At 40.3% G+C, this 57671-nt stretch carries 56 protein-coding genes (2 of these 56 running past the window's edge); 28 read left to right on the top strand and 28 right to left on the bottom strand.

Going from position 1 to position 57671, the window contains the following annotated elements:
- From gloA2 to ACWPKD_RS11810, 6 genes are all read right to left on the bottom strand, one after another.
- Window positions 1-272, bottom strand: the 5' portion of a protein-coding gene (gene gloA2, locus ACWPKD_RS11785) for an SMU1112c/YaeR family gloxylase I-like metalloprotein (protein ID WP_455412872.1). 118 nt of this gene lie to the left of the window's left edge; 272 of the gene's 390 nt are visible here — the first part of the coding sequence; its start codon is at window positions 270-272; its stop codon lies beyond the left edge, outside the window.
- Window positions 272-532 carry a hypothetical protein gene (locus ACWPKD_RS11790; protein WP_455412873.1) on the bottom strand — a complete coding sequence of 87 codons (261 nt, stop codon included), beginning with the start codon at window positions 530-532 and terminating at the stop codon, window positions 272-274. The genes gloA2 and ACWPKD_RS11790 overlap by 1 nt, the downstream gene beginning before the upstream one ends.
- 2 nt (window positions 533-534) lie before the next feature.
- On the bottom strand, window positions 535-1134 hold the full coding sequence (locus tag ACWPKD_RS11795; RefSeq protein ID WP_455412874.1) for an HPP family protein: 600 nt from the start codon (window positions 1132-1134) through the stop codon (window positions 535-537).
- 2 nt (window positions 1135-1136) lie between these two features.
- Window positions 1137-2417 carry a chloride channel protein gene (locus tag ACWPKD_RS11800; protein ID WP_455412875.1) on the bottom strand — a complete coding sequence of 427 codons (1281 nt, stop codon included), beginning with the start codon at window positions 2415-2417 and terminating at the stop codon, window positions 1137-1139.
- Window positions 2418-2518: 101 nt separating this feature from the next.
- The gene (locus ACWPKD_RS11805; RefSeq protein WP_455412876.1) at window positions 2519-2869 is read right to left on the bottom strand and encodes an MmcQ/YjbR family DNA-binding protein; all 351 of its coding nucleotides are present in this window, start codon (window positions 2867-2869) and stop codon (window positions 2519-2521) included.
- Between the two features lie 3 nt (window positions 2870-2872).
- Window positions 2873-3322, bottom strand: a complete 450-nt coding sequence (locus ACWPKD_RS11810) for a YciI family protein (RefSeq protein WP_455412877.1) — start codon at window positions 3320-3322, stop codon at window positions 2873-2875.
- A 177-nt stretch (window positions 3323-3499) separates the two neighbouring features.
- Here ACWPKD_RS11810 and ACWPKD_RS11815 point away from each other — a divergent pair, with 177 nt between their 5' ends.
- From ACWPKD_RS11815 to ACWPKD_RS11845, 7 genes are all read left to right on the top strand, one after another.
- Window positions 3500-5653, top strand: coding sequence for a TonB-dependent receptor (locus ACWPKD_RS11815; RefSeq protein ID WP_455412878.1), 2154 nt, complete (start codon window positions 3500-3502; stop codon window positions 5651-5653).
- Between the two features lie 174 nt (window positions 5654-5827).
- Window positions 5828-6457 (top strand): tetratricopeptide repeat protein, encoded by a 630-nt coding sequence (locus tag ACWPKD_RS11820; RefSeq protein WP_455412879.1) that lies wholly within the window; start codon window positions 5828-5830, stop codon window positions 6455-6457.
- Window positions 6458-6513: 56 nt separating this feature from the next.
- A complete protein-coding gene (locus tag ACWPKD_RS11825) occupies window positions 6514-6681 on the top strand; it encodes a hypothetical protein (RefSeq protein WP_455412880.1) in 168 nt (55 codons plus the stop codon).
- 10 nt (window positions 6682-6691) lie between these two features.
- The gene (locus ACWPKD_RS11830; protein ID WP_455412881.1) at window positions 6692-8032 is read left to right on the top strand and encodes a histidine kinase; all 1341 of its coding nucleotides are present in this window, start codon (window positions 6692-6694) and stop codon (window positions 8030-8032) included.
- A 2-nt stretch (window positions 8033-8034) separates the two neighbouring features.
- A complete protein-coding gene (locus ACWPKD_RS11835) occupies window positions 8035-8340 on the top strand; it encodes a 2TM domain-containing protein (RefSeq protein WP_455412882.1) in 306 nt (101 codons plus the stop codon).
- Window positions 8331-8663 carry a 2TM domain-containing protein gene (locus ACWPKD_RS11840; protein ID WP_455412883.1) on the top strand — a complete coding sequence of 111 codons (333 nt, stop codon included), beginning with the start codon at window positions 8331-8333 and terminating at the stop codon, window positions 8661-8663. The genes ACWPKD_RS11835 and ACWPKD_RS11840 overlap by 10 nt, the downstream gene beginning before the upstream one ends.
- Before the next feature lie 67 nt (window positions 8664-8730).
- A complete protein-coding gene (locus ACWPKD_RS11845) occupies window positions 8731-9483 on the top strand; it encodes a LytR/AlgR family response regulator transcription factor (protein WP_455412884.1) in 753 nt (250 codons plus the stop codon).
- 18 nt (window positions 9484-9501) lie between these two features.
- Here the strand turns inward: ACWPKD_RS11845 and ACWPKD_RS11850 are convergent, their stop codons facing one another.
- From ACWPKD_RS11850 to ACWPKD_RS11865, 4 genes are all read right to left on the bottom strand, one after another.
- Window positions 9502-10128 (bottom strand): murein L,D-transpeptidase catalytic domain-containing protein, encoded by a 627-nt coding sequence (locus ACWPKD_RS11850; protein WP_455412885.1) that lies wholly within the window; start codon window positions 10126-10128, stop codon window positions 9502-9504.
- A 68-nt stretch (window positions 10129-10196) separates the two neighbouring features.
- Window positions 10197-11207 (bottom strand): COX15/CtaA family protein, encoded by a 1011-nt coding sequence (locus ACWPKD_RS11855; RefSeq protein ID WP_455412886.1) that lies wholly within the window; start codon window positions 11205-11207, stop codon window positions 10197-10199.
- 88 nt (window positions 11208-11295) lie between these two features.
- Entirely contained in the window at window positions 11296-12714 is a 1419-nt protein-coding gene (locus ACWPKD_RS11860) for a CCA tRNA nucleotidyltransferase (protein ID WP_455412887.1), read from the bottom strand.
- 77 nt (window positions 12715-12791) lie between these two features.
- Complete coding sequence (locus tag ACWPKD_RS11865; protein ID WP_455412888.1) at window positions 12792-13358, bottom strand: L-threonylcarbamoyladenylate synthase; 567 nt, start codon at window positions 13356-13358, stop codon at window positions 12792-12794.
- A gap of 139 nt (window positions 13359-13497) precedes the next feature.
- Here ACWPKD_RS11865 and pseB point away from each other — a divergent pair, with 139 nt between their 5' ends.
- The 9 genes from pseB to ACWPKD_RS11910 are packed head-to-tail and all read left to right on the top strand — an operon-like array spanning window position 13498 to window position 24120.
- Window positions 13498-14511 carry a UDP-N-acetylglucosamine 4,6-dehydratase (inverting) gene (pseB, locus tag ACWPKD_RS11870; protein WP_455412889.1) on the top strand — a complete coding sequence of 338 codons (1014 nt, stop codon included), beginning with the start codon at window positions 13498-13500 and terminating at the stop codon, window positions 14509-14511.
- A gap of 6 nt (window positions 14512-14517) precedes the next feature.
- Window positions 14518-15708 carry a UDP-4-amino-4,6-dideoxy-N-acetyl-beta-L-altrosamine transaminase gene (gene pseC / locus ACWPKD_RS11875; RefSeq protein WP_455412890.1) on the top strand — a complete coding sequence of 397 codons (1191 nt, stop codon included), beginning with the start codon at window positions 14518-14520 and terminating at the stop codon, window positions 15706-15708.
- Window positions 15709-15710: 2 nt separating this feature from the next.
- On the top strand, window positions 15711-16559 hold the full coding sequence (locus ACWPKD_RS11880; RefSeq protein WP_455412891.1) for an aldo/keto reductase: 849 nt from the start codon (window positions 15711-15713) through the stop codon (window positions 16557-16559).
- On the top strand, window positions 16556-18643 hold the full coding sequence (locus ACWPKD_RS11885; RefSeq protein ID WP_455412892.1) for a glutamate-1-semialdehyde 2,1-aminomutase: 2088 nt from the start codon (window positions 16556-16558) through the stop codon (window positions 18641-18643). The genes ACWPKD_RS11880 and ACWPKD_RS11885 overlap by 4 nt, the downstream gene beginning before the upstream one ends.
- A gap of 10 nt (window positions 18644-18653) precedes the next feature.
- The gene (locus ACWPKD_RS11890; protein ID WP_455412893.1) at window positions 18654-19670 is read left to right on the top strand and encodes a GNAT family N-acetyltransferase; all 1017 of its coding nucleotides are present in this window, start codon (window positions 18654-18656) and stop codon (window positions 19668-19670) included.
- Window positions 19667-20710: a pseudaminic acid synthase gene (gene pseI, locus ACWPKD_RS11895; protein WP_455412894.1), complete on the top strand. Its 1044-nt coding sequence runs from the start codon at window positions 19667-19669 to the stop codon at window positions 20708-20710. The genes ACWPKD_RS11890 and pseI overlap by 4 nt, the downstream gene beginning before the upstream one ends.
- Window positions 20711-20739: 29 nt before the next feature.
- Window positions 20740-21744, top strand: a complete 1005-nt coding sequence (locus ACWPKD_RS11900) for a phytanoyl-CoA dioxygenase family protein (protein WP_455412895.1) — start codon at window positions 20740-20742, stop codon at window positions 21742-21744.
- A gap of 28 nt (window positions 21745-21772) precedes the next feature.
- A complete protein-coding gene (locus ACWPKD_RS11905; RefSeq protein ID WP_455412896.1) occupies window positions 21773-23245 on the top strand; it encodes a capsular polysaccharide export protein, LipB/KpsS family in 1473 nt (490 codons plus the stop codon).
- An 11-nt stretch (window positions 23246-23256) separates the two neighbouring features.
- Window positions 23257-24120, top strand: coding sequence for a hypothetical protein (locus ACWPKD_RS11910; protein ID WP_455412897.1), 864 nt, complete (start codon window positions 23257-23259; stop codon window positions 24118-24120).
- A 14-nt stretch (window positions 24121-24134) separates the two neighbouring features.
- Here the strand turns inward: ACWPKD_RS11910 and ACWPKD_RS11915 are convergent, their stop codons facing one another.
- Window positions 24135-24986, bottom strand: a complete 852-nt coding sequence (locus ACWPKD_RS11915) for a glycosyltransferase (protein WP_455412898.1) — start codon at window positions 24984-24986, stop codon at window positions 24135-24137.
- Window positions 24987-25059: 73 nt separating this feature from the next.
- Between ACWPKD_RS11915 and ACWPKD_RS11920 the strand changes: the two genes are divergently transcribed.
- Window positions 25060-25824, top strand: a complete 765-nt coding sequence (locus ACWPKD_RS11920; RefSeq protein ID WP_455412899.1) for a lipopolysaccharide kinase InaA family protein — start codon at window positions 25060-25062, stop codon at window positions 25822-25824.
- A 9-nt stretch (window positions 25825-25833) separates the two neighbouring features.
- Here the strand turns inward: ACWPKD_RS11920 and ACWPKD_RS11925 are convergent, their stop codons facing one another.
- Window positions 25834-27678, bottom strand: a complete 1845-nt coding sequence (locus ACWPKD_RS11925) for a DUF3413 domain-containing protein (protein ID WP_455412900.1) — start codon at window positions 27676-27678, stop codon at window positions 25834-25836.
- 92 nt (window positions 27679-27770) lie between these two features.
- Between ACWPKD_RS11925 and ACWPKD_RS11930 the strand changes: the two genes are divergently transcribed.
- A complete protein-coding gene (locus tag ACWPKD_RS11930; RefSeq protein WP_455412901.1) occupies window positions 27771-28553 on the top strand; it encodes a lipopolysaccharide kinase InaA family protein in 783 nt (260 codons plus the stop codon).
- Here ACWPKD_RS11930 and ACWPKD_RS11935 read toward each other — a convergent pair.
- Entirely contained in the window at window positions 28514-29278 is a 765-nt protein-coding gene (locus ACWPKD_RS11935) for a glycosyltransferase family 2 protein (RefSeq protein WP_455412902.1), read from the bottom strand. The two genes, ACWPKD_RS11930 and ACWPKD_RS11935, sit on opposite strands and share 40 nt — an antisense overlap.
- Before the next feature lie 165 nt (window positions 29279-29443).
- Between ACWPKD_RS11935 and ACWPKD_RS11940 the strand changes: the two genes are divergently transcribed.
- Window positions 29444-30256, top strand: coding sequence for a glycosyltransferase family 2 protein (locus tag ACWPKD_RS11940; protein WP_455412903.1), 813 nt, complete (start codon window positions 29444-29446; stop codon window positions 30254-30256).
- 14 nt (window positions 30257-30270) lie between these two features.
- On the opposite strand, the gene ACWPKD_RS11945 is transcribed toward ACWPKD_RS11940, so the two are convergent.
- Both ACWPKD_RS11945 and ACWPKD_RS11950 read right to left on the bottom strand, forming a co-directional pair.
- A complete protein-coding gene (locus ACWPKD_RS11945; protein ID WP_455412904.1) occupies window positions 30271-31326 on the bottom strand; it encodes a glycosyltransferase family 9 protein in 1056 nt (351 codons plus the stop codon).
- Between the two features lie 18 nt (window positions 31327-31344).
- Window positions 31345-32160, bottom strand: a complete 816-nt coding sequence (locus ACWPKD_RS11950; protein ID WP_455412905.1) for a 2,3,4,5-tetrahydropyridine-2,6-dicarboxylate N-succinyltransferase — start codon at window positions 32158-32160, stop codon at window positions 31345-31347.
- 293 nt (window positions 32161-32453) lie between these two features.
- On the opposite strand from ACWPKD_RS11950, the gene ACWPKD_RS11955 reads away from it, so the two are divergent.
- From ACWPKD_RS11955 to ACWPKD_RS11965, 3 genes are all read left to right on the top strand, one after another.
- Entirely contained in the window at window positions 32454-33191 is a 738-nt protein-coding gene (locus ACWPKD_RS11955) for a class I SAM-dependent methyltransferase (protein ID WP_455412906.1), read from the top strand.
- Between the two features lie 127 nt (window positions 33192-33318).
- Window positions 33319-33735: a Holliday junction resolvase RuvX gene (ruvX, locus tag ACWPKD_RS11960; protein WP_455412907.1), complete on the top strand. Its 417-nt coding sequence runs from the start codon at window positions 33319-33321 to the stop codon at window positions 33733-33735.
- Between the two features lie 107 nt (window positions 33736-33842).
- Window positions 33843-35351: a malate:quinone oxidoreductase gene (locus ACWPKD_RS11965; RefSeq protein WP_455412908.1), complete on the top strand. Its 1509-nt coding sequence runs from the start codon at window positions 33843-33845 to the stop codon at window positions 35349-35351.
- A 45-nt stretch (window positions 35352-35396) separates the two neighbouring features.
- Here ACWPKD_RS11965 and ACWPKD_RS11970 read toward each other — a convergent pair whose 3' ends face one another.
- Window positions 35397-37610: an FUSC family membrane protein gene (locus ACWPKD_RS11970; RefSeq protein WP_455412909.1), complete on the bottom strand. Its 2214-nt coding sequence runs from the start codon at window positions 37608-37610 to the stop codon at window positions 35397-35399.
- Between the two features lie 154 nt (window positions 37611-37764).
- Between ACWPKD_RS11970 and def the strand changes: the two genes are divergently transcribed.
- From def to ACWPKD_RS12000, 6 genes are all read left to right on the top strand, one after another.
- Complete coding sequence (gene def / locus ACWPKD_RS11975; RefSeq protein ID WP_455412910.1) at window positions 37765-38352, top strand: peptide deformylase; 588 nt, start codon at window positions 37765-37767, stop codon at window positions 38350-38352.
- A gap of 54 nt (window positions 38353-38406) precedes the next feature.
- Window positions 38407-38829, top strand: coding sequence for a DUF5606 family protein (locus ACWPKD_RS11980; RefSeq protein WP_455412911.1), 423 nt, complete (start codon window positions 38407-38409; stop codon window positions 38827-38829).
- Window positions 38830-38938: 109 nt separating this feature from the next.
- A complete protein-coding gene (gene mazG / locus ACWPKD_RS11985) occupies window positions 38939-39712 on the top strand; it encodes a nucleoside triphosphate pyrophosphohydrolase (RefSeq protein ID WP_455412912.1) in 774 nt (257 codons plus the stop codon).
- Between the two features lie 52 nt (window positions 39713-39764).
- The gene (locus tag ACWPKD_RS11990) at window positions 39765-40082 is read left to right on the top strand and encodes an antibiotic biosynthesis monooxygenase family protein (RefSeq protein ID WP_455412913.1); all 318 of its coding nucleotides are present in this window, start codon (window positions 39765-39767) and stop codon (window positions 40080-40082) included.
- 12 nt (window positions 40083-40094) lie between these two features.
- Window positions 40095-41231, top strand: a complete 1137-nt coding sequence (locus ACWPKD_RS11995; RefSeq protein WP_455412914.1) for a hypothetical protein — start codon at window positions 40095-40097, stop codon at window positions 41229-41231.
- 2 nt (window positions 41232-41233) lie between these two features.
- Window positions 41234-41737 (top strand): hypothetical protein, encoded by a 504-nt coding sequence (locus ACWPKD_RS12000; protein ID WP_455412915.1) that lies wholly within the window; start codon window positions 41234-41236, stop codon window positions 41735-41737.
- Window positions 41738-41742: 5 nt separating this feature from the next.
- On the opposite strand, the gene ACWPKD_RS12005 is transcribed toward ACWPKD_RS12000, so the two are convergent.
- The 12 genes from ACWPKD_RS12005 to ACWPKD_RS12060 form a co-directional block, all read right to left on the bottom strand.
- A complete protein-coding gene (locus ACWPKD_RS12005; protein WP_455412916.1) occupies window positions 41743-42249 on the bottom strand; it encodes an OsmC family protein in 507 nt (168 codons plus the stop codon).
- A gap of 85 nt (window positions 42250-42334) precedes the next feature.
- Entirely contained in the window at window positions 42335-44221 is a 1887-nt protein-coding gene (locus tag ACWPKD_RS12010; RefSeq protein ID WP_455412917.1) for a DUF349 domain-containing protein, read from the bottom strand.
- A 191-nt stretch (window positions 44222-44412) separates the two neighbouring features.
- Window positions 44413-45159, bottom strand: a complete 747-nt coding sequence (locus tag ACWPKD_RS12015; RefSeq protein WP_455412918.1) for a shikimate dehydrogenase family protein — start codon at window positions 45157-45159, stop codon at window positions 44413-44415.
- A gap of 73 nt (window positions 45160-45232) precedes the next feature.
- Complete coding sequence (locus ACWPKD_RS12020; RefSeq protein ID WP_455412919.1) at window positions 45233-46636, bottom strand: tetratricopeptide repeat protein; 1404 nt, start codon at window positions 46634-46636, stop codon at window positions 45233-45235.
- Between the two features lie 153 nt (window positions 46637-46789).
- Entirely contained in the window at window positions 46790-47983 is a 1194-nt protein-coding gene (locus ACWPKD_RS12025) for an aspartate aminotransferase family protein (RefSeq protein WP_455412920.1), read from the bottom strand.
- A gap of 87 nt (window positions 47984-48070) precedes the next feature.
- Window positions 48071-49651, bottom strand: coding sequence for an OstA-like protein (locus ACWPKD_RS12030; RefSeq protein WP_455412921.1), 1581 nt, complete (start codon window positions 49649-49651; stop codon window positions 48071-48073).
- A gap of 268 nt (window positions 49652-49919) precedes the next feature.
- Entirely contained in the window at window positions 49920-51191 is a 1272-nt protein-coding gene (locus ACWPKD_RS12035; protein WP_455412922.1) for an adenylosuccinate synthase, read from the bottom strand.
- Between the two features lie 54 nt (window positions 51192-51245).
- Entirely contained in the window at window positions 51246-51686 is a 441-nt protein-coding gene (locus tag ACWPKD_RS12040) for a Fur family transcriptional regulator (RefSeq protein WP_026981084.1), read from the bottom strand.
- An 85-nt stretch (window positions 51687-51771) separates the two neighbouring features.
- The gene (locus ACWPKD_RS12045) at window positions 51772-53994 is read right to left on the bottom strand and encodes a RelA/SpoT family protein (RefSeq protein ID WP_455412923.1); all 2223 of its coding nucleotides are present in this window, start codon (window positions 53992-53994) and stop codon (window positions 51772-51774) included.
- Between the two features lie 180 nt (window positions 53995-54174).
- Window positions 54175-55719 carry a serine hydrolase gene (locus ACWPKD_RS12050; protein WP_455412924.1) on the bottom strand — a complete coding sequence of 515 codons (1545 nt, stop codon included), beginning with the start codon at window positions 55717-55719 and terminating at the stop codon, window positions 54175-54177.
- 19 nt (window positions 55720-55738) lie between these two features.
- Window positions 55739-56527 carry a TrmH family RNA methyltransferase gene (locus ACWPKD_RS12055; protein ID WP_455412925.1) on the bottom strand — a complete coding sequence of 263 codons (789 nt, stop codon included), beginning with the start codon at window positions 56525-56527 and terminating at the stop codon, window positions 55739-55741.
- A gap of 149 nt (window positions 56528-56676) precedes the next feature.
- On the bottom strand, window positions 56677-57671 hold the 3' portion of the coding sequence (locus ACWPKD_RS12060) for a DUF58 domain-containing protein (RefSeq protein WP_455412926.1). It continues 337 nt past the right edge of the window; the window shows 995 of its 1332 coding nt (coding positions 338-1332); its start codon lies off the right edge, out of view — the gene reads right to left on this strand; the stop codon is at window positions 56677-56679.

The raw sequence follows: 57671 nt of genomic DNA on the forward strand, positions 1-57671 counted from the left end.
GCCCTTGTCTTTTCAATGTCATTAACTTCAAAGGCAAGATGCCTGAGCCCTGCTGCTTCCGGTCTGGAAACTCTTTTGGGCGGATCGGGAAACGAAAAAAGCTCTACGGCATATAGTCCGTTTACCGCTAAATCAAGTTTGTAGGATTGACGCTCTGTGCGATACACTTCCTGCAGGATTTCCAAACCTAAAAGCTGCGTATAGAAATACTTCGATTTTTCATAATCGGAACAGATAATGGCGATATGATGGATTTTGTTGAGATGCAGCATTAGTCCAGATAAGTCATGGTTGGCAGATTTACGTTTGGATCCTGAGCCAGTGCTTCGGAATGCAACTTATGGATCAAGGCCTTGGTCGCTTGAATGTTGTCAATGCTGAAAAGAAAAAACACCTCGTTTATATCATCGGCATTTTGCCAAATATTTTCCAGATACATACCTTGGGACGCGTGATATTCGCTGTCTTTTTCCAAGATTTCTTTGATGGTTTCCAATGGAACGTTTTTCAGCGTGGCTAACATATGCGGCATAATTATTCGGGTTTGATTCGGTTAATCAGTCTTTTTTTGAATTTTGTGAACTTCTTATTGGTCGGATACTGACGGTTCGAAGTCATGTTGTTGAAAATCAAAGCTACGATTAAAAGAATTACGGCGCCACTCAAAACGGGAGAAAGTACATACCAATACCCTAATTTTAAAATGGCCGGAGAACCTGTAACGGCAATCAAAGCGGTTGCGCCACCAGGCGGATGCAAGGTCTTGGTAATCTGCATCATCACAATCGCGGAAGCCACGGCAACAGCAGAAGCCAGCCAAAGGATGTCCGGAAATAATTTTGCAGCGGTCACTCCAACAATAGCCGAAATTACATGGCCGCCAATAAGATTGCGGGGTTGCGCTAACGGGCTTTGAATCACACCGTAAACCAAAACACAGGAAGCCCCGAAGGAACCGATTAAAAAGACAAAATCCTGCTTTGGAAAAGCATCATACTGTAAATAAGCAATAGTTCCGATGCCCACAAATGCCCCGACAAAAGCCCAGAAATGTTCTTTAAAATCGACAAGGGTTTCCTTGTAAAGAATATAGCGTGTTTTGCGGTACCCTCGTTTTATCTTCTGCGTCGGCATATTTACTTAATAGGTTGTGGCTGATAACTGTAAACGGTATAGGGATAAATAAGTTTTGCAGTGGTTTTAGACACCAGGCTTACTGCCAGAATCGGGAAGAACAAGGTATAATCGTTGATCAGTCCGCAGATTAAGAATAAGGCCGTGAAGGGTGCATGAATACTGGCGCTTAGCATAGCTGCCATTCCGATGATCATAAAATTGACCGGAATCACACCGGCATCAAAAAAAGTATTCAGAATACTTGCTAAGAACAATCCTAAAAACGCACCGATAAACATACTTGGTGCAAATACACCGCCATCACCGCCAGAAGCCAGTGTTATTGATGTAATGATAGGTTTAAGTAATAAAATCCCAATAATAGTTATCGCAAATGAAGTCGTCAGCACCACGGAATCGGCACCGGATAATATGTTTTTTACTGCATGGTATCCTTCTCCGTACAATTGCGGAAGTAGCAATAAAGATGTACCGATAATAGCAGAACCAATCAGGATTCTGGCTGAAGTTTTCTCGATTTGGGTAAACCTTTTTTTAATGAAAATAACCGATTTGGTCAGGTAAACCGAATTAGCGCCTGCTAAAACTCCCAGCAACAGAAAATAAGGAAAAGCATAAAAATGCCAGGTCGATACCGTTACTTCAAACAGCGGTTTTTCGTCTAATATAAGGATGAAACCATAGGCGATTGCTACCGCTAAAATGGTGGTAAACGCAAAGGCTTTGGTTACTTTTTTGGAAACCACTTCGAAAGAAAAAAGAATCCCGGCAATCGGACTGCTGAACAGGGCGGTTATACCCGCAGCAATCCCGGCACAGATGAGTTCGGTTTTGTAACGTCGGAACATGTTCTCCTTCTGTTGGGCCACAGAACCGATAGCCGCCGAAGCCACCACCGTCGATACTTCAATTCCTGTGGAACCGCCAAAAACGACTGTAAGTAATCCGTTGAAAAAATGGGAAGGGACTTTATAGACAGGAAGTTTTTTGTTGGCAGAATTTGTAGTTTCGAAAATCTCTTTGATGCCTTTGTTTTCTTTCTTTTTGAAAAGATACCGACGAAGGAAGTAAATCACCGAAAGCCCGAAAACAGGGAAAACCAGGAAAAATATCCAGTTAAGGTTCGCTTTGTGAAACAGGATTTCTTCGTAATGTTCCGTCAGGCGTTTTAAGGAAACCGCCATGAAGGCACACAGAAAACCAATCAACAGAGAAACGATGCTTAGTTTTTGCAGGACAATCCATTTGTGGTTTTTACGAAGTTGTGCGGTTTTCGACATCTGGGGAATCAGTAGCTAAATTTTCAGTTACAAAAATAACCTATGAGAAGGCAAAAAGTAGGTGTAAAATGTTAAAATTCGGCTTGCTGATCCAATTCAAATCATTCAGCGTCAAATTGCTTTCGGATTTTGGCCGGCAATTTCGCTTTAACCAAATTGTACGATTGGGTAACATAATGCTGCCATTCCTTAGCAGATAAAGTATTGATGTCTTCCACCAAAACCCATTTGTAACGAGCCACATACGGAGCGGGTATGAAGCCTTTTCGGGTGGAAAGTTCGTCAAACTCTTCGTCCAAAACTTTGAATGAGGCTGAGGTTGGCGACTGGTTCAATCCCGCCACACAAAACATTTTCTCTCCAATGCAGAAGCACAAATCATTGCCCCATTTCACGTCTTCGGTTACATGTGGTAATGTTTTGCAGAGTTGTTGCAGTTCTTCAATATTCATGGATCAGATTTTGTTCTTGGAAATTTTATCATGTATTTCGGAAACTTTCATCAAAGCCGCACTGCAATACCATGGGGTAAGTTCTACGTCAAAGATTTTCGCCTGAACAGCAGGATCGGTTTCCACTAATTTTTGCGCTTCTTCAATTGTCGAGCAGTTAAAAACGAAAATTCCGCGGTAGTTTTTGTCGTTTTTCATGAATGGACCTGCAACCACCAGTTTACCTTCTTTAGCCAATCGGTTGATGTTAGCCATGTGGCCTTCAAAATACTTGGTGCGTTCTTCTTTGGTAGCTGTAGTATTGCTTCCGGTTTTCAACAGACAGAAAACATAGGTTTTCATACCGTTAGCATCTCCGCCCAATTCTTTGGCCAGTTTTTCATCGTAGGTTGCTTGTTTTTCCTGTGCGAATGCGGAAAGGCTTATTAGTAATAAGAATAGTATTTTCTTCATAATGATTCGGATTAAAGAAACTCAAATGTACAAAAATAGTAGTTAGTAGTAGCCCACTAATTATTATTCACTAATTGCTAAAATCAACAATTCATCCTCAAAAAAAGACGGTTCGGTATTCTTTTTTATAATGGGTGGAAATTCTGATAGAAATTTGTCCTATCAAAATCAACCAAAATGAATAAGTTAGTTACAGTTTTAGTCCTTTTATTTAGTATCGGCCTGATGGCGCAAACCACGATTGCGGGAAAAGTTACCGATCAGAAAGGAAAACCGATTGAAGGCGCAAATGTTTTTGTTGAAGGCGCTTACGACGGAACCACAACAGATGCCAAAGGTGATTTCTCTTTCACCACAACTGAAAAAGGCGAACAGAATTTAGTAATCACGTTCCTCAGTTTTGAAACAACAAGAATTCCGATCGTCTTGGAAAACTATCAGCCGAAAACCTTCAAACTGAGAGAAAGCGTGAATACTTTGGACGCGGTGGTCATTTCAGCGGGAACGTTCAAAGCGGGAGACAATTCGAAAGTATCGGCACTGAAACCGCTTGATATTGTTACCACAGCCGGAGCTGCCGGTGATATTGTAGGGGCTTTGCAAACCTTGCCCGGAGCCCAGATTGTAGGCGAGAGCGGACGCTTGTTTGTACGCGGAGGGGAATCAGATGAAACCCAAACTTATGTAGACGGAATCCGTGTGGCACAACCGTATGGCGCAACGGCGAACAATTTGCCGACCCGTGGCCGTTTTTCCCCTTTTTTATTTAGTGGCATGACGTTTTCTACCGGAGGCTATTCGGCGGAATTCGGTGATGCGCTTTCCAGTGTTTTGTTGCTGAATACCATTAACGAGCCCCAACAGGAGCAGACCGATATCGCTTTTATGACGGTTGGTTTAGGATTGGGAAATACGCAAAAATGGAAGAAAACATCGTTGAGTTTCAATTTGTCCTACATCAATTTAGAACCGTACCAAAGAGTAATCAAGCAGAATGTGGATTGGAATAAACCATATCAGTCGATGTCCGGGGAAACGGTTTTTAGAAGGCATTTTGAGAACGGTTTGTTCAAATTGTATGCGGCTTTCGATCATGCTACGTTTGATTTGAATCAGAAAGATGTGAATGCGCCGGAGCCTATCCGTGTTGATAATCAGAATAATAACTTCTACCTGAATTCTTCTTATAAAGGGAATTTCGGTTTGGGTTGGAGTATTCAGGCAGGAATCAGTTTCGGGTACAGCCAGAACAAAATGGGCTTGGATCAGGATGAACTGAACAACCGCGAAAATGCTTCGCACATGAAACTGAAGCTGACCAAAAAGTTCTCGGAACGCGTTCATTTGACTTTCGGGGGTGATTATTTCATCACGGATTTTAATGAAAGTTATAACGATTATGCAGTCGATAATTACAACAGCGGTTACCGTAACAATATTGGAGCAGTATATGCAGAATCGGATATTTTCTTTTCCAAAAAGTTCGCCGCCAAATTTGGGGTAAGAGCCATGAATAGTGAATTGCTTGGGAAAAACACCGTCGATCCGAGAATTTCCCTGGCATATAAAACCAGTAAAAACGGACAACTTTCTTTGGCCTACGGTGATTTTCATCAGAACCCAAAACAAGATTACCTGAAATACAGTTCGGATTTTAACTTTGAAAAAACATCACATTACATTTTGAACTATCTGTATGGTTCAAACGGAAAAACCCTTCGTGCTGAAATTTTCTACAAAGACTACAATAATCTGGTGAAATATGATACCGATATGCCAATGTTCAATAGCAGTTTTAACAACAACGGCTATGGTTTTGCCAAAGGACTTGATGTGTTTTGGAGAGACAGCAAATCGATTAAGTATTTGGATTACTGGGTTTCGTATTCCTATATCGACAGTGAAAGAAATTATAAAAATTATTCAGCTGAAGTAACACCAGGTTTTGTGGCAAATCATACTTTATCGGTTGTTGGAAAATATTGGATCGACGATTTGAAATCGCAAATAGGAGTGACGAACAGTTTTGCGACCGGCCGTCCATACAACAATCCGAATGAAACGCAATTCATGAACGGAAAAACCAAGGCCTACAACAGTCTGAGTTTGAGTTGGGCGTATTTGTTGTCGCCGCAAAAGATTTTGTATTTTTCTGTATCGAATGTCTTGGGAAGGGATAATGTTTTCGGTTATCAGTATGCGAATTCCCCGGATCTTAACGGACAGTTTCAGCGTCAGGCCATTACACAACCGGCAGACCGTTTCTTTTTCATCGGGTTCTTCTGGACGATAAGTCAGGACAAGACTAAGAATCAGTTGGAGAATTTGTAGTTAGTAGAATTCCACTAATTACTTAGGAACAACAATTCATCCTCAAAATCCGACAGTTCGGTAAACATAAATTTATAAGGAGTAAAAACCGGAATATCTTTGAACTATCAAATTAAAAGAAGTTTTAATCATCAGTTAAAAATCAAAAGTAATCAACCAAAAAAACAAAACATTATGACAAGAGTTATCACAACATTAGTATTATTCATTTGCGGATTAGCCTTCGCTCAGGCCCCATCACAGTACGAACAGGGAATGGGAAAAGCATTAGGTTTATGGAAAGAAGGTAAAGCTGCTGAAGCTACTGCGATTTTCGAAAGAATTGCCTCGGTGGAAAAAAACAACTGGCTGCCTAATTATTATGTAGCTCTGGTAAACACGATTGAGACATTCAAATCTAAAGACAAAACCAAAAACCCTGCTTATCTGGATAAAGCGCAAATCGCATTAGACGATGCAACGGCCGTAAGCCCAAACAACCCTGAATTGATGGTGGTACAAGCGTTAATTTACACGGCATGGATCGTACAGGACCCAATGGCCAACGGAATGAAATACTCTTCAAAAACGATGGAGCAATACTATAAAGCTCAGGCACTTGCTCCGGAAAACCCGCGCGTGGTGTTTTCAAAAGCGGAATTTGAAATCGGTGGTGCAAAATACTGGGGAACTGATACCAAGCCAATGTGTGCGGAAATCGAACGTTCTATCGGACTTTTTGCTAAATTTAAACCGGAAACGCCGTTTCATCCAAATTGGGGACTGGATCGTGCAAAAGAAGTTTTAACGACTTGCGGGAAGTAAGAAGGTAGAGACAAGAGACAATAATCAAGAAGAAATTTAAAAAAAATCAAAAAACAATGGAATCACAAAATCAGAATACCAACAAAATCGCAGGAACTATTTTTGTAGGCTGCATGTTTGTAGGGATTGGAATCGGGATGTACATGCACAATACAGCCGTAGGAACCTTAGTGGGAATGGGAGTTGGATTTATCGCTTCCGCCATCGCCAAAGCTAAATTATAATCGTCTGGAAATGAATAAATATCTTAAAGAGTTTTTAAAATCGATTGTCTTAGGACTGATAGTTTTTGTGGTGCTCACCTTCATCAGTTGGCTCACCGGACAGAAAATCACTTTAGACAATAATTTACTGATGAATTTTCAGTATACCTTACTGTATTCGGTTTGTCTGTACATGGTAAACGCTTTGATATTTATTTCTTTAGATAAAATTTTTGCCGATAACAGGTTTACTTTTAAAAGGATACTGATAGGGTTTTTAAGTTCTTTTGTAGCATCGGTTTTAACTATTTTCCTGTTGCGGATTTTTGAGGAAGTCGTTATTGTAGGGGCTTCTTTTGAAACCTTTATGATAAATGAACGGGCTGCAAATTATGTAGTGGCCACCATCATGACGTTTATTGTTACGCTGATTTTTCATGCGGTATTTTTCTACCGTTCCTATCAGGAAAACAGAGTAAAAGAACAGAAAATAATTGCAGGAACGGCTTCGGCTAAATTCGAAAGTTTAAAAAACCAGATCGACCCGCATTTTCTTTTTAACAGCCTGAACGTATTGAGTTCCCTGATTGAAGAGAATCCGGACAACGCACAAAAATTCACTTCGTCCTTATCCAAGATTTACCGTTACGTTCTGGAACAACGCGATAAGGAACTCGTAAGTATCGAAGAAGAATTAGCCTTTGCCAAAACGTATATGAACCTGTTGAAGATGCGTTTCGAGAACAGTGTTTTTTACGAATTGCCCGAAAAAGTGAACAATCCTGAAGCCAAAGTAGTACCACTTTCTTTACAACTACTGCTTGAGAACACGGTAAAGCACAATGTGGTTAGTGAGAAAAAACCCTTGCGAATAAGGATATTTGAACGCAATAACTGTCTGATTGTTCAAAATGATCTGCAAAAGAAAGAAGTGCTGAAAGACCGACAAGGCGTTGGTCTGCAGAATATTATCAGCCGTTATGCTATTTTAACGGATCGAAAAGTTACGATTACACAAAGCGAAAAAGAATTTACGGTGGAATTACCACTGTTGACAAAACAAATAGGAATCATGGAAACAACATACAGCAATTATAAAGAAGAATCATCATATTACAGAGCCAGAAAACGCGTCGAAGCCATCCGTGGTTTTTACGGAAGTTTATTATCGTACTTCGTGGTAATTCCGGTACTGATTTTTATTAACCTGCAATTTTCCTCCAAATTCCAATGGTTTTGGTTTCCGATGATCGGTTGGGGAATGGGGCTTGTATTTCACGGATTCGGAGTTTTCGGATTCGGAGCTTCCTGGGAGGAACGCAAGATTAAGGAAATTATGGATCAGGATGTGAAAAAACAAAATTGGAAATAGTCATGGAATCAAACTATAACGAAAGGGAAAAGTACGAAAGTGCTAAAAACCGGGTAAAGGAAATCAAAGAATTTTATACCCATTTGATGGTGTATCTGATTGTGAACATGTTCCTGTTGGCCATTAATTTACTGACTTCACCGAAACACATCTGGTTTTTCTGGCCCATGCTAGGATGGGGTGTGGGCGTAGTGGTACATGCCTTGAAGACCTTCAGTGCGTTGCCGTTTTTAGGTAAAGAATGGGAAGAGCGCAAGATAAAAGAGTTTATGGAAGAAGAAGAACGTCGTAAAAACCAATGGAAATAATGGAAAGCAATAACAACAATTTCGACGAACGCTATCAGGCGGCTGAAAAGCGTGTAAAAAGAATTAAAGGGTTCTATTCACACCTGTTGGCGTATCTGATTGTCAATATTATGATTGTTTTTTTAAACATCAACGATTTAAAACCGGGCGAGAGCTATTTTCGGTTTGAGAACTTCTTTACGGCATTCTTTTGGGGTATTGGGTTGTTAGCGCATGGCGTGAGCGTTTTTGGTCATCACCTGATTTTCGGAAAAAGTTGGGAAGAAAAGAAGATCAAAGAATTCATGAAGAAAGAGCAACAGCAACATGATAAGTGGGAGTAAGTTCAGTCGCAGTTTACAGTTTTTAAACGAAACGAATAACCAAATTCACAAATAACCGAATAAACCAATGAACATTATCATTATCGAAGACGAAAAACCGGCGGCACGTTTGTTGCAGCGTAAAGTGGAAAAATTAGGGCTGAATGTAAGCACGATGCTGCATTCGGTGGAGGAGTCGCTGGACTGGTTTCAGAACAATCCACACCCGGATCTGATTTTCCTGGACATTCAGCTGTCCGATGGGTTGTCGTTTGAGATTTTCGAGAAGATTGAGATAAAAAGCGCTGTAATTTTTACGACCGCTTACGATGAATATGCGCTGCGGGCCTTCAAACTGAACAGTATCGATTATCTCTTAAAACCGATTGATGAAGACGATCTGGAAGTGGCGGTAAACAAGTTCAAAGCGCGTAACCAGCCGCAAAACCTGTCGCTCGATTTCGAAATGATCAAAAAGATGCTGGTCAATCCAATAGATAAAAATTACAAAAAGCGTTTTACGGTAAAAATCGGGCAGCAACTCAAACTGATCAATGTGGACGAAGTGGAATGTTTCTACAGTGAAAACAAAGGCACGTACCTACATACGCTTGATAATCGTAATTACTTGTTGGACGGTACTTTAGAACAATTGGAGACCGAGCTCGATCCTGATGCTTTTTACCGGGTGAGCCGTAAATTTATCGTGCCGATGAAAGCCATTAAGGAAATCCAGCTGCACAGCAATTCCCGCCTGAAAGTAATCCTGCCAAGTTATACCGATGATGAGGTAATTGTGGCCCGTGAGCGTGTAAATGATTTTAAGGAATGGATTGGGTAAACCTATGCCGAACCCTTTTTAATAATAAATATACAACAGTATTTTTTTATCGGAAGTATCGATGATCTTCTCAATCCGGCTGTAAAATTGTTCGTTGACCATAGGACATCCAAGGCTGTTGCAAATCGGTTGGTCCTGCTCCGGATAAGGCACTTGGTAATATTTGTGAAGTACAATGTTTCGTAACAGGGCATTGTCGTTTGTTTTGTCAAGACCATAAAGTCTGTATGCTTTTCCGAATTTCCCTTCGTAACTTTTTCCTATGGAATATTTTCCAAGTGAAGTGCAGTACGAGTTATTGGTATTGCTGAATTTCAGTTTGCCTTCCACACCGGTTTCCGAACCTGATCCGTGTGCTACTAAGCCTTTGTCAACAACTTTGTTTTGACTGAAATCGTAAATGAAAAACCGGTTCTTTCCCGAGGGAATCTTCATGTCGATGAAAAAAGCGGTTTTGGTATTGAAATCTTTATTGTTGGCTATAAAAGTTCTTGCAGTATCTACGTAGTTCTGAATATTGTTTCTTTCAGCTTTTCCAAAAGAATTTTCTGTTTTGGATATAGGCTTGTCTTTCTGTTTGTCAAATATATTTGTTCCAAACACAGCTGTAATAAGGAATACCGATACAAAAACTATTTTTTTCATGTTGGGAACTATTGGGTTGGTTCAGATTAATTTTTCAAGCAGCTTTTACTGACTACTGACACGACTGTTTACCTATTACTCTTTCTTGCTTCCAGGATCATATAAAACTGGATTCCGAATAATAACGAAGCAATCACCAAATGTATTGTCTGGCTGCCGAAAGGGAAATGAAAATAGTACATTGCAATTCCGGACAGCACTTCCACAAAAATCAAAGCCATTACCCAATTGATTTTGCTAAAGCCAAGGTTTAGTTTTTTATTTTTCAGGTATAAAAACAGATTTACAAAAAACACCACAAAGGAAAACGTTCGGTGGAAATAAAAACTCAGTTCCGGTTTGCTTAACCAAAGTGTTTCATTTGCGATGCCGGATTTTACCTGTTCGTCCACAAACTGACGCACCTGAGTTCCCAAAACCACCTGAATCAGGGTAAGCAACAAGGAAATCCAAAGGATATTTCTAAACATCGGATTGAAAACTTTCGCCGCTGCTGCCGGTTTCGCCAATTGAATGATATATAAAATTACAGCAACTATAACCAGGGCCATTACCATATGGATGGTAATTTTAATCGGATTCAAAACGCTGTATACAACCGTTGCGCCCAGCCAGCCCTGAAAGCCCATCAGGAACACCACCAGCCAGGAAAGTAAGGTGATTTTTTTATCTTTTTTCCATAGCCAAAAAGAAGCAACAGCCATCACAAAACAGGCTAATCCCGCCAGAGCACCTACAAGGCGATTCATATATTCCACCCAGGTATGTGTCGGATTGAAAATGGCGTAATCGTGTTTGGTATATTTCTCCCAATGTGAAGCGTCGAACTCGTTTCCGGTCGTGAAATTGTCTTTGGCCACTAATAACATTTGGTCTTTAATGATAACCTGACCTTTTTTGAAGTCGTGGTTCTCGCTCCAGGTAAGTTCTTTAACATCAGTGGGCGGAATGTAATACCCAAAACATTTCGGCCAGTCCGGACAACCCATACCTGAACCCGTCATGCGTACCAAAGCGCCGGCAACGATTACTAAATAGACTAAAATTAAAGCGGTCTTGGCAATTTTATTGAAGTTCATTGTTTTAAGTTTCAGAGTTGCAAAGTGCAAATATCTTTAGTTTTGTTTTAATCGAATATGATAAATGTTAGCTCGCCCCATTTTCGCATTATCGAACTGGTTTAAGCCCCATTTTATCGGCTTTCTTCATTACAAAATCATAAGCAGCCTGGTATTCGTTCGGGATTTCGCCTTCAAGAATTGCTTCTTTTACCGCTTCTTTCAAAACACCGATTTCACGAGAAGGTTTCAGATTGAACAGCTCCATGATTTCTTCTCCGGTGATGGGCGGCTGGAAAACACGAACTTTGTCACGTTCTTCCACTTCAACGATTTTCTCGCGGACGATTTTGAAATTGTTATGGTATTTCTGGAATTTCTTCGGATTCTTGGTGGTGATATCGGCTTCACATAAAGTCATCAGGCTTTCCACGTCTTCGCCGGCATCAAAAACCAGTCGTCGCACTGCGGAATCAGTCACGATATCCTGTGCCAGTACAATTGGACGGGAACTCATCGTAACCATTTTCTGCACGAATTTCAGTTTTTGGTTTAACGGCATGTGTAAACGAACAAAGATTTTCTTGGCCATTTTTCCGCCTAAAAATTCATGACCGTGAAATGTCCAGCCTTGTTTTTTGTTGTATTTCTTGGTTGGCGCTTTTCCGATATCGTGTAATAATGCCGACCAGCGCAACCAAACATCATCCGTATTCGGGCAGATGTTATCAACTACCTCCAGCGTATGATAGAAGTTGTTTTTATGTGTATGTCCTTCAATTTCTTCCACCTGATTCAAAGCAGTAAGTTCCGGAAGGATAATGTCTAATAAACCGGTTTTGTACAGCAATAAAAAACCAACTGATGGTGTGTTCGACATCAGGATTTTATTCAGTTCATCGACAATACGCTCCCCGGAGATAATGTTGATGCGCTCTTTGTTACGAGAAATGGCTTCCAATGATTCCGCTTCGATCTCGAAATGCAATTGCGAAGCAAAACGGATGGCACGCATCATGCGCAACGGGTCATCAGAATAGGTGATGTCCGGATTTAAAGGCGTTCGGATGATTTTATGTTCCATGTCGCTCAATCCGTTGAAAGGATCGACTAAATCTCCGAAATTGGTTTCGTTTAGGGAAAGTGCCAACGCGTTGATGGTAAAATCACGTCGGTTCTGATCGTCTTCCAAAGTGCCGTTTTCCACCACGGGTTTGCGGCTTTCAAACTGATAGCTTTCCTTTCGGGCACCCACAAATTCAATGTCCATGTCCTGATAACGCAGCATGGCGGTACCATAGTTCTTGAACACCTGAACCTTAGGTTTGTGCGGAATCAGTTCGGATACTTTTAAGGCGAGTTCGATACCGCTGCCCACGGCAACGATGTCGATGTCTTTTTTATGGTCACGTTTTAAAATCAGATCGCGAACAAAACCACCGATAACGTAGCTGTCCACGTTAAGTTCTTTGGCAGCCTGTGTGATGATTTTGAATATAGTGTCTTGTAATGCTTCTTTGTAATTCATGCTGAAGTTTAAAGTTCAAATGTTTAATGGTTTAAACGGATAGCTGTAAACCATAAACCGTAAACTGTGACTGAAAACTATTTCCTAATAATCTTTACCTGACTGTCAGCCGTTAATTTGATGATCGTCGAAGGTTTGTCGCAAATTTTATCCTGCTGCAAATTTACCACATAGTCCACACCTTTTAAAATTTCGGGACTGATTTCTTTAAACGATTTCGGTGTGGGCTGCCCTGAAATATTCGCCGAAGTGGAAACCAGCGGTTTTTTCATACGTTCCATCAGTTTGAAACAGAAGGGTTCTTTGACTAAGCGAACGCCTAAGGTTTTGTCTTCTGCGATTATGTTTTCGGATACATTTCTTGGGTTGTCCAAAATCAGCGTGGTTGGTTTTTCGGATAAATCCAGAATCTGCCAGGCCACTTCGGGGATGTCTTTAAATACAGTGTACATCATCCGGTCGGAATTCATCAGTACGATCATGCTTTTGCTTTCTTCGCGCTGTTTTAAAGCGTAGATTTTTTTTATGGCTTCCGGATTGGTGGCGTCACAGCCGATTCCCCATACGGTATCGGTCGGATAAAGGATAATGCCTCCGTTTTTTATTGCTTCGTAAGCGTTGTGAACTTCTGTGTTGATGTCCATCTTTTCTATTTTTCAGCAAATATACTTAACTATTGCCTTGCTTGAAAATTAAGGGAATTTAAAGTTTAAACAGCACTGTTATCTATGCATAAATAGTATTTTTAAATTTATATATTTGTAGACTTAAAAATTGTAAAAAATGTTGAATAATAAATCCATATTAATTACAGGCGGAACCGGTTCATTAGGGAAAGAGTTAACTAAGACGATCCTTCAGAAATGGCCTGATGTTAAGCGACTTGTAATTTATTCCCGTGACGAACAAAAGCAGTTTCAGATGGCGCAGGAATTCCCTGAGGCCGAATATCCGGCAATACGTTATTTTATTGGTGACGTAAGGGATCTGGAGCGTTTGAAAAGAGCGTTCAACGGGATCGATTATGTTATTCATGCAGCGGCTATGAAGCATGTCCACATAGCGGAATACAATCCTGATGAATGTGTAAAAACCAATATTGGTGGTGCGGAGAACGTTATCAAGGCGTGTTTGTCTTCAGGCGTTACAAAAGTGGTGGCCCTGTCAACAGATAAAGCCTGTGCACCAATCAATTTATATGGCGCTACCAAGCTGACTTCGGATAAATTGTTCATTGCAGCCAACAATATAAAAGGGAAACAGGATATTAAGTTCTCAGTGGTTCGTTACGGTAATGTAATGGGATCGAACGGTTCGGTTATTCCGTTTTTCATGAACAGAAGAAACGACGGGGTTTTGCCTATTACAGATGTTAACATGACGCGTTTCAATATTTCGCTTCAGGGTGGGGTGGATATGGTTCTTCATGCTTTGGATACGGCATGGGGCGGTGAATTGTTCGTTCCGAAGATTCCTTCTTACCGCATTATGGATGTAGCTCAGGCCATCGCGCCAAGTTGCGAGCACCGAGTAGTTGGGATTCGTCCGGGAGAAAAAGTTCATGAAGAGATGATTACTTCTTCGGATTCGTTTACGACCTATGATTTAGGAAAATATTATGTGATTCTGCCTCAGGTTACTAATTGGGATATGGAAGCGTATAAGAAACATTTTAATGCAACAATTGTTCCGCAGGGATTCAGTTATACATCGGGGGAAAATACGGAATGGGAAACCGTTGCCAGTATGAGAGAGCAGATTAAAGAGCACCTGTATCCTGATTTTGAACCAAAATAATAGCGCATGATACCTTACGGAAAACAAAACATCACTGAAGAAGATATCATGGCGGTGTCCAAAGCGCTGAAAGGTGATTTTCTGACGCAGGGACCTACAATTTTAGAATTTGAAAAGGCATTTGCCCAATACATAGGATGCAAGTACGCCGTGGCGGTTTCTAACGGAACGGCCGCTTTGCATTTGTCTGCTTTAGCCTTGGGGGTTACTTCAGGGGATAAAATCATCACTACGCCAATCACTTTTGCAGCCTCAGCGAACTGTGTTCGTTACTGTGGAGGAGAAGTGGTCTTTTCGGACATTGATCCGGAAACCTATTTGCTTGATGTGGGAAAAGTGGAAGCACTTTTAAAAGCATCACCTAAAGGAACCTACAAAGGAATCGTTCCTGTTGATTTTGCCGGAAGGGCAGTCAATCTGGAAGCATTCAGGAAATTGGCAGATGAATACGGTTTGTGGATAATTGAAGATGCTTGTCATGCGCCGGGAGGCTCTTTCACAGACAGTAAAGGGCAGCAGCAAAACTGCGGTAACGGTAATTTCGCGGATTTGGCTATTTTCTCGTTTCATCCGGTGAAACATATCGCAACCGGTGAAGGAGGGATGATCACCACAAACGACGAACAACTTTACAGAAAACTTTTGGAATTGCGTACCCATGGGATTACAAGAGATGTTGACAGTTTTAAAAATGATATCGCATTTGCCGTAGGAGAAGAAAACAGTTCAAACGGAAGTTACCCGGGTTGGTACATGGAAATGCAGACTTTGGGATACAATTACCGCTTTACCGATTTTCAGGCAGCATTGGGAATCAGCCAGTTATCAAGAGCCGATAAAGGCATTGACCGACGCAGAGCTATTGCCGAACATTACAATACTTCATTTTCAGGGAAAGAGTATGTCAAAGGGCAGTCAGGTTTTGTAAACGGGCACGCTTATCATTTGTATGTAATCGAAGTGGACGACCGTATCGGTTTGTACAACTACCTTAGAGAGCATAAAATTTTTGCACAGATTCACTATATCCCGTGTCATTTAATGCCATATTACAGAGAATTGGGCTGGAAGGAAAACGATATGCCATTGGCTGAAAAGTACTATAAACATTGCATCAGCTTACCGATGTATCCGACTTTAACAGAGGAGGAGCAGCAATTTGTGATAGATAAAGTAAATTCATATTTCGAAAAATAATTTTGAAACTAACACTCGGAACGGTTCAGTTTGGAATTGCCTACGGGATTTCAAATGTTAGCGGCGTCCCATCGGATAGCGGCTTAGAGGACATACTCAATACAGCCGGTTCCTTGGGAGTGGAATTACTGGATACGGCTTTAGCGTACGGTAATTCAGAAGAACGTTTAGGGCAGTTTGCAGACGACAGGTTTAAGGTGGTTACCAAGTTTCCGGCGGTCCGTTCCGGTGAGGAACTGGAAAAGGCACTTTCAGAATCCCTGAAGAAATTGCAACTTGAATCCGTATACGGATATTTAGCGCATAATGCAGATGTCTTATTGCAGCAACCCGATCTTTGGAAAATACTACAGGCAAAAAAGCAGGAAGGGAAGATTGCAAAAATCGGCTATTCCTTATATTATCCGGAGCAGTTGGAGCAATTACTGAATTTGAATTGCATACCGGATCTGGTACAGCTTCCGTTTAGTATTCTTGACCGAAAATTTGAAGCACAATTGCCCTTGCTTAAAAAATTAGGCACTGAAATTCATGTCCGCTCTGTTTTTTTGCAAGGTTTGTATTTTATGAATCCGAAGCAGTTGCCGGAAAAATTACAGCCTTTAGCATCGGTATTAACGAAGTTTCAGGCAATTTGTGCCGACTATAATTTAAACGTTGGTGATGTGGCGCTGAATTATGCCGTGAACAATCCGGCTATCGATCAGGTGGTTATTGGTGTGGAAACTGCCGAACAACTAAAACAGAATGTACAAATGGTTTCGAACTGGCAATCAAATGCAGCTGTTTTTGCCGAAATCGAAGCCATAGAAATAAAAGATAAATCCTTATTAAATCCCGTAAACTGGTGAAAATAATAGGTGTAACACAAGCCCGCATCGGTTCCTCCAGATTACCGGGGAAAGTACTTCTGGAAATTGAAGGGAAATCACTGCTGGCATATCATTTGGAAAGAGCAAAGGCCTCCGTCTTAGTAACCGATTGGAGGGTAGCTACAACTGATGAAAAGGATTCCGGAAAGATTTGCGATATTGCAGAAGAAGCCGGAATACGTTCTTATCAAGGCGATTTAAACGATGTTTTAGACCGTTTTTATCAGGCCGTTAAAGAGGAAAACCCGGAGTATGTGGTTCGGGTAACTTCGGATTGTCCCCTGATTGATGCGAAGCTAATCGATGAAACTGTAAAGTTCTGTCTGGACAATCAGTTAGACTATCATTCCAACCAGTCTCAGGAAGCCTATCCCGACGGACTGGATGTTGAGGTTTTTACCTTTAAATCGCTTGAGGAAGCCTGGAAGACTGCCACAAATGTTGCAGACAGGGAACACGTAACACCATTTATCCGCAGAAACGGCAAAACCAAAATTGCGGATGAAAAAGTGGATAAAAAATACGCAGCACTCCGAATCACCGTTGATGAAGCTTCCGATTTTGAAGTCATCAGTCATCTGGTTAAGGCATTGGGCGCAAAAGAACCGTGGCAGGTATATGCCGATTATTTGCTGCAACATAAAGAAATACAAAGTATAAATCATGCTATTCTTAGAAACGAAGGGTATATGAAAAGTAAATTCAACGAAATACAGCTGAGAACCATCACTAATTTCAAAGCATCAGACGAGTATAGAAACACTATCCACAACCTGATTCCGGGCGGAGGTCATACTTATTCCAAAGGAGACGACCAGTTCCCGATTTTATCACCGGCAGCCATTGCCCGTGGAAAAGGATCCCATATTTGGGATGTTGACGGTAACGAATACCTGGATTGTTCCATGGGATTGACCAGTGTGAGTTTAGGACATGCCTATGAGCCTGTTTTGGAAGCCGTTCGAAACGAATTGGAAAACGGGGTTAACTTTCAACGCCCTTCCGCTTTGGAAAAAGATATGGCTGAAACCTTCCTGGCCTTAGTGCCCGGACATGATATGGTGAAATTTTCTAAAAACGGATCCATTGTTACCACCGCTGCTGTTAAATTAGCCCGTGCGAAAACAGGTCGTGATTTGGTTGCTTTCCCGGTAGATCATCCGTTTTACAGTTATGACGATTGGTTTATTGGAAAAACAGCCTGTAATAAAGGTGTACCGGAGTCTATTTCGAATTTATCGGTAACGTTTCAGTCTTTCAACATTGAGTCGTTAAGAGAAATGTTTGCTAAATATCCCGGGCAAATTGCCTGTGTGATTACGGAGCCTGAAAAAGGAAATTACCCTCATTTACCGGCGGATTTTAACGTGGCCGATTTTTTAAAGCAAGCCATCGATCTATGCCATGAAAATGGAGCTTTGTTTATTGCAGATGAAATGGTTACCGGTTTTAAAACCGAGTTTCCGGGATCCATAACCAAACACGGAATTACTCCGGATATGGCTACCTGGGGTAAAGGAATCGCTAACGGATTTTCTTTCTGTGCGCTGACGGGAACCAAAGACATCATGGAATTGGGAGGAATCAAAAACACCGGGGAAGAGAAAGTATTCCTGATTTCCACTACACACGGAGGAGAAACCCACGGATTGGCCGCAGCGATCGCCACCATAAAAGAATATAAAGAGAAAAATGTAATTGCACACAACCATCAGATAGGGAAAAAACTGGCTGAATTGTGTTCGCAGTTGGTCACAGATAATAATTTAAAGGATTACGTTGAGGTTGTTGCCGCGGAATGGATGCCTTTCTTTGTGTTTAAAGATAAAGAAGGTACCGTGAGCCAAGGGTACAGAACTTTGTTCATGCAGGAAATGATCAAACGAGGCGTGTTGTTCCAGGGTGCTTTCGTTCCTTGTTTTTCACATACCGATGAAGATGTTTATTACTTTGCAAAAGCGTTCAGCGAATCTTTAAAAGTTTACAGCGAAGCGTTGGAGCTGGGTTATGAAAAATTTCTGGTTGGAGAACCTGCAAAAGCGGTTTTCAGAAGGACTTTATAAGTAAAGGACCATGCGCAGCTATAAATGTCTACATACCAATGTTTTTAAAACGGGATCCTTTCATATCGAACCGATAAGGGATGAGGATAAGTATGGTATTCTGGACATCAGAAACGAGCAGTTGTACCATTTGCGCCAGTCGGAACCTTTAACCGCGGAAAAGCAAGAGCAATATTTTGCCAATGTGGTTGCCGCTTTGTTTGAAGTGGAAAAACCAAATCAGTTGTTGTTTTCTTTTTTTTATGAAAATGAATTCGTCGGTTATGGCGGTTTGGTTCATATCAATTGGATTGATAAAAATGCCGAAATCTCTTTTATCATGAAAACTGAACTTGAAAAGGAGCATTTTGCGAAATTCTGGTCAAATTATCTTAGGCTGATAGAAAAAGTAGCTTTCGAAGCGCTGCGATTCCATAAAATATTTACCTATGCTTTCGATTTACGACCGCATTTATACCCGGTTTTATTGGATTGTGGTTTTAGGGAAGATGCCCGATTGAAAGAACACTGTTTCTTTGACGGTAAGTATCTTGACGTGCTGATCCATTCGAAAATCAATACAACTATTTGGTTCAGGAAAGCTACAGAAGAGGATGTGGAACTATATTTCACCTGGGCAAACGACCCGGCTGTAAGAAGTAATTCCTATGCCACGGAAAGTATTCCGTATGAGAATCATGTAAACTGGTTCAAATCAAAAGTAAAGGACGAAAATTGTTTCATGGTTATTTTTCAGGACCATGAAAATCAAAATATTGGACAGGTCCGCATCCAGAAAACTAATGCTGTTTCAGCGATAATAGGAGTTTCTGCGGATGAAAATCATCGTGGAAAAGGCTATGCTGCCAAAATGATTGCCAAAGCTTCCGATGTATTTTTAACGGAAAATCCTGAAATTTGCATCAGCGCTTACATTAAACTGGATAATCAGGCTTCCTCAAAAGCTTTTGAGAAGGCCGGCTTTTCGCTGTTGGAAACGCTGAAATACGAAGGAGCAGACAGTTTTCATTACATTAAAAGAATATGATAATAGATAAGTATAAAATAGAGGCACAATCTCCGGTTTTCATTATAGCCGAGCTTTCCGCCAATCATAACGGAAGTCTTGAAACGGCTTTGGAAACGGTCAGAGCGGCCAAAAGAGCAGGTGCCGATTGTATCAAATTGCAAACCTATACAGCGGATACGATCACATTAGATTCCGATAAGGAGGATTTTGTCATAAAAGGAACGATCTGGGACGGTAAAAAGCTGCATTCCTTGTATCAGGAGGCCTATACTCCCTGGGAATGGCATGCCGAGATTTACAAAACGGCCAAAGAAGAAGGTTTAATCTGTTTTTCTTCCCCTTTTGATAAAACCGCGGTTGACTTTCTGGAAGGATTAGATTCTCCGGCGTATAAGATTGCCTCGTTCGAAATTACCGATATTCCGCTGATCGAATATGTGGCTTCAAAAGGAAAACCGATTATCATTTCAACCGGTATAGCCGAAAAAGAAGATATTGAATTGGCTTTGGATGCCTGTAAAAGAATGGGGAATACGGATATTGCCCTGTTAAAATGTACCTCCAGTTATCCGGCTCCCATTGAAGAAGCCAACATGGTTATGGTGAAGGATTTAACGGAACGTTATGGCGTAATCAGTGGTCTTTCCGATCATACCATGGGAAGTACGGTGCCTGTTGTGGCTACCGCTTTCGGGGCAAAAATCATTGAGAAGCATTTTATTTTAGACCGTGCTATCGGCGGACCTGATGCTTCGTTTTCCATGAATGAAGAAGAGTTTACAGCTATGGTAAAAGCAGTGCGCGAAGCCGAAAGAGCTGTAGGTGTGGTGGATTATGCCTTAACGGAGAAACAGGCAAAAGGAAAAGATTTCAGTCGTTCGCTTTATATTGCGGAAGATGTCAAAAAAGGGGAGGTTTTCACGGAGCAGAATTTGCGTTCTGTGCGTCCCGGTTTTGGATTGCACCCGAAATATTACCATCAGTTGATCGGAGGGACCGCCAATCAGGATCTGGAAAAAGGCATTCCTATGAAATTAGAATATCTTGAGAATAAATAAACAAAGTTTAAACCTGTAATTTTCAGAGTATGATTGAAAGTATTTCTTTGGTATACAAGAAGTTTAAGTATGGCAGCGTGTTCAGAAAGGAATACGATATGTTTTTACAAACGCAAAAGTTCAGCCAGAAAGGGTATAAAGCTTTCCGTAAAATGTTCGTTCTTACCAAAGGAAAGAGCAACGACATGCTATCCAAAGAAATTGCAGAAAAGAACGGAAAATACGATTCGATTCCGGAGGCAGGCATCTTGAAAAATATAGACGGGACAATACTAAACCAGTTCAGAAAAGAAGGTTTTTATGTTTTTAACGATTGCCTGGATGAAAAACAGATTCAGTCGATTTTAGACTATGCCACCGTTACGCCGGTGTCGTACATGAATACGTCTAATAATTTGCAGGAATACTCCAAAGATAAAGTCGTTTTTAATGAAAATGAGCCTATTTCTCCGAGGTATCAGTTTACCAATGAAGAAATTTTAAAATGCAGCACCTTACAGGAACTGACTTTTGATTACTCGCTGTTAAAATTTGCCCAGGAGTATTTAGGGTGTAAACCGATTTTGGATTTAGTGGCTTTTTGGTGGAGCGCCCCTTTCAACGGAGTGGGAAAAAATGGTGCGGCGCAAATGTATCATTTTGATTTAGACCGAATTAAGTTTCTGAAATTCTTTTTTTACATCACTGATGTAGATGCGGATACCGGGCCGCATTGTTATGTAAAAGGATCCCATCTCGATTTGCCTAAACAAATTAACCGGGATGGCAGGTTTGAGGACCAGGAAATAGAAAAAGTATACGGAAGTGAGAATCTTATTGAGATTACAGGGAAGAAGGGGAGTATAATCGCCGTCGACACGAGAGGTTTCCATAAAGGAAAGGAATTGTTGAAAGGCAAACGCTTATTGTTCCAGATTCAGTTCAGTAACAGTCTGTTTGGTCAGGAATCTGAAGCTACAAACTGGAATATCATTGAAGAAAAATACCTGGATCAGGCCAAAAAATATTCCCATACTTACAGCAATATAAGCTAATAAGAATTCTGTAATCAGTAAAAAGTAAATGAGTAAATTCATAGATATAAAAAACGCTACGGTTTTAGTACAAACCTCTAATCATACGTCGCCCCATTTGGAGACGGAAATGGAAATAGTCGAGCGTTTGTTGGAGCAAAACAATACCGTGTACTGGATTAAGTGTGAAGGCGATTTCCAGAACTGTTATTACAATCCGCTGCATAAAAAAATGCATTGCAAGGTTTGTCATTCCCGCGTTTCCCAAGGGATTAAAATGGTAAAGAAGCAAGGCGAAAATTCAGGAAACCTTCATGTACTTGAGTATAAGCAATTTGCTGATGTCGAGGATTTCAAGAAAAAGAAACTTTTTGACGACTTGAAGTTTGATTCCGTAAAAGAACTTAAAGCCTATCACTACAAAGATTATGATTTAGGTTTGGCAACGGTTTCTTCCCTGGTATCCTATATCCGTGATCATGAGCCGGACCTGACCCGATATGAAAATTTTGTACAGCGCGGTTTGGTAACCGGGGCTTATCTGTATGATGTTTTTACCCAGGTTGTGGAACAGGTAAAGCCGGATCTGGTAGTGTTTTTTAACGGAAGGTTTATTGAAAACAGGCCGCTTTTGCGCGTATGTCAGAAAATGAAAATTGATTATGCCACGCATGAAAAAGGCGGTAAACTGAATACTTATCTGTTCCGTTTGAACTCTATTCCGCATTCGATTGAAACCATAAGCGAGGAAATGGAGGAATTATGGCAAAACGGAGCTGAAAACAAACAGGAAATCGGGACAAATTTCTTTACCAACAAAATAAAAGGTGTTGAAGATGCCTGGTTTTCGTTTACCAAAGAACAGCAGGAAGGAAGATTGCCGGCAAGTTTTAAAGAGCTGAACGGCAAAAAAGTAATCACTATTTTTAATTCTTCGCTTGACGAATACGAAGGGCTTGAAGGATTTGGTCCGTATTTTTATCATAATGATAACGAAGGGATTAAACGAATTTGTGAGGATTTACAAAAGTTTCCCGATATAAAACTGTATTTGAGAGTGCATCCTAATCTAAGGAATATGGATAATACCCAGATACGCTTTTTAAATGATGAGATTGCCACTATTCCTTCCGTTGAGATTATTGCTGCGGAAGATAAAGTAGATACCTATGCGCTAATCAATTCCAGTGATATCATCATCGTTTTTGGTTCAACTGTTGGGGTGGAAGCTGCGTTTGCGAACAAAAAAGTGGTGTTGCTGGGTAAAGCGGCCTATGAGAATCTTAATTGCTTCGTAACGCCTAAAGACCATGACGATTTACTGAAGATTTTAACGGATAACGATTATGTTTTCCCTGAGATTAATCCTATCGAACCAATAAAATACGGACATTGGAACGAAACCTTTGGTCTTGATTACCATTACTACAAGGCGCTGGGCTTCAATAAAGGTATTTATCGGGGTAAAGCAGTTAAGGGTAATTTCTTTTTGAGAAAAATTAAAAGAATGTTTAAATTCTAATTTAAATACAAATGAAAAAAATTCACGTAGGCTTTCTTTTGTCATACGACTATGAACTGTTAAAGCTGGCAATTCCGCCTGTTTATAAGTATTCAGACAGGATTTTCATCGCCATTGACGAGAATTCCATGACCTGGTCCGGAAATAAATTTGACGTGGATCCTTCCTTTTTTACCTGGTTGAAAGCATTTGACACCGAGAACAAAATAGAGCTTTACTACGACAATTTCCATGTGCCGGAACTGACTACCACGCAAATGGACACGCGGGAAAGAAAAATGCTTTCCGATAAGATGGGTATTGGAAACTGGTTGATACAGGTTGACAGTGACGAGTATTTTATCGATTTTGAAAGCTTTGTGAAACAACTGAGAAAATACGATCATTATCTGGACAATCCGGAGAAAAATAAAATCCAAATTGCGGCCTTTTGGCTGATCATCTACAAGTATACCGAAAACGGGATATTGTATGTGGATAAGCCGATGAAATCGATTTTCGCGACAAATTATCCGAATTATAAAGCATTCCGTAGAACAAACGAACGTGTAATTTACCTGGACAGTTTAGTACTGCATGAATCCGTTTCACGTTCGGAAGAAGAACTCCGCTTTAAGTTGAAAAACTGGAGCCACAACACCCACGTGAACGAAAGCTTTCTGGATAAATGGCTGAAAGTGGATGAAACCAATTATAAGGACTATCAGGATTTCTATTACATCGAACCGGACAGATGGAAAACCCTTGAATACTTTCCGACCAAAAACATTGAAGAAGTCAAGCAATATACCAATGCATCGAAAAAGTTGAAACTGGGGAAATCGTATCTCTTCTTCAAGAATTTCGGACAATGGTTCAAATTTCTTTTCAAATAAAATACGATAGGGCTTTACTTTGTTTTGTAGAGCCCTATTGCTTTTTTAAGCTGTTTGCTCAGAAGAACCCTTCTTACATACAGATAATTTCTCAAGCTTAGGAACCACCATTTGCTGAAAGGCAATTGCGTAGCTTTGATGGTGTCGCTCACATCCTGTCTGATAATAAAATCAGCGTTGAGATCGTTCCAGTTGATATTTCCGTAACCGTCAAATTCATTGACTTTATTTTTGCCGTGAATGATGGAAAGCCACAGTCTTTTACCGGTGGTGTGAACAATACGGGGCTCTTTCTTCCACATATTATGGCTATAATGCCAAACGGTCTTCGGGTTTTCATTTCGCTCGATCAAACTGATGAACGGGTTGAAAATATGGTCTTTTTTACCTAATATAAAATTTGGTTCCACTTGCAGGGTGTAACCGTTTATAATGTCAATCGCTAAAAATTCCTGTCTGTTGAACATTTTCTGGATGGCATCAATATAATTTTTGTGGATGCAGTCATCATTGTCAATCCTTGAGGTAATCAGGTATTCTTTGTCACTTGCGTTTTTCGCAATATAATCTAAAATACTACTGCTGAATTTCGGCATCCCATCAATAAAGAACAACTTTATGTTTTTGTGGTCTTTAGTGATTTCCACAATCCTGTTGCGATACTGCTCACTTGTAGAGGAATCAAAAAAAAGTAACCATTCGAAATTTTTGTTTGTCTGGCCGGTTACCGAAGGCAAACAATAGGTTTCAAACAAATTCATGCGTTCGTCCATCCAGGCGGTGTCCAAAAGTGTTTCGTTGTTTTTGGTTACGTCCCATTCCGGGTTCTTAAGATTAAAACGCGTGATTAAGTAGTGATAAAACATGGGTAATTTTTTTGTAAAAATAAGCGAAATAGATAAAATAACTTACTTTTGCGGTTGTAATTGGAGTAATTTAATGGAAAAAGTTTTCAATCCTGAATACAAGCATCTTGAAGCGGAGTTTGATCGTATTTTAAATGATTTTGCAACTTCCGGAGAGCAGGTGGGGTATGGTAAAAGGAATGCCATCAAAGCCTTTGAAGTAGCTACCTTCAAGGTTAACGTGAAGTGTTTCAAAACACCGAATTTCTTTAATGGGATTGTTTACGGTTTCTTCCGGAAATCCAAAGCGCAACGATCGTTTGAATATGCCAACCTGTTGTTGTCTAAAGGGATAGGGACTCCGGAGCCTTTTGCATATTATCAGGAGAAATCCGCTTTCGGCTTAAGAAAAAGTTACTATTTTTCTTTGCAGCAGGATGTGGACGGCATGTTTCAAACCCTGAAATTTGAACCCGATTTTCCCAATCGTGACGAAATTATTAAACAATCGGCGGCATTTTACTTCAAAATCCATAACGAAGGTATTGAATTCATGGATAATACGGCCGGAAATACTCTTTTTAAGAAGCTAGGCGAAAATCAATATGCTTTTTACCTGGTAGATTTGAACCGGATGCGTTTCCATACCAATATTCCTATGGCTATCCGTATTAAGAACCTGGCCAGATTAACGGTTGATCCGCATATGAATACTATTTTGGGCAACGAATATGCTAAACTGTATTCCGTACCGGAAGCCTCTTTCAGTGCGGCACTTCAAAAGGAATCCGAAAGACTCTGGGACAACTTCAACCAAAAAAGGGAATTCAAGAAAAAGCTGAAATTCTGGAAGAAATAACCGTATGGATTATTTTTTTAGATAGAACTTGTTCATTTCGTTTAAGGCAGTCGTAACCGATTCATAGTTTACGTCTTTGCTGTCTAAGGGTTTCAGTTTAAGGTCGGTAACTTCAAAAACACCCGGAGGCTGTACCGTCGTAATTTTGTCGTTTTCAACAACAGCATACTTTTGGTTGTAGCCACAAATGAAATAGTTTCGCAAATCGGTTTTGTAAAGGCTTCTTCCAAAACTGTAATCCGCAAAATTGTTTTTAACCTTTAAAACATCGGTAAGAACCGTTGCAGAAATATCGTAATGCACTGTTTTGTGGTTGTAGGTTTTAGCCGCTTTTGAAGGGTCAAAAACCAACATAGGGACATGGAGCTGATAGTGGGTGAAGTTTCCGCCGTGCTGCCAATAACCTTTTTTGTTTTCATTGAACTCCTGGCCGTGATCGCTTGTAATCACAATAAGCGTGTTGTCCAGAAGATTTTTTTCTTCCAGTTGTTTGATCACTTTTCCGATTAAAGCATCGGTAAAATGCAAAGAATTTTTGTATCTGTTGATAAGTTGCGTCGGTTCGTAATCATCGTCAAGATCCAGATAATTCACTTCGTCAAGTTCCGGTTTAAACGGCGAGTTGTACTTTTCAGGATGATCAAACCCGTGGGCAGAATCGAAGAAAAGGAACCCGAAAAACGGCTCTTTTGCGTTTTTATCAAGGTTCGCCATCCATTCGTTGGTGATGTTGATGTCGCGTTCTGCCGGTGTTTCCCCTTTGGAAGAAAGTCTTAAATTCGGCACTTTGGCAAAAATATTTTTATTGAAAGGCGGGTTTTCCAAAGTAGAACTGGCATAAATGTTAAGCGCATAGTTTTGCTTTTGGAACTCATTCATCATTACGGGTGCGATTTCCTGTCCGGTAAACGAATCGAAATAGGTTGCCGGAATGCCGTAAAAAATGGAGAAAATACCACCGGTTGTCATGTTGGAACCGCTAATATGGTTGTTGAATACCTGGCATTTTTTCGAAAATTCAGAAATATTCGGAGTAATGCTTTGGTTGAAGTATTTGTATTGCCACGAATCGATTACAATGAACAAAACATTTTTCTTGTCCTGAATAGGAGCAGAAGTAATCGGTTTTAAAGGATATAGAACCGTGCTGTTTGTGTTTTCACTGCTGAAATCCTGACTTCCAAGAGGTGAGTTTTTGTCAACTAAATTAAGGTTTTCCAGAACGGTATCGGCTGTCAGAGGATAGTATACCGGAAAAATATTCCTAAATTGCGTAACCGGTCTATATTGGTTCGGACTGGACCAGGCAAAGGCGAAATGACTAAATAACAATGTAATGAAAAAGCTTGTAAAAACCAATTTGGGTCTTAGTTTGAACTCTTTGTTCAGTACTTTCTTGGCCAGATAAAAGAACAAAAATTGTAACCCTATAATAAAGGCAACAAAAAGAACCGCAGCCAGAACATTGTACCAGGAAAACTGGAAGATATCACCGGATTTTTTTCCGAACACCAATTTGAATACAATCGGAGACAAATGGTAGCGGAATTGGCTGAATACGATAGTATCGACTTTTAAAAAAATCAATATTACTGAGGAAAACAATATGTTCAGGATCTTTCCCAAAAGTTGGGACTTACTCAAATAGTAAGCTAAACTGCTCAACAATAGAGGGATAAGTCCGATAAGGAAGAAATGGCTGTAGGTATTAAAGACTAAATAGACCTTGGTGAAAAAACCATCTGTATTTTCAAGGAAATCGATGTATCTTTTTGCGATGAACAAAATCACAAGCAGATTAAAAAGGAAGACCAAATAGGTTTCTTTTATAAAAATATTTCCTTGTTTTTTCATTATTAAACCGTTAATAATTAGTTATTTTAATTCTGCGCAAATCTAATTAGTTATTTAGAAAAAAAAGCATTTATTTTGCCAAAATTTGGTTAATGAATTTCATTGTCGATCCCAAAAAACCCGAAATAAGAAACGAAATTCTGAAATGTATAGATAATTTTGGGAGTTCCGGGGAATTGTTTGGAGACGGCAAGCGGAATAAAATCAAGCTTTTTCAGGTTAACGATTTGAAAATCAACGTTAAATCGTTTAAAAAACCTTTCTTTTTCAATAAGCTTATCTATAGTTATTTTCGTAAATCCAAGGCAAGGCGCTCCTTTGAATTTGCCTGTTTTCTGTTGGAAAAGGGAATCAAAACTCCCGTTCCGATAGCTTATTGTGAGAAATTTGATTTCTTGGGATTGGCGGAAAGCTTTTATGTAAGTGAACATTTTTATTACGACCTGACTTTCAGGGAGTTGGTGGAATGTCCTGATTATGAGGACCACGAATTTATTTTAAGGCAATTCACCCGTTTTTCGTTTGAACTTCATGAAAAGGGTGTTGAGTTTTTAGACCATTCCCCGGGAAATACGCTCATCAAAAAAAACAGCTCAAGCCAATACGATTTTTATCTTGTGGATTTAAACAGGATGCGATTCCGAGATACACTTGATTTTAAAGTACGAATGCGGAATCTGAGCCATCTTACACCCAAAAAAGAAATGGTGGAAGTTATCAGCGATGAGTATGCTAAGCTTTACGGGCTAGACTATGCCACGGTATTTGAGGAATTATGGCGTTGTACCTCCGAGTTTAAGCGAAAAGTCAGCAGAAAGGAAAAAATGAAAAGCAATTATTTGTACAGCTTGTTCAGCTCTTTAAAGCGTATATAAATACTGTAAGCGTTCAGATAGCTTATAATAAACCCTTTTTTACCGTCAAGAATCCCCAAACGGATTACATAACTGTGCAGGAATTTATAAGCCGGTTTGATGTAATAATGAAAAAAATTAGGTTTGATTTTTTTCGCAAAAAGCTCTAAGGCTTTAAGTTTTCCGTAACTGGTCATCTTAGCCTTATAGGAGTCAAAATCATTATAGGAATAATGAATCAGTTTGCTCTTCAGTTTCCCTACAGAACCTTTTACCTTTAATTTTTCATGTACAAGCCTTCCGGGAATGTAACTTGCTTTGCCTTTCTTGAATAAACGGATGTTTTTATCGGTCTGCCATCCGCTGAAAAATAGCGGTGCTTTGTCAAACATGAATTTTCGGTAAAAAAAGTAAGCGTCTTTGGTGTCTTTTTGGTTGACCGTAGTGATGATTTCATTCTTAAGGTTGTCCGGGATCCTTTCATCGGCATCCAGGAAAAGTATCCAGGGGAATGAAGCCAGGTTCAAAGCAAAGTTGCGCTGTGCCGAAAAATTCTCGAATTTGTTCTCGATAAACCTTACATGAGGGTTGGCTTTGGCGATTTCACCGGTTTTATCTGTGCTTAATGAATCAACAATTATAATCTCGTCAACAAAATTAAGGTTGTCAATAATAGACTGGATGTTTTTTTCTTCGTTAAGTGTAATTACAAGCCCGCTAATTTTATTTTCAAAAGATCGGTTCATTCAATTAAATCTCGTTTCAACTTTTGGTGAAAAACAAAAATAGAATAATTGATGTGATTATCCGCAATTATTGTTAAGTTTTTCTAAATATTTTTAGATTTCGGCAACACCTTGCACGACAAAGAAAAAAAAGGTATTTTTGGAGTTAAAATTCGTCTTAGATAAATGAAAGCATCCGTTATAATGAGTACCTACAACGCCGAAGCCTGGCTTGAAAAAGTGCTTTGGGGATTTAGTGCACAGACCGAAAAGGATTTTGAAATTGTAATAGCGGATGACGGTTCCAGAGACGAAACCAGACAGCTTCTCGAGAGACTTCGTAAGGAAATTGAAATTCCGATTGTCCATGTCTGGCATGAAGACAACGGTTTTCAGAAATCACAGATTTTAAACAAAGCGATTGTGGCTTCCAGCTCAGATTATCTGATTTTCACGGACGGCGACTGCATTCCCAGAAAGGATTTTGTTGGGGTGCATCTGAAAAACCGCCAAGAAGGTTATTTTCTTTCCGGCGGCTATTTTAAACTTCCGATGGATATCTCTCATCTCATTTCAAAAGAAGACATACTGAAGCAAAACTGTTTCGATTTAAAGTGGCTAAGACACAACGGGTTAAAATCCAGTTATAAAAACATGAAACTTACGGTTTCCGGTTTGGTATCGGAAGTACTGAATCGCTTAACCCCAACCAATGCTTCCTGGAACGGGCATAACGCTTCCGGATGGAAAAAAGATCTTGTGGCCATTAACGGTTTCAATCAGGAAATGCAGTATGGCGGGCAGGACAGAGAACTTGGTGAGCGTTTGTTCAATAAAGGGCTTAAGTCGAAGCAAATCCGTTACAGTGCCATTTGTGTGCATTTGGATCATGCCCGAGGGTATGTGAATGAGGAAACCTGGAAAAAGAATTTTGCCATTCGGGAAAACACCCGTAAAAACAAAGTGGTCCGAACACTTATCGGAATCGATTCCAATTAGTTTAACAACGTAATTTATTTGCTGATTTGCTTCAGAAATTTTACCAACTCGGTTTTGTATAAATCCGGGCTAAGCTTTTTGTATAATTCCAAAGCCTGCTTCTTGAATTTTTTAGCGTGTTTCCTGTTGTAGATTTCCGGATAATAATCATTCAGATGGACTGCGACATGGGTTTCGTTGTCATTGAGCATGTTCCAGGATGATTTATTGATCCATGGGGAAAAGATAGTAAACGTCGGAATATTTAATGCCTTTGCCATATTTACGGCACCACCTTCGTTACCGATCATGGCATCACATTGGGAGAGTACCGCCAAAAAGGTACGCAAGCCTTTGGTGTAAAAATCAAAAATGATTTTTTGCTGGGTTTCCGGTTTGCACAGGTTGTAAATTTCTTTGGCTTCTTCTTCCTGATTTGGCATGAAGTTAAAGAGCAACTGGATGTTGTTGTTTTCTTCGGCTATTATATCTAACGTTTCAGCCATCTGCATTGGCGGGAGGCTCTTGGTTTTGCCACTTCCTAAAACACTGATCATGAAAACAGGCAATGAAGTGTTCAGACGCGCATTCATATTGCTTTTCGCGGTAAGAATCTCTTCTTTGGTAAGATATATTTTTGGGAAAGCTACCGGACTTTCGGTAAGCAGCAAAGTTTCAGCCAATTGCAGACGATGTGCAATGGCTGAACCTTCGATATTTTTTTTAGGGACAATAGTGTTGGTGTAAACCAATCGGGTATACCATTTGCGGTTGCTGATCCTGATTTTCGCTCCGGACAGGAAGGAAGGGATGATGCTTTCCCATTTGGCATACACATCGATAACGGCATCGTACTTTTCTTTTTTTAGCTCTTTGCCGAATCGGATGAGTTCCTTTAACGCATTCTTTTTAGGAGGGTCAAACACCACTATTTTATCAATGAACGGATTATGGTCAACAACCGGTCGGGTGCCGGAATGGATCATGTAATGCACTTCCCAGTCCGGGTGGCTGGTTTTTATAGCTTCACAGATAGCTGTGCTGGCCAAAACATCACCGATCATCTTTTGTTGAATGACTAATACCTTCATCGACTATTTTTTACAAGATTAAACCGCTACGTCGTATTCGCGTAACGCGTTGTTCAAAGACGTTTTTAAATCTGTAGACGGTTTGCGTTTTCCGATGATCAAAGCACAAGGTACCTGATATTCTCCAGCCGCGAATTTTTTGGTATAACTACCAGGAATTACAACTGAACGGGCAGGAACCACACCTTTCATTTCTACCGGAGTATCACCGGTTACATCAATGATTTTAGTCGAAGCTGTCAAACAAACATTGGCACCTAAAACCGCTTCAGTTTCTACGCGAACACCTTCCACCACGATACAACGGGATCCGATGAACGCACCGTCTTCAATAATTACCGGAGCAGCCTGTAACGGTTCCAAAACCCCACCGATTCCAACACCGCCGCTTAAGTGAACGTTTTTACCAATCTGAGCGCAGCTTCCAACAGTTGCCCAAGTGTCCACCATCGTTCCTTCATCTACGTAAGCTCCAATGTTAACATAACTCGGCATCAAAATCACACCACTTGAAATGTAAGCGCCGTGACGTGCCACCGCATTCGGTACCACACGGATTCCTTTTTCAGCATAATTGCGTTTTAAAGGCATTTTGTCGTGGTATTCAAAAATTCCCGCTTCCAAGGTTTCCATTTTCTGAATAGGGAAGTACATCACCACGGCCTTCTTTACCCATTCGTTTACCTGCCAGCCGCCTTCAATAGGTTCGGCAACACGTAATTTTCCTGAATCTAAAAGTTCAATAACTTCTCTAATGGCTTTTGTTGTCGTTTCTTCCTGTAACAAAGCACGGTTTTCCCAGGCTTGTTCGATAATGGTTTGTAATGCGTTCATAAAATTTGATTTTGAGCAAAGATAAAGGATTTTGAGTTATAAGTTATGAGTTATAAGTTATGAGAAATAGTGAATTTCACTTTTTTTGTTGGATTAGGAGCGAAGGGTTCAGGCGTTTTTGGAGTCCATGTTCCCGCTGTCCGCTTAATCTCGATGAATAATCGGGACCGCTCCCATCGGGGCTATGAGGAATAGACTATTGGGGTTTTTGGAGGCTTTGTTAAGGTCAGAACGTGGTAAGGATGGTTTTATAATACCGTTAAATGTCGTATCTTGTAGCAAATTGCAGTAATATGAAAGACCATTTTTCCGTTCAGTTGGTGGATTATTCCAAATTTCGTCCCAATTATCCCGAAGCGATGCTTCAGGAGATACTTTCCTTGGTTAATAATAAAGAAATGGCACTCGATGTTGCTACCGGGAACGGTCAGGTAGCTGTGGAATTGGCTCCTTATTTTCAAAAGGTTTGCGCAACAGATATCAGCGATAAGCAATTGAGTCAGGCGATTGTGGTACCGAATGTCAGTTACAAAAAAATGACAGCCGAGCATACGGATTTCGACAACGAACAATTCGATTTGATTACCGTGGCACAAGCCATTCACTGGTTTGATTTTGATGCTTTTTACAAGGAAGTCTACAGGATTTTAAAACCGGACGGAATCTTTGCCGTATTGGGCTATGGTTTTTTTTCCACCAATCCCGATTCCGATAAGATTTTGTGGCACTTATACGAAGACATACTGGGAACCTACTGGAATCCGGAACGCCAGTATTTAACCGATGCGTATCAAACCATTCCCTTTCCGTTGGAGGAACTTGTCAATAAAAGATTTTCAAGGGAATACACCTGGTCATTTGAACAGCTTATGGGTTACCTGCAAACCTGGTCGGCTACTATGAATTTCATCAAGGAGAACAATCAGAATCCGGTAGGCATTGTAAAAGACGAATTAAGACTTTCCTGGGAAAAAGGGGATAAAAGAGTGAGTTTTCCGATGTTTTTGAGGATGGGGAAGAAGATGCAATAGTTTTCAGTCGCAGTCACAGTCACAGTCGCAGTCACAGTCACAGTCGCAGTCGCAGTCGTAGCTTCATTAACAAGATAAACAGATAACTAAGTCATCAAATAACCTATCTTTACAAAAAAAATAAACAATGCCAAGAATCCTCGCCATAGACTACGGACTGAAACGCACCGGAATTGCCATTACCGATGAAATGCAGATTATTGCTTCGGGTTTAACCACGATTCCTTCTGAAACCGTCCTGACTTTTTTAACCGATTATTTCAGCAAAGAGAAAGTCGGGAAAGTGCTTATCGGGGAACCCAAACAAATGAACGGGGAGCCCTCGGAAAGTGCGCCCATCATTGAGGCTTTCGTGGTGAAATTCAAACAGACCTTTCCGGAGATGGCCCTGGAACGTGTCGACGAACGTTTTACTTCCAAAATGGCTTTTCAGACCATGATCGACAGCGGGCTCAAAAAGAAACAACGTCAGAATAAAGCCTTAATTGATGAGATTTCTGCAACGATTATGCTGCAGGATTATCTATCCCGAAAAATGTTTTAAAAATTTTTTATGATTCCTTAAAAATGCTTTCAGAGGCTGTAAACCCTTGAAAATTAAGATAAACTTTGCATTGTAAGCCGTAAATTTGTAACCTCAAATACATTGCAATGACAACAACAACACAAAAATCAGAAGCAGATGTAGTATTGATTGGTGCCGGCATCATGAGTGCTACCTTAGGATTACTTCTGAAAGAACTACAACCGAATTTAAAAATCGAAATATTTGAACGTCTGGATGTGGCCGCTGCGGAAAGTTCCGATGCCTGGAACAATGCAGGAACAGGGCACGCTGCATTTTGTGAGCTTAACTACACTCCCGAAAAAGCAGACGGTACCATTGACACGACAAAAGCTGTAAAAATCGTGGAAGCCTTTGAAGTTTCCCGTCAGTTCTGGTCGTATCTGGTAGAGAAAGGATTGTTGAAAAACCCTGAAACCTTTATCAAACACGTACCCCACATGAGTTTTGTATGGGGCGATAAAAATACCAAGTACCTTAAAAAACGCTACGATGCTTTGCAGCAGTTCCATTTGTTCAAAGACATGGAATATACTGAAGATCCAGCCAAAATCCAGGAATGGGCACCACTGATCATGGAAGGCAGAAAAGGTGCTAAAAAAGTAGCGGCTACTACCATGAAATACGGAACCGATGTGAATTTCGGATCGTTAACCCGAAGCATTTTCAAATATCTGGAAACACAAGAGGGTGTTACAATGCATTTTAATCATGAAGTAAAAAAACTTCGCAAATATGAAGACGGCACCTGGCGTGTAAAAGTTAAGGATTTAGAAACCGGCGGTAAGAAACGTGTGAAAACCAAATTCGTTTTCATCGGTGCGGGAGGTGGTTCGTTATTGTTGCTGGAAAAAGCAAATATTCCGGAAGGAGAAGGCTACGGCGGTTTCCCGGTTAGCGGACAATGGCTGAAATGTACAAATGAAGCACTAATTGCAAAACACCAGGTTAAGGTTTACGGAAAAGCGGCTGTTGGTGCACCGCCAATGTCGGTTCCGCACATCGATACCCGTATGATTGACGGTAAAAAAGCCTTGTTGTTTGGGCCGTATGCCGGATTTTCAACTAAATTCTTAAAGAATGGTTCGTACTTCGATTTGGCGAAATCCATTCAGTTGGATAATATCAAACCGATGTTGTCTGCCGGAATCAATAATATTCCGTTGACGAAATACTTAATTGAACAGGTTTTCCAATCGTCTGAAGACAGAATGAAAGCCTTAAGAGAATATTTGCCGGATGCCAAACCCGAAGACTGGACGTTAGAGAATGCCGGACAGCGTGTTCAGGTGATCAAAAAAGACAAAAACGGAAAAGGGGTATTGGAATTCGGAACCGAAGTGGTGAATTGTGAAGACGGTTCACTAGCGGTGCTTTTAGGAGCATCACCGGGAGCTTCAACGGCGGTTTCCATTATGCTGGATTTGATCAACCGCTGTTTTAAATATGAATTGACAAATCCGGAATGGCAGGCAAAACTTAAAGAAATGATCCCGTCATACGGGCAGTCGTTAAACGAAAACCCTGAGTTGGCAGACGAAATCCGTCTGAAAACCGGAACGATATTAAAACTGAGAGATTTAGCGAAAGCCTAAGTTCAGTTGAAACTATAAAAAAAGCATCCTTAATTGGGTGCTTTTTTATGCTTTAGTATGAAGTGTTTTAGCGACTTTCAGTAGGTTTTCAGATAAGTTGATCAGCCAGATCAGTTGGTCGATCACCAATTGTGCTTCTTCCATTTTCTGGCGGAAATCTTCATCTTCAATTCCCTGGTTTTTCAACTCCATCGCCCGGATGTTTTTCAGTTCGGTAAAACTTAGGTCCAGACGTTCTTTTTCGGCATCGGATAACGAAAAATTACTTTTGCTGTTCAGGGTTTCAATCACCAGGTTTAAATTACGAATCACCGAATTTGCCACAATATTAAAGGCTTCCGAAGCTTTAGTGGTTTTGTGTGACTGAACATAAGTGCCTAACGAAGCAGCCGAGGAAAGTAACGTGTGGTTCAGTGCCACGAATTTGTACATCATGGCCATGTTTTTCTGCTTGGATTTCGGTTCCTGTTTCATCCGCTGGAACGAGGCCATCAGGTTTCCGATTTCGATAAAAGCCTGTTTGCGGGCTAATTTGTAGGGAATCGTCACTTCCCCTTTTTGATTGTAATACGCCGTAATTTCCGTTATATAATCCCGATTGGCCACAATGGATTTTTCGAGGTATTTGTTCAGGTTCAGGAATTCCCACGAAGGCCATAAAAAGTAATTCGCCAGGAAGGCCAAAGCAGCGCCCAAAAGCGTATCAAGAATCCGATATTGGATCACTTCCAGTACGTTAGGGGTAATCATTCCGAAAATAAAAATCACATACACCGTAACAAACGTAGCCCCGATTTTATAATTGGTCTGTGAATAAGCGTAGCCCAAAATCATGGCAATTACAGATAAGGTTCCCAAAACATAATGATCCTGAACGAAATAGAGGATGCCGAAAGCAATGGCACCTCCAAGAAGCGTTCCGTAAATGCGTTCAAAAGAGCGTTGTTTGGTCAGTCCGTAACCCGGTCGCATGATTACGGCTATCGTCAGTAAAATCCAGTAGCCGTTTTGAAACGGCAGCAGTTTTCCAATGACAAAACCAATCAGAATGGTAAGCGATAAGCGTAGTGAATGCCGGAAAGTCGTCGAAGAAAAACTCAGGTTTTCCAGTAATGTACTAAATTGGTAATTCTGTGGGGTCAGGAATTTTTCAATCTCTTTGTTTTTGCGATTCAGAATTTCCGGACTCATCGATCCGGTTATGCCTTGTTCGATCACTTTGATTTTTTCGATTTGCCTTTGCGCGTAATGCTGCATGTTTTTGAGCATTAAAACGCCTTCGGAGGCCTTGGTGTTTCCTGCTTCTGCCTGATATTCTTTGATGGTGATTTCAAGATTTTCCAGCGCCTGGAACAATTGGTTGTCTGAAACGTATTCCGTATCGGCTTTTAAACTTACCGACATTTTTTTGAGCGTTTCGGCAATGGTATAAGCCAAATCCTGATAGGTTTTCATTACTTTCGGATGGCTGTCAAACTTCTGATGAAGGTTCTCGTGGTTGAAAGCAAACGATAAAGCAATCTCCAGAATTTCCACTAAATTGGTGAAGATGATGAGTTTGCGTCTGTTCTGGTTGGAATTGTTTGAATTGATGGCATTCCGGATCAGATATTCGCGGATGTTTTCATGAATCGTATTAATCTCTACCTGAAGTTCAAGCTGTTTTTCAATGATTTGAGCCCGGTCGGCATCGGCATTCCATAAATCGCCGCGGAGTTTTAAATATTTTGAGGTAAGCCGCAAACAATCAGCAATTTGCAAATCGATATACCGATGCGGTCTTAAAAAATAAAACAATAGGGAAACAAACAGGTAAAACAAACCGCCAAGTAAGATATAACCGCAGTGTTTTAAAAGTTCTGCACCCGTATACGAATGACTGAAAACCAAAGTGGCCGAAATCAGGCAGACGAACGAAATCATATTCGCCCGGTGCCCGTAAACGGAGAGCATTGAAAAAAAGAACACCAACAACAGCAAAACCGGATAGACTATGAAGGTGAAATTTTGAATAAACCCTAAAAAAAGATTGGTGCCCGTGATCAGAAAGATAGCGATAAGGATACCTTTTATTTTGTGGTTAAGGCTGCCGGGAACATCGCTGGGGAAAGTCAGCAAAGCGCCAAGTGCCATCACGAAGCCTTCCTGGAAATGACCTAGCGGTGCTAATAGCAAAACGGGAAGTACACACGAAAGCGTAGCTTTTACAGCGTTTGCAAAATTGGTGTTATCCGTGTATTTTCTGATTTTCTGAATCATAGTTTACCGATGCAAAGGTAGGGGCATGTAAGAAAACGTACTATAAATTTAAGAATCATTTCACATATAGTGTTTAAAAAAAGTCAAAACGGTTCAAAGGCTGTCTATTTGTCTCTTTTTTGATTACTTTTGCGGCATAATTAAGTAGTAGAAAATGATTTTACCGATTATAGGATACGGCGATCCGGTACTCCGCAAAGTAGGGGAAGAAGTTTCAAAAGAGTACCCAAGTCTTAAAGAAGTGATTGCTAACATGTATGAAACCATGTATAATGCGCATGGTGTAGGTTTGGCAGCGCCACAGGTTGGACTGGCAATCCGTCTTTTCATTGTGGATTGCGAACCTTTCAGTGACAGCGATGATTTATCGAAAGAAGAAGAAGAACAATTGAGAACGTTCAGAAAGACTTTCATCAACGCTAAAATCCTGAAAGAAGAAGGGGAAGAGTGGGGCTTTAACGAAGGTTGTTTGAGTATTCCGGATGTTCGCGAGGATGTTTTCCGTCACGAGCAAATCACCATTGAATATTACGACGAGGATTTTAATAAACATACCGAGGTGTATGACGGGCTGATTGCCAGAGTGATACAACATGAGTACGATCATATTGAAGGAATTTTGTTCACCGACAGAATATCTTCATTGAAAAAACGTTTAATATCCAAGAAATTACAAAACATTATGGAGGGGAAAGCCCGTCCTGATTATAAAATGAAATTTGCCGCCAAAAAAGGGCGATAATTTTTGTTTTTCAAACGAAAGATTAGATATTTGCTACCTTTAAAATAATACACAATGAGCATAGAAAGAATATTAGCTATTTCAGGTAAACCGGGATTATACGATTTGAAATTACAAACAAGAACCGGATTTGTTGCCGAGTCTTTAATCGATGGTAAAAAAGTTACTGTGGGTATGAGAAGCAACGTGAGTTTGTTATCTGAAATTTCCATTTATACTAACAGCGGAGAAGTTCGTTTGTCTGAAGTTTTCAGAAAGATTGCTGAAAAAGAAGACAACGGTCCAGCTATTTCACATAAAGAAGATAACGCTAAGTTAGAAGCTTATTTTGCTGAAGTTTTACCGGATTACGATCAGGACAGAGTATATGCTTCGGATATCAAAAAAGTACTGAACTGGTACAACATGCTTCAGGCAAAAGGAATGGTTTCGAAAGAAGCTCCTGCAGCAGTGGAAGCGGATAAGACTGAAGAATAATTTTAATTCAAAGTCAGGCTTTGGTTTTGATTACTGAAAACAGAGACTGCTTACTAATAAATTCCTGCCTTCGGGTGGGATTTCTTATTTTTACACAAATTCTGAAGTTATGAACACACGTCAGCAACAACTGGACGCTTTCAGCCGATTACTCGATATCATGGATGATCTGCGTGAAAAATGTCCGTGGGATAAAAAACAAACCCTTGAGAGTTTACGTCATTTGACCATTGAGGAAGTTTACGAATTGGGCGATGCCATTCTGGACAACGATTTGGACGAAATCAAGAAAGAATTGGGCGATGTGTTGCTGCATATCGTGTTCTATTCCAAAATAGGGAGCGAGAAAAAGGCGTTTGATATTGCTGATGTAGCCAATTCGATTTGTGACAAGCTGATTGACCGACATCCGCATATTTACGGTGATGTGGTCGTGGCAAATGAAGAAGAAGTAAAACAGAATTGGGAAAAACTCAAACTAAAGGAAGGTAAAAAATCGGTTTTGGAAGGTGTGCCAAAGAGCTTGCCGGCCATGGTAAAAGCCAGCCGTATCCAGGATAAGGTTAAAGGAGTCGGATTTGATTGGGAAGAACCGCAGCAGGTTTGGGAAAAAGTCCAGGAAGAACTTTCAGAACTGCAACATGAAGTGGAGACTGCAAATCAGGATAAAATAGAAGCCGAATTTGGCGATGTTTTGTTCTCGATGATCAATTATGCACGGTTTTTGAATATCAACCCGGAAGATGCCTTGGAGCGCACGAACAAAAAATTTATGAAGCGTTTCATGTATCTGGAAAGTAAAGCGAATGAAATCGGGAAACCGCTTTCGGATATGACACTGGCTGAGATGGACGTGTTTTGGGAAGAAGCGAAAAGACTTTAGTTTTCAGTCACAGTCACAGTCACAGTCACAGTCACAGTAAATAGTTTATAGTATGATAGCAAAAACACCGGAAGCACCTTATTATGCCGTGATTTTTACTTCGGTTCGAACTGAAGTAGAAGCAGGTTATGCGCAAACGGCAGACCGAATGGTGGAATTGGCTGCAGAGCAACCTGGTTTTTTGGGTGTCGAATCCGCCCGGAATGATATCGGTATTACCGTTTCGTACTGGCAGGATCTCGAGTCGATTAAAAATTGGAAAATGAATGCCGAACATACCATTGCCCGTGAAACAGGCCGAAGTGATTGGTACAAAACGTTCAAAGTGCGTATCGCCAAAGTGGAACGCGATTATGATTTTACGAAATAATTGAATTGATAAATGAAAAAAATAGTTTTAGTAATACTGTTACTTGCAAATGTTGCGATTGCCCAGAAAGCCGTTAAAGTAACCGAACAGGCATTAGTTATTAAGCCAAATACCACCGAAGAATTACTTTTCGGATTTAACGAAGGCGATAAAATCGTATTCACCTTTGTGGAAGAAAACGGTAATAAAATCAGTGAAGTTGCGGTTTCCGAGTATCCGGATGTGACTAAATTCAAGGTGCTGGATGTAAAAAAGGTAAAGAAAGAAGAAATTGCGGTGCATCACAAATCGGTTTATAAATTTCAGTTTAAAAATACAGGCGATGTTGAGTTAAGAGGAAATCTTCTGATCCAACGTATTACCACAAGTGATAATACGGCCAATTTTAATACTTCGGTGAAATGGGTGACGGAGCAGGATACGACCTGGAATTCCGTTACCAAAGATGTCGTGGTGGGCTATGACACCCTTCATTTGCAGAAAACCAGGAAAGTGGCTTTTTACGAGAAGAAATTAGAGGAAATGGTGTTGGATAAAAGCCAGCGTGTAAATGCGAAAACCACATTCGATTCAAGTACGACCAGTGTGTTTTTTGAATTGCCTAAAAATGAAGTTTCCGAAAATGAAACCAAAAAAGTGATTGCCTGGGCGTATTGGGTTGGTGTCGGAAAGGAAAGTAACGAATACTGGAACCAGAACCGTAAAATGATTGTAGGCGCCGTTCAGGGTGTCGCTACGTATTTTACCACACCGTTAGGAGGAATTGCAGCCGGAGCGATTACAAACCTTGCACTGCCTTCCAATGGAGAAGATGTGGAGTATGCTTTGGTGAACGAGGAAAACAAGAAGCTGTTCTTAGAGCAGAAACCTTCCAAGTCGTATGATTTCGGTAAAGGAGTTGCGGCTTACAAGCGTTTTACGGAGCCTAATTTATTGCAGGGGAAATACTTCGTAATGATGAAAAACGACAATTACGTTCAAGGTATAGACGTAAATGTGAAGATTTCGGCCATTATAGAGCACAAAAAATACAAAAACGAAAGTTATACGGATACCCAGATTACACCGAAATACGGTAAGAAAATCATGTCTGAGCCTTCGATTATCACCAGAAAGTTTCCTGCAACTTTTGATTATAAGAGAAAATAAGCATGAAAGTAGAACGTTTTGAAATTCAGGATTGGAATGATATTCAGACAGGTTTATGGTTGGCTGAAAATGACGAATGGGTATTAGTGAAGCATATTCCGGTTGATTATGTTATTGACGGATTTAGATTGTATAAAAAAGAATTTATTATTTCCAGAAGAACGGATGAGGATGAGAAGTTGATAGAACGTGTTCTGAAGTTAAAAAACGAATCTGATGCTGTTCCAGAAAATTTTGAATTTTTATCTACTGAAAATTTCCTGAAATGGAGTGAAAATAAGTTTGATTTGTTTGAATTTCAAGATGAAGATGAAACGGAATTGTTTTATGGAAGAATAAATACTATTAAAAACTTGGACTTAATTATAGATATGGTTTTGTCTGACGGTACTCTGGAACCTTCTTATGAATTTGTTTTTGACATTGATGCTATACGGGTAATCACTTTTTGTTCGGATTATTTTAATTCCATCCGATTGCTGTATAAAGATGAAATTGGAAAATAAAAACTTTATTGATTAATCATTCGTGTCTCAACCTTAGTTGCATTGATCAAGGTTTGATAAACCACACAATAGCGTTCGGTCAGTTTTAAAAGCGTTTGCAGCTTTTCTTCTGGTTCATTGGATTTGATTTCAAAACTTAAACGTATTTGTTTAAAACCAACAGGAGCCTCTTTAGAAACCCCAAGTGTTCCTCTGAAGTCTAAATCGCCTTCTGCTTTAATGATGCATTCTTCTATAATAAACCCGAGAGAAGTAGCCACTGCATTAAGGGTTACACCTGCGCAGGCGACCAAAGATTCCAGTAGCATATCCCCGGAGCACAACTGTAAACCACTTCCACCGGTAGCCGGATGAAGGCCTGCTTCGGAAATCTTATGTCCCGTTTCAATTTTGCAGGAAACATTTTCACCAAGGCTGCCTTTTGCCTTCAGTGTGATTAAAGCGCTTTGGACGTCTTCGGTATATTTTTCTTTTAAAGGCGTTTGTAGCTTTCTTAATTCCTCGCTGGTCATACGGTAATATTTAGGTTTGTATTTTGATAGGCAAATCATAAAAAAAACCGCAATCTCGTAATGAAACTGCGGTTTGTATTGGTAATTAATCCTGTTTTAAGCTTCTGATTTGTTTCAGTTTTTCTTTCCACAGTTTTAATTCTTCTTTTTGTCGGTCAATGCTCTTGTTGACTTCTTTTACCAAAGGATTGTCTGCTTTGGCGTTGGAAATGAACTGAATATTGTTTTCAAGCTGGAAGATCTCATTCTGCACTTCGTCAATCTTGCGCATGATGAAAATCTGCTCGTTCTGAAGCTGACGTTCGTCGCCTTCTGCCAGTTGTCCTAAACGGTTGTTGAATTTGGCCATTTCGGCATCTTTTTTAGAAAGGCTCAATTTGTCGAACAAAGCATCTAAAATTTTATTGAATTTTCCTTCGATATGACGACGGTTGTGCGGTACTCTTCCGAAAGCTTTCCAGTTTTCGATGTGTTTTTTGATAGCATCCAGATCGGATTTGTGCTCTCCGGTCAACTGGAATTCCTTAAGGCTTTCCAGATATGCTTTTTTGCTTTCAAAAGCCTCGATTTCTTCGCTGTTGGCTTCGTTGCGTTTGGCGTGCATTTTGTCGAAGTAATGGTTGCAGGCTTCCTTGAAATCCTTCCATACACTATCGGAATATTTTCTCGGGACATGGCCGATTTTTTTCCAGTCTTCCTGAATCTGCTTCATGATTGGTGTCGTGGCATTAAAATCGTCACTGTCCTGTAATGATTTTGCTTTTTCCACCAAAGCCAGTTTTTTGTTCAGGTTGTCCTGCTGGTCTTTTTTGATGTCTTTATAGAAAGCATTTTTCTGTGCATTGAAGTTGCGAACCGCATCTTTAAAAGCAGTCCAGGTTTCCTCGTTTACTTCCATCGGAACCTTTCCCGCCTGCATGAAAGCCGTGCGCAATGCTTCAATTCTTTCGATTTGACCTTGCCATACGTTGTGGGAAACAACTTCTTCTTTGGCTATGGCATCAATCTGGGCGATAATTTCTTTTTTACGGTTAAGGTTTTCCACCTCAAACTCTCTTGCTTTGGCCAGTAATCCTTCACGTTTGTCGTGTAGTTGCCTGGTCAGTTCACTGAAACGGTTCCATAACTCCTCGCGGTGTTCACGCGAAACCGGTCCGATTTCTTCTTTCCAGATTTTATGTAACGATTGCAATTCGCGGAAAGCCTTGGTTACATCTTCTTCGTTTACCAATTCCTCAACGCGGGCAATGATTTTTAGTTTCTGGTCGTAATTGTGCTTAAAGTCCAAATCACGGGCTTCACGGTCTAAGTGAAGATGATCGTAAAAACGCTCAATATGAAAATGGAAGTTGTTCCAGACGTGATTGTATTTGTCACGCGGAATCGGTCCTGCATTTTTCCAGCGTTCACGAAGCTCGTTTACATTTTTAAGGGTTTCCTGCATGTTATCGCCGGAATTGTCCACCAGGTTTTTCAATTCTTCGATGATGGCAAGGCGAAGGTCTAAATTGTGTTTCAGACTGTTCTGCATTACCTTAAATTGCTGGTTTTTTTGGTCTTTATATTTGTTGTAAATGCCGTCGAATTTGTTCTTCAGCGGGAAATGGTAATCGAACCCACTGGTGTCGCCATTGTTTTCATGGCTGTATTCATCACGCTTTTCATCAATGAAATGATGGTATTTCACCATAAAATCCTTGCGGATTTCTTCCACGTGATTGCGAATTGACATTACTTTTTCATTGGAAACCAGTTTGTTCAGCTCGTCGGTCAGTTCTTCCATCGACATGGCTTCATAGTTGAGCATCGGTATATCGTGCCCTTCGCTGATGCTTTCGTCTTCACTTTCTTCGGCATTAGAACTTTCAATGGCTTCGATAGCCGATTGATTTTCGTTTTGAACAGTTTCGTCCTGAATAATCTCTTCCTGTCCGTCTGCCTCTGGCAGGTTATCATTCTTTTCTTCTAACATTGTTTAAATGCTTAAGGTTAACATTATTTTGCCGAAGATACTAAAGCAGGCCGATAATTCAAAGGAAATCAGGTTAAATAAACAGATTATCAGTTGAAATACATCTTTTATAACATAAGGATAATTCTTACTTTTTAAAAATTGTATTTAACAGTCTTGCAGGGTTGGTTTCTGAAAGATGTTTTCTGGGTTTATTTATTCCAGATTTCCCATGCTTTTTCCGCCTGAAAAACCAGCATGTCGTAGCCGTTTTTGGTAGTTGCACCATTATCTTTGGCCAATCGCAGGAATTTTGTCTCTTCAGGATTGTATACCAAATCGTAAGCGATGTGTTTTTCTGTGAAAAGGCTATAGTCCAAAGGAGGACAATCCTCTACATTTGGGAAAGTGCCTAAAGGTGTGGTGTTGATGATAATCTGGTATTCTTCAAAAACCTCTTTGGTCAGTTCGTCATAGGAGAACTCGTATTCTGAAGGGTTTCTGGAAACAAAATCAAATTCGATTTTTAGTTTTCTCAACGCAAAAGCTATGGCTTTACTTGCGCCTCCCGTGCCTAGAATTAACGCTTTCTGATGCTTCTTTTTCAGCAGTGGTTTCAATGATTTTTTGAAGCCGTAAAAATCGGTGTTGTAGCCTTTCAGGTTGCCTTTTTTGGAAATTCTTATGGTATTGACAGCCCCGATGACTTCAGCGTTTCTGGAAAGCCTGGTCAGGAAAGGGATGACGGTTTCTTTGTAAGGAATTGTGACGTTCAGTCCTTTTAAGTTTTTGGTGGTGGCGACTATTTGTTTGAAATCGTCTACGTTTTCCACATCAAAATTCTTATAAGAGAAATGATCGAAACCAATATTTTCAAATTTTTCAGTAAAGTATTTTTTGGAAAAGGAATAACTGATGTTTTTTCCCAATAAACCGAATTTTTTCTTTTTAAGCTTCATTATAAAAAAAATTATGGTCAGTAACTTTTGTAACTGACCATAAAGATAATAGTAAAATGTGGTATTTGAATTACTATTCGTCTGCTTTTTTATGTTTCTGGATATAATCCTGTACGGTTTTTCTGTTCCAGATTACCGGGAATAATTCTTCCAATACGGTTCTGTTTTCAAAATTCAGATGTAATCCGTTGGTTAAATGGAATTTTCCTTTGATTTCATCCTGTAGCATGAAATATAGGCCGGCTAATCGGTATTCAACTTCGTATTCTTCAGGGAAGTATTCGGCGGCCTGTAAAAGCGTTTGAACGGCACTGTCGAATTCGCCTAAAAATTGCAAGATGTCTGCCCAGAATAACCAGGTGTCTAATTCTAAATCACCGTATTCGATGGCTTTTCGGAATCCGTATTCGGCCTCTTCAAAGAAGTTTAGCGCTTTGTTGATTACGGCATAACGTTTCCAGTATAACTTGTTTTCGTTATCTATACCAATCGCTTTGTTTACATAATACAAGGCTTTTTGGAAGTTTTTCTGGCGGATGTAAAAATCCGTAATCGCAATCCAGGCTTTGTCCAACAATGGATCTTCATGAACCGTTTTCTGGTAGAACTGTAAAGCCAATTCCGGATTACCCAGTTTTTCATGGCATTTCCCCACGCGCAATAGCGCAAAAGAAGTGGCATCGTCCAATTCCATGGTGATGTTGTAGCAGTCAATGGCTTCCTGATACTTTTTTAGTTTTTCAAGGGCTTTGGCTTTTTCAAGATAAGCACCTAAGAAATTTTCATCGATTAAAGTCGCATAATCAAACGCACGAACAGCCTGATCGTAATCTTTAATGGTGTAATACTGACGGCCTAATTGGTGCCAGGCTACTTCACTGTATGGATTTCGGTCAATAAAACTGTTCAGGAACAAAATTGCTTCGTTGTTCTGGTCTAAGAAATCAAAACAATATACAACGTTGTATAGCGCAGAGTGGTCCTCAATGTCTTCCTCCAGACATTTGATGAAATTTTCTTTAGCTAAATCCAGTTCGTCCATGAAAAGGTATTCCATTCCGATTAAATTATACACATCGGCATAATCATCGGTGTATCTCAGAGCGGTTTTAAGCATTTCCACTGCTTTTTCGTGCTCGTCTCTTTTCGAATGGATGTTGGCTTTTTGGATGTAAACTTCTTCGTTGGTCGGTTCAATGGCAAACAATTCATTGCAAAGTCTTTCGGCAATGTCAAGCTTGTCTTCAAATACTAAGAGCTCAATCTGAACTAACTTCAAACCGGTCGATTTGGGATGTTGTTCTAAACCTAACTTTAAGGCCTTTTTGGCCAAGTTTATTCTCCCCGTGTCAAGATAGTGAAGAATGATGTCTTCAAACTCTTCGGAGTCAAAGAAGAATACCTTGTTGGTTTTCAACATAGATTCGAACTTTGATAAGGATAAACTGTTTTCCTCTTCCTCGTTACTCAAATACATACTCCTGTTGTTTAAAATATCCTTATTAAAATTACTAAGACTTTGCAGCCTTTTTATGATGAACGTTAGTAGGTTGTAAACAATATTATTAACAATCAGTAATTAGTCGATAGTAATTAGTATTCGTAATTCGTAATTCTTTCATCCTAATCCCTAATTCCTGATTTCATCCATCACTTCATTCATAGCTTCAAGAATGATGCCACAACCTTCTTCGATTTCCTCCATCGAAAGGGTTAAAGGCGGTGTGATACGGATAGCACAGCCTTCAAACAGCAACCAGAATAATATAAGTCCTTTGTCCTGACATTTGAAAATGACTTTATTGGTGATTTCAGGACTTTCTGTCATAGCTGCCAGCATCAATCCTTCACCGCGAATTTCCGTGATTAAAGGATGCACCAATAAGTTACGGATTAATTGCTCCTTTTCCAAGGTTTTTGGCATTAAATCGGTCTCCAGCAGTTCTTTCAGGGTGGCTAAACAAGCGGCTGCGATTACCGGATGCCCTCCGAAAGTAGTGATATGTCCTAATTTTGGATCGTGGCTCAGTAAATCCATGTATTCCGATTTGGCCATAAACGCACCAACCGGCATTCCTCCGCCCATGCCTTTTCCCATTACGACCACATCCGGAACGATATCGTAGTTTTCAAAACCAAAAAGTTTTCCGGTACGGCCAAAACCGGGTTGGATTTCGTCCAATATCAGTAAAGCGCCCACTTCATCACAGCGCTGGCGGACTTTCTTAAGAAAATCGTTTTGCGGTTGAATGAATCCGGCACCGCCCTGAATGGTTTCAAGGATTATTCCGGCTGTTTTTTCGGTGATTTTAAGTAAATCTTCCTCGTTATTAAAAGTGATGAAATCCACATCGGGAATTAATGGGCGAAAAACCTGTTTGCGTTCTTCAAACCCCATCACGCTCATGGAACCCATAGTATTGCCGTGATAAGCGTTATAACACGAAATCAGTTGGCTTCTTCCGGTCACGCGTCGGGCTAGTTTTAAAGCGCCTTCCGTGGCTTCCGTTCCTGAATTTACCAGATAGACTTTGTCTAAAGGTGCAGGTGTGTTTTCGGCTAAAAGTTTACACAATTCCACAGACGGATCTTGGGCATATTCTCCATATACCATTACATGGGTATATTTATCCAATTGATTTACAATAGCTTCACGTACTCTTGGGTGTTGATGTCCAAGTGTACACGCAGAAACACCGGCAACAAAATCCAGATAGGCTTTTCCGTTGGTGTCGTATATATAGGATCCTTTGGCATGGGAAACTTCCATTCCGAGTGGGTGAGGGGAAGTCTGTGCCTGGTATTTGTAGAAATCTTTAAGCATTATATTCGGGGTGTGGTAATTTGTGGATATGGTTATTTGGTAGCTGAGGATTGAAAAAACTGCCTTCTGCTAACTGACCACTGTTTCCTATTTCTTCTTCTTCTTTTTAACCGGAGTTGCTTTCTTAACCGGTTTGCCGTATTCCAGGGTTTCTTTTTTGATTTCCATTGGTTTTTCAGCTTCAACAGCGTCTTTTTTGCTTTGAATCTGTGCTTTTTCATCTAAAGCTAATTCTTCGGCAGGGAAGATATCCTCCAGGCGTTTTATTTCCTCGTCGCCGCGCCACACAAAACCTCGTAGCTTTCTGGCGTTTTCAGGAAAATCTTTTTCTGGGTAAATCTGTCCTTCCGGGTTTGTTATTTTGGTAACGGTTTGAATCTGATTGTCTTCAAGTTCCAGATGAATAGAACTGCAAACGCCTTTGTCAATGCCTACCAATTCGTTTTTGTTGTCGTACATGTAATAAATCATCTCGGTATTTTTGACCATGTCAACTTGGTAAAGTTTATTGTCGCGGAATTTTCCGTAAAGGTTCATGCCTTTTACCTGATTGTACCCGTTTCCGATGGTGTCTTTCTGGATAATAAACGCGTTATTCATAACCTTTAACGAATCGAGTTTTTCGGTTTGGTTGTTGCCGATCAGGTGCATAATATCACCGGTGAGCTGACTTTTCTGACTCCATAAAATCGGTCTTCCGATTAATTGTGTCAATCCTTTGGTTTGATCAGAATGGATGGAATCACACTTGCCGCTCATATCGGATTTGAAGATTCTCGCATTTCTGAACCCGCGTACTATGCGTTCGCCCTGTTTTCCGGTTACCAATAATTTTTCCGCATGAATGTAAACCGAATCATTTTCCACGAAACTGGCGATTAACGCTTTTTTGGTGATAAACATCGAGTCTTTCGCACGGTGCATTTCAGCATAATGCCCGGTTACGACCATTCGGTTAATGGAATCCGTAATCCGTACATTATTGGTGGCTGATGAAAAATTCCGTTTACCGTCGTAATATATTTTCTCCCCCTTGATTTTCCTGTTCTGATAGGTAATGGTGGAATTTTTGGACAAATTTGATGTTTGGTTTTTGGTGTCGTAAAAGCCATTTTCGGTATAAATTATGTTGCCTTTGTTGTTGATGGTTGATGGCCCAAAAACATACGCATGACCCGATTCCTCATAATAATCCAGGTGATTGGTCTTAATGGTGGATTCCGGACTAGTAACGGTTACCGCGGTTTTGAACTGGTATTTCTTTTCGTTTACAAAATAACGGCCTGATTTGCTTCGTAAGGTGTTTTCCTTGTTGATGATCGTTCCGTAGCTGTTGTAATACGCCTGTTGAATGCTTCGGTCGAAATTAATGGTATCGGTGGTTAAAGTCGATTCCGGTGAACGCAAAACCACATCTCCGGTAGCAAAGGCAAATTGCTGGTTTCCGTTGTATTCGGCATATTTGCTGGTAAGTGAAATGGTGTCTCCTTGCGTTATGCGGACGTTTCCGAAAGCTTTTACATAATTCTCATCTTTAAAATGATAGGCTTTGTTGCAATGGATCAAAACGCCGTCGTGCTCCACCTGAACATTTCCGGTGAACAGGGTCGCACCCGGAATTTCGGTCTGGTTCATGTCGATGAAATCCGAATTTAGAATTTTAATCACTTTTTTTTCCTGTGCCGATAAGGACAAACAGATGAAAAGCGTGCAGAATATGAATAGAAAACGATTCTTCAATGTGTGAAATTTTGCCCAAATTTAAGTAAAATACGCGAATGATTTTTTCTGTTAAGAATTATTTATGTTAGTGAGAGACAAGAGACAAGAGACAAGAGACAAGAGACAAGAGTAAAGTAATTGAAGTTTAAAAAAAAATCTTTAAATAAAAAGGCTTCCCGTGTCGAGAAGCCTTTAATTGGTTTTTGTTTGTGAATTATTTCAAGATAGTCTGTGTTCTGTCCGGTCCTACAGAGATTACTCTGATCGGTACACCAACTTCAGCTTCAATGAATTCGACGTATTCTTTTAATTCAGCCGGTAATTCATCGTATTTGGTCATTCCTGTCAAATCCGCTTTCCAGCCTTTTTTCTCCACATATACCGGTGTTACGTTTTCTTCTTCAATATTGTAGGGTAAGTGGTTGATTATCTCACCATTGTATTTGTAGCCTGTACAAACTTTCAAAGTGTCGAATCCTGAAAGTACATCACCTTTCATCATGTACAATTCCGTAACTCCGTTTACTTGCACGGCATATTTTAAAGCAACCAAATCCAACCATCCGCAACGACGGGCACGTCCGGTTACCGAACCGAATTCGTTACCAACTTTTGCAATGGTTTCACCAACTTCGTCGAATAATTCTGTTGGGAAAGGACCGCTACCTACACGAGTAGTATAAGCTTTGAAAATTCCGAATACTTCTTTTACGCGGTTCGGTGCAATTCCTAAACCGGTACAAGCTCCGGCAGCTGTTGTGTTTGAAGAAGTTACAAACGGATAAGTTCCGAAGTCGATATCTAATAATGAACCCTGAGCGCCTTCCGCTAAAATCGATTTTCCGTCTTTTAAAGCCTGGTTCAGGAATTCTTCACTGTCAATAAATTGAAGGGTTTTCAACACTTCAACAGAAGCGAAAAATTCGTCTTCCATTTCTTTTAAGTTGTACTGCATGTCTACATCGTAGAACGCAATCATGGCTTCGTGTTTGTCTGCAAGATTTCTGTATCTTTCTTTGAAATCCGCTAATTCGATATCGCCTACACGGATTCCGTTTCTTCCGGTTTTATCCATATACGTTGGTCCAATACCTTTTAAAGTGGAACCGATTTTTGCTTTTCCTTTAGAAGCTTCCGAAGCAGCGTCTAACAAACGGTGTGTTGGTAAAATTAAGTGTGCTTTTCTGGAAATCAGTAATTTGGATTTTAAATCCATGTTGAATTTCTCTAAACCTTCCAATTCTTTCTGGAAAACTACCGGGTCAATTACTACACCGTTTCCGATGATATTGATGGAATTTTTGTGAAAAATACCCGATGGGATCGTTCTTAAAACGTGTTTGATTCCGTCAAATTCAAGTGTGTGTCCGGCGTTTGGTCCGCCCTGAAAACGAGCAATGATGTCGTATTTTGAAGTTAGAACGTCTACGATTTTTCCTTTTCCTTCATCGCCCCATTGTAGGCCTAGCAGTAAATCTACCGTCATTGTGTTGTTTGTTGTTTTAGTTGTTATTGTTATGCCGGATTGCCCGACTTTAGTTTATTCCTGTTTCTTGGTAGCGTAGAAATAAAGCGAATGGTTGTGGATTTCAATGCCGAAAATTTCCTCGATGGTCTGTTTGATCGTCTGGATTCTCGGGTCACAAAATTCGATTACTTCTCCGGTGTCGCTCATGATGATGTGGTCGTGCTGTTTGTCGAAATACGATTTCTCGTAATGTGCCTGATTCTGTCCAAACTGATGACGGCGCACCAAACCGCATTCCAATAGTAATTCTATCGTATTGTAAAGCGTGGCTCGGCTAACACGATAGTTTTTATTTTTCATTTTAATGTACAACGATTCAATGTCGAAATGCTCCTGACTTTCATAAATCTCCTGAAGAATGGCGTAGCGTTCCGGTGTTTTACGGTGCCCTTTTTCTTCAAGGTATTTGGTGAATACGTTTTTTACAATTTCCTGATTCTTACTATTTTCCATTGAGGTTTGCTATGAAAGACCGGCAAAGATAAGCTTATTTTTTTTGAGGTGAAAACTTTAAAGGAGATACTTTATTAAAAGGTTTTTAACTATTGTTGACACGGATCACTTTGTCCACACCGTCAATTTTTTTGATGTTGTCCATCATTTTCTTAAGAATTACGTTGTTTGGAACAACAACAGTGACCTGACCGTTGAACAACCCGGCTTCTCCGCTAAGGGAAATACTCTGGATATTAACGTTCATCTGGTTGGAAATCACTTTTGTAAGTTCGTTGGTTAATCCTAAAGTATCCATTCCGGTGATTTTCAGTGTAGCTTTGAATTCTTCCTGAGAAGAGTCAATCCAGCGCGCCTGTATGATGCGATACGCAAAATTGGATTGCATGCTGATGGCGTTCGGACAGTCTTTTCGGTGTACCTTAATTCCTTCGTTGATGGTTACAAAACCGAATACTTCGTCGCCCGGAATCGGGTTACAGCAAGTGGAAAGTTTATAATCCAGTTTGTCCTGCTCTGCGCCAAAAACCAATAAATCGTAATTTTTGCTGATTTCTTCCCTGTGGATGTGCTCCGGTTGTGCATTCGGCGAACGTTTGATGGTTTTCTTGAAGAAATTAACCAAGGTGTTGCTCTTCTGCGCAGCAAAATCCTTTAGTTTTTGGTTGTCGATCGTGCCAAGCCCTGCTCGATAGAATAAATCCAGACTGGTCTGCAGTTTGAAATAATTCACCAATTCGTTAACGGTCTGTTCGTTAAGGGTGATTTTCAAATGACGCAGTTTTCGGGTAAGGATTTCTTTTCCGTCTTCGGCAATTTTCTTGGTACTTTCGTTCAGTACGTTTTTGATTTTATTTTTAGCACGGGATGTGGTTACATAGTCCAGCCAGTGCGCAGTCGGTTTTTGGTTTGGAGACGTGATGATTTCCACTTGATCACCACTGTTCAGTACGTGGTTTAGTGGTACCAGTTTTCCGTTAACTCTTGTTCCTCTGGTTTTTACACCGATTTCTGAGTGAATACTGAATGCAAAATCCAAAGAGGTTGCACCTTTTGGCAGCGATTTGATTTCTCCTTTTGGGGTAAAAACATAAATCTCTTTAGCATAAAGGTTCAGTTTGAAATCTTCTACAAAATCAACGGCATTGGTTTCGGCATTTTCCAGTGCTTCTTTCAACTGATTCAGCCAGACATCTAAGCTGTTTTCTTCGGTGGCACCTTGTTTGTATTTGTAGTGGGCCGCATAGCCTTTTTCGGCAATTTCATCCATACGCTCGCTTCGTACCTGAATCTCTACCCAACGGCCTTTTGGTCCCATGGCAGTAATGTGCAGGGCTTCATAACCCGTTGATTTTGGGGAAGATATCCAGTCGCGTAAACGGCTTGGACTCGGACGATAATGATCGGTAACTATGGAGTAAATTTTCCAGGCCAGGAACTTTTCCTCGTGCGGATCATCGGATTTGTAAATGATGCGCAGTGCGAATTTGTCATACACTTCATCAAAAGTAACGCCTTGTGCCAGCATCTTTCTTCGGATGGAATATACAGATTTCGGGCGGCCTTTCATCGTATACTGAATGCCTTCTTCGTCAAGCGATTTCTGAAGCACATCGGCTATAGATTTGATATACGCTTGTTGTTCCTCTTTGCTTTCCTTCATTTTGCTTACAATATCGTTGTAAACTCCCGGCTCGGTATAGCGTAAGCCTAAATCCTCCAATTGGGTTTTGATGTTGTAAAGCCCCAAACGATGGGCGAGAGGTGCATAAATATAAAGGGTTTCCGAAGCGATTTTAGCCTGTTTGTAATCGACCATGCTTTCCATGGTTTGCATGTTGTGCAGACGGTCGGCAATTTTGATAAGGATTACACGGACATCATCGTTCAGGGTCAAAAGCATTTTACGGAAGTTCTCCGCCTGCATCGAAATTTCCTGATCCGTTTTTACTTTGGCCATTTTAGTAAGACCGTCAACGATTCTGGCAATTTTCGGATTGAACATCTTTTCGATGTCTTCCACGGTAATGTCGGTGTCTTCCACCACATCATGCATTAAAGCTGCGGCAATGGAAGTAGCACCCAAACCAATCTCGGAAGCCACGATTTTGGCCACGGCAATAGGGTGGAAAATATAAGCTTCTCCCGATTTGCGACGTTGGTCTTTATGGGCATCAACAGCTACATCAAACGCTTTTCGGATGAGTTTTTTGTCGTCTTCGGAAAGGGTTTGATAACTGATGCGGAGCAGTTCTTTGTATTCTTTGGCAATAGCTTTGTTTTCAGCTTCTAGGTCGATTTCTGTCATTGTAATTCATTCAGTACCTAAAAATAAGGGAAATTGAGTGAATCTCCAAATAGTTAGTTATGAAATTAGGATTTAAAGACAGTGATTGTTGTTTATTTAAGAAACCATATACGTCATAGAAGTTCATGTCAGTATAAATCTAATATCTTCAGCTTTCAAATAACCAAATAACCGAATCAACTATCTTATTCTGTTGAAATCCAAATCCTGAAAATCAAAACTGAAATCCGTTTGCGGCGAAATCGGTTTCATTTTGATGTTGGTCGCGTTTCCAAGGTTGTCATACGTGATAAACAGGAACGCATCGGCATCAAAATTACGGTTGAACCATTTCACGGCAAACGTATTGTCTTTGTAGTAATAGATTTCTCCGCTTAATTTAGGGGAACGTTTTGAGTTGAACAACAATTTACCTTTTTTTTCAGTGATGGTGATTTCGCCCAGCCAGTTGTCTTTGTAGGTACCGATTAGCTTTTTAGTATCGATTTTTAAATTCTTGTCAAGTTTGTTTTTGGCAGTTGTGGCCCACACTTCACCGGTAATCTTATCGGCTTCGGAAGAGTTTGCCTGCATTTGTTTCGAAAATTTCGCCACCCAATCTTCGCTTTTACCGCCTAAATAGCTGTCCTTGATCGTGTTGGAAATAGCATAGAAAGCACCTCCAGCTTGTTGATTAGTGAGGACAATGATCCCTAATTGTAATTCAGGAATCATAAGAGTTTGTGTTACGATACCTTCCAGTCCGCCGGTGTGTGAAACCTGTAATTTTCCTTTAACGTCCTGTAATTGCCATCCTAGTCCGTAAGCTCTGAATAAAGTATTGTAGGGTGGTGCTGCCCGGTTGGGTAAAATGGTTTGCGGTGTCCACATTTCTGTATGTTGTGCAGTACTGAAAAGCTGTTGGTTGTTACCGTATTTTCCTTTGTTCATCTGAAGGATCAACCATTTGCTCAAATCGTTCACGTTGGTGTAAATTCCGCCGGCTGCATCCATGATGCGGCTTTTGTAACGGGTGGTTACTTTCAGTTTTCCGTCAATGGGTACGTGAGGGACAATGCTGTTGGTAGTGTCTTTCAAACGCGACCAGTTGCCGACACTGTTGTTCATTTCCAGCGGTTTCATGATTCGGTTTTCCACGAATTCTGCCCAGGATTGTTTGCTTACACGTTCGATTACTTCCCCGGCAATTACGTACAGCAAATTGTCATAATCGTATTTGGTTCTAAATGCGGAAACCGGTTTAAGATATTGAATGTTGTTGATAATATCTTTTGATGTGAAGTCATGACCGTCCGGCCAGATCATTAAATCCCCGGCGCCCAATCCCAAACCGCTGCGGTGCGTCAGTAAATCGCGAATGGTGAATTCGTTGGTTACATACTCGTTGTACATTTTGAATTCGGGGATGTATTTTTTTACTTTGTCGTCCCAATTCAGTTTGCCTTCATCAACTAAAATAGCTAAAGCCGCCGCTGTAAAAGCCTTACTGTTGGAAGCAATTCCGAATAACGTATTTTCATCAACTTTTTGTTTGGTGATAATCGATTTTACCCCATAACCTTTTGAATGAATTACTTTTCCGTCCTTAACAATAGCCACAGCAATACCGGGAACGTCGAAGGATTTCATGGTTTTTTCCACTAACGCATCAACTTCCGGAGCTGTTATTTGTGCATACAAACTAGAAGTGGTTAAAAATGCCAGGATGAACAATTTAAAATTCATAATTCAAAATTTATAATGATTAAAACCCGCGTTGTCTTTTTGCTTCAAAAATCAATATAGCCGCCGCAACCGATACATTCATGGAGTCGATTTCACCCTGCATCGGGATGATGATGTTTTTGGTACTGGCCGTTCTCCAGGAGTCGGTTAAACCGGTAGCTTCTGTTCCCACGACTAAAGCTGAAGGTGTTGTGTAATTTTGGGTATGATAATAGGTAGAATCCTGTAACGTGGCGCAGTAGATCGAAATGTTCTTTTCTTTCAGATAAGCAATCACTTCATCGGTTGAACCTACGGCGATTTGTCTGGTAAACAAACAGCCAACGCTGGAACGCACGATGTTAGGATTGTAGAGGTCGCTTTTTGGATTGGCTATGATGACAGCATCTAAATTCGCAGCATCCGCAGTTCGTAAAATAGCACCTATGTTTCCGGGTTTTTCAGTGGCTTCCGCTACTAAAATCAAAGGATTATCGGATAATTGTAAATCGGATAACTGTAAGGATTTGGTTTTGGCTATAGCCAGTAGGCCTTCTGTAGTATCGCGATAGGCTAATTTCTGATAAACTTCTTTTGAAATTTCGATCAGTTCTGCTTTTTGTTGTGTCAGCTGACGAATTTCGTTTTCGGAAATCAAATCCGGCAGAAACAAAATGGTTTCCAGTTCATAACCGCCTTTTTGGGCCAGCATGATTTCCCGTTGCCCTTCGATAAGAAAAGTTCCGGTCTGTTTGCGGGCTTTGGCTTTCTCCTGAAGCTGAACCAAAGATTTTATGAAAGGGTTTTGTATGCTGGTGATCTGTTTCATATGTATAATTTATTCTTAAGCGGTAACATATGGTATGCTTCGCCAGTTCGCTACCGCTCGGGTCGCTTTTTAATTAAGGTATTTGCTTGCGCAAAATTTTTGCTAATGGCGATTTTATTCCGCAAAAGTAGGAGTTAATTTAAAAATGACTACAAAATGCCTCTTGCTTTAATTTCCAGATATTTGTTGATAGTGTCCAGCGTTAGGTTTTCCGGCTGTGTTAACACGGAATAGATACCATATTTTCGCAATTCGTTTACGATTAAGCGTTTTTCGAAAGCAAATTTTTCTGCAATCGTCTGGTCGTAAATGTCCTGTACGGTAGTTGCTTTTTTGTGGATCAGGTCGTTAAGTTCCGTATTGTTGAAAAATACGACAACCAATAAATGGTTTTTGGCGATACCTTTCAGATAAGGAAGCTGTCGGTGTAAACCATCGACTGTTTCGAAGTTGGTGTACAGTATGATAAGGCTTCTGTGGTTGATGTTTTTCTTGACATCTACATACAATCGGCTGTAATCGCTTTCGAAGAAATCGGTTTTGATGTTGTACAGGTTTTCCAGAATCAGGTTCATCTGGGACTGACGGCGTTCGGCCAAAACCCTGTTTTCAACTTTTTTGGAGAACGAAAATAAACCGGCTTTATCACCTTTTTTAAGGATCACATTCGACAAAACCAAACTCGCATTGATTGCATAATCCAGTAAACTCAAGCCATTGAACGGCATTTTCATGACGCGGCCTTTGTCGATGATCATGTAAACCGTCTGTGATTTTTCATCCTGAAACTGGTTTACCATCAACTGATTGCGTTTGGCTGTGGCTTTCCAGTTCAGGGTTCGGATGTCGTCACCTTGTACGTATTCCTTAATCTGCTCAAATTCCATCGTATGGCCGATACGTCTTATTTTCTTTAAACCGTACTGAAACAAATGGTTGGAAAAAGCCATCAGATCGTATTTTCGCAACTGAATATACGAAGGGTAGGTGGGAACCATCTGATTGTTGGCAAACGTAAAGCGTCTGGCCACTAATCGCAAGGGAGAAGAAACATAAACATTAAGATTGCCGAAGAAATATTCGCCACGTTCTGTAGGTCTTAATCGGTATTCGAATTTGTCCTTAGAATTGGCGGTCAGTGTTC

It is taken from the genome of Flavobacterium pedocola (assembly GCF_053764385.1).

Excerpts from the sequence above, each read along its gene's own strand:
- ACWPKD_RS11790 (WP_455412873.1), bottom strand. The coding sequence starts at position 532 with ATGCCGCATATGTTAGCCACGCTGAAAAACGTTCCATTGGAAACCATC.
- ACWPKD_RS11795 (WP_455412874.1), bottom strand. The coding sequence starts at position 1,134 with ATGCCGACGCAGAAGATAAAACGAGGGTACCGCAAAACACGCTATATT.
- ACWPKD_RS11800 (WP_455412875.1), bottom strand. The coding sequence starts at position 2,417 with ATGTCGAAAACCGCACAACTTCGTAAAAACCACAAATGGATTGTCCTG.
- ACWPKD_RS11805 (WP_455412876.1), bottom strand. The coding sequence starts at position 2,869 with ATGAATATTGAAGAACTGCAACAACTCTGCAAAACATTACCACATGTA.
- ACWPKD_RS11810 (WP_455412877.1), bottom strand. The coding sequence starts at position 3,322 with ATGAAGAAAATACTATTCTTATTACTAATAAGCCTTTCCGCATTCGCA.
- ACWPKD_RS11815 (WP_455412878.1), top strand. The coding sequence starts at position 3,500 with ATGAATAAGTTAGTTACAGTTTTAGTCCTTTTATTTAGTATCGGCCTG.
- ACWPKD_RS11820 (WP_455412879.1), top strand. The coding sequence starts at position 5,828 with ATGACAAGAGTTATCACAACATTAGTATTATTCATTTGCGGATTAGCC.
- ACWPKD_RS11825 (WP_455412880.1), top strand. The coding sequence starts at position 6,514 with ATGGAATCACAAAATCAGAATACCAACAAAATCGCAGGAACTATTTTT.
- ACWPKD_RS11830 (WP_455412881.1), top strand. The coding sequence starts at position 6,692 with ATGAATAAATATCTTAAAGAGTTTTTAAAATCGATTGTCTTAGGACTG.
- ACWPKD_RS11835 (WP_455412882.1), top strand. The coding sequence starts at position 8,035 with ATGGAATCAAACTATAACGAAAGGGAAAAGTACGAAAGTGCTAAAAAC.
- ACWPKD_RS11840 (WP_455412883.1), top strand. The coding sequence starts at position 8,331 with ATGGAAATAATGGAAAGCAATAACAACAATTTCGACGAACGCTATCAG.
- ACWPKD_RS11845 (WP_455412884.1), top strand. The coding sequence starts at position 8,731 with ATGAACATTATCATTATCGAAGACGAAAAACCGGCGGCACGTTTGTTG.
- ACWPKD_RS11850 (WP_455412885.1), bottom strand. The coding sequence starts at position 10,128 with ATGAAAAAAATAGTTTTTGTATCGGTATTCCTTATTACAGCTGTGTTT.
- ACWPKD_RS11855 (WP_455412886.1), bottom strand. The coding sequence starts at position 11,207 with ATGAACTTCAATAAAATTGCCAAGACCGCTTTAATTTTAGTCTATTTA.
- ACWPKD_RS11860 (WP_455412887.1), bottom strand. The coding sequence starts at position 12,714 with ATGAATTACAAAGAAGCATTACAAGACACTATATTCAAAATCATCACA.
- ACWPKD_RS11865 (WP_455412888.1), bottom strand. The coding sequence starts at position 13,358 with ATGGACATCAACACAGAAGTTCACAACGCTTACGAAGCAATAAAAAAC.
- pseB (WP_455412889.1), top strand. The coding sequence starts at position 13,498 with ATGTTGAATAATAAATCCATATTAATTACAGGCGGAACCGGTTCATTA.
- pseC (WP_455412890.1), top strand. The coding sequence starts at position 14,518 with ATGATACCTTACGGAAAACAAAACATCACTGAAGAAGATATCATGGCG.
- ACWPKD_RS11890 (WP_455412893.1), top strand. The coding sequence starts at position 18,654 with ATGCGCAGCTATAAATGTCTACATACCAATGTTTTTAAAACGGGATCC.
- pseI (WP_455412894.1), top strand. The coding sequence starts at position 19,667 with ATGATAATAGATAAGTATAAAATAGAGGCACAATCTCCGGTTTTCATT.
- ACWPKD_RS11900 (WP_455412895.1), top strand. The coding sequence starts at position 20,740 with ATGATTGAAAGTATTTCTTTGGTATACAAGAAGTTTAAGTATGGCAGC.
- ACWPKD_RS11905 (WP_455412896.1), top strand. The coding sequence starts at position 21,773 with ATGAGTAAATTCATAGATATAAAAAACGCTACGGTTTTAGTACAAACC.
- ACWPKD_RS11910 (WP_455412897.1), top strand. The coding sequence starts at position 23,257 with ATGAAAAAAATTCACGTAGGCTTTCTTTTGTCATACGACTATGAACTG.
- ACWPKD_RS11915 (WP_455412898.1), bottom strand. The coding sequence starts at position 24,986 with ATGTTTTATCACTACTTAATCACGCGTTTTAATCTTAAGAACCCGGAA.
- ACWPKD_RS11920 (WP_455412899.1), top strand. The coding sequence starts at position 25,060 with ATGGAAAAAGTTTTCAATCCTGAATACAAGCATCTTGAAGCGGAGTTT.
- ACWPKD_RS11925 (WP_455412900.1), bottom strand. The coding sequence starts at position 27,678 with ATGAAAAAACAAGGAAATATTTTTATAAAAGAAACCTATTTGGTCTTC.
- ACWPKD_RS11930 (WP_455412901.1), top strand. The coding sequence starts at position 27,771 with ATGAATTTCATTGTCGATCCCAAAAAACCCGAAATAAGAAACGAAATT.
- ACWPKD_RS11935 (WP_455412902.1), bottom strand. The coding sequence starts at position 29,278 with ATGAACCGATCTTTTGAAAATAAAATTAGCGGGCTTGTAATTACACTT.
- ACWPKD_RS11940 (WP_455412903.1), top strand. The coding sequence starts at position 29,444 with ATGAAAGCATCCGTTATAATGAGTACCTACAACGCCGAAGCCTGGCTT.
- ACWPKD_RS11945 (WP_455412904.1), bottom strand. The coding sequence starts at position 31,326 with ATGAAGGTATTAGTCATTCAACAAAAGATGATCGGTGATGTTTTGGCC.
- ACWPKD_RS11950 (WP_455412905.1), bottom strand. The coding sequence starts at position 32,160 with ATGAACGCATTACAAACCATTATCGAACAAGCCTGGGAAAACCGTGCT.
- ACWPKD_RS11955 (WP_455412906.1), top strand. The coding sequence starts at position 32,454 with ATGAAAGACCATTTTTCCGTTCAGTTGGTGGATTATTCCAAATTTCGT.
- ruvX (WP_455412907.1), top strand. The coding sequence starts at position 33,319 with ATGCCAAGAATCCTCGCCATAGACTACGGACTGAAACGCACCGGAATT.
- ACWPKD_RS11965 (WP_455412908.1), top strand. The coding sequence starts at position 33,843 with ATGACAACAACAACACAAAAATCAGAAGCAGATGTAGTATTGATTGGT.
- ACWPKD_RS11970 (WP_455412909.1), bottom strand. The coding sequence starts at position 37,610 with ATGATTCAGAAAATCAGAAAATACACGGATAACACCAATTTTGCAAAC.
- def (WP_455412910.1), top strand. The coding sequence starts at position 37,765 with ATGATTTTACCGATTATAGGATACGGCGATCCGGTACTCCGCAAAGTA.
- ACWPKD_RS11980 (WP_455412911.1), top strand. The coding sequence starts at position 38,407 with ATGAGCATAGAAAGAATATTAGCTATTTCAGGTAAACCGGGATTATAC.
- mazG (WP_455412912.1), top strand. The coding sequence starts at position 38,939 with ATGAACACACGTCAGCAACAACTGGACGCTTTCAGCCGATTACTCGAT.
- ACWPKD_RS11990 (WP_455412913.1), top strand. The coding sequence starts at position 39,765 with ATGATAGCAAAAACACCGGAAGCACCTTATTATGCCGTGATTTTTACT.
- ACWPKD_RS11995 (WP_455412914.1), top strand. The coding sequence starts at position 40,095 with ATGAAAAAAATAGTTTTAGTAATACTGTTACTTGCAAATGTTGCGATT.
- ACWPKD_RS12000 (WP_455412915.1), top strand. The coding sequence starts at position 41,234 with ATGAAAGTAGAACGTTTTGAAATTCAGGATTGGAATGATATTCAGACA.
- ACWPKD_RS12005 (WP_455412916.1), bottom strand. The coding sequence starts at position 42,249 with ATGACCAGCGAGGAATTAAGAAAGCTACAAACGCCTTTAAAAGAAAAA.
- ACWPKD_RS12010 (WP_455412917.1), bottom strand. The coding sequence starts at position 44,221 with ATGTTAGAAGAAAAGAATGATAACCTGCCAGAGGCAGACGGACAGGAA.
- ACWPKD_RS12015 (WP_455412918.1), bottom strand. The coding sequence starts at position 45,159 with ATGAAGCTTAAAAAGAAAAAATTCGGTTTATTGGGAAAAAACATCAGT.
- ACWPKD_RS12020 (WP_455412919.1), bottom strand. The coding sequence starts at position 46,636 with ATGTATTTGAGTAACGAGGAAGAGGAAAACAGTTTATCCTTATCAAAG.
- ACWPKD_RS12025 (WP_455412920.1), bottom strand. The coding sequence starts at position 47,983 with ATGCTTAAAGATTTCTACAAATACCAGGCACAGACTTCCCCTCACCCA.
- ACWPKD_RS12035 (WP_455412922.1), bottom strand. The coding sequence starts at position 51,191 with ATGACGGTAGATTTACTGCTAGGCCTACAATGGGGCGATGAAGGAAAA.
- ACWPKD_RS12040 (WP_026981084.1), bottom strand. The coding sequence starts at position 51,686 with ATGGAAAATAGTAAGAATCAGGAAATTGTAAAAAACGTATTCACCAAA.
- ACWPKD_RS12045 (WP_455412923.1), bottom strand. The coding sequence starts at position 53,994 with ATGACAGAAATCGACCTAGAAGCTGAAAACAAAGCTATTGCCAAAGAA.
- ACWPKD_RS12050 (WP_455412924.1), bottom strand. The coding sequence starts at position 55,719 with ATGAATTTTAAATTGTTCATCCTGGCATTTTTAACCACTTCTAGTTTG.
- ACWPKD_RS12055 (WP_455412925.1), bottom strand. The coding sequence starts at position 56,527 with ATGAAACAGATCACCAGCATACAAAACCCTTTCATAAAATCTTTGGTT.